This is a genomic window from Desulfuromusa kysingii, assembly GCF_900107645.1.
Lineage (GTDB): Bacteria > Desulfobacterota > Desulfuromonadia > Desulfuromonadales > Geopsychrobacteraceae > Desulfuromusa > Desulfuromusa kysingii.
The window spans coordinates 223,207-280,273 of record NZ_FNQN01000005.1 but is presented as its reverse complement, the minus strand read 5'-3'; the positions used below and the strand labels follow the sequence as shown (position 1 = coordinate 280,273).

Sequence of the window (57,067 nt, the reverse complement as noted above, 5' to 3'; positions counted from 1 at the left end):
TCGCGGCATTTCAACTACCCCTTGGGGTTTTGCTTGACCGCTTTGGCCCGCGGCGGGTTGAAGCCGGACTGTTGATGATTGCGGCAATCGGGGCTCTGGTTTTTTCTCAGGCAGAGACATTGACCGGGGTGATCCTTGGACGGGCATTGATCGGCCTTGGAGTCTCTGCATGCCTGATGGCAGCGTTTAAAGCCTTCGCCAGCTGGCTGCCAAACGAACGGTTACCTTTAGCGAACGGGGTACAGATGATGTCTGGAGGGTTGGGTGCACTGACAGCAACAACCCCCGTTCAAGCTGCGCTGCAAATCACCGATTGGCGTGGCGTCTTTGGTGGCCTGGCTGGTATTGCCTTGCTGGCGGCCATTGTAGTGTTTATTGTTGTGCCTGATGAAATGCAGAATAAAAAGCATGAAACCTTTGCTGAGCAACTACAGGGGTTGCACAGCGTTCTGACCGACCGGCATTTCTGGCAGATTGCCCCCTGGGCTTTCACCGCACAGGCGGCCTATCTTTCAATACAGGGGCTCTGGACCGGACCATGGTTGCGTGACGTTGCCGGCTTGGGACGGGATGAAGCGGCGCAAATCCTCTGGTGGATCGCCATTGCCATGATCGCCGGCTACTTCACCCTCGGACGTTTAGCCGAACAGTTAGCAAAAAGGGGGATTCGTCCCGTAATCGTTGCTGCGGTTGGGATGTCATTATTCATTCTCGTCCAACTGTTACTTGTTGTCGTACCACAATACGGCCTGGCTCTCTGGCTCGGGTTCGGTTTTTTAGGCACAGCTTGTATCCTCCCTTATGCAGTCCTGTCTCAGTTTTTTCCTCCTCAGCTAACCGGGCGTTGCAACACTTCGCTTAATCTTCTGGTGTTTGTTGGCGCTTTTTCTGCCCAGTGGCTCATTGGTGGGATCATCAGTTTATGGCCAACTAATGGCAGCGGAGGATATTCTCCCAGTGGTTATCAAGCTGCTTTCCTGTTTCTAATTGCCTGCCAAATCGCTGCGGCAGTATGGTACTGGTTGGCGGGAAAATGGATTAAGGACAGGGACCGATAAAGAGCAGAGAAGAAATACCTCTAAAAACCATCAATATGCTGGCTCACAGATTACTGCTTGTGGCCATAAGCCGTCAGAACTCTATCGATAAGGAATAAAAAAGAATATGTGGGATCAAGATACATATTTAAAAGCTTGGAACTTTGCTTCTGTTATTCATCGTGGCCAAACCATCCCTGGCAAGGATATTCCATATCTCAATCACCTTGGGCTCGTCACGATGGAGGCAACCGCGGCTATTGCGAGGAATCAAAATATCCGCAACCCCAATCTCCTGATCCAATGTGCCTTACTGCATGACTCAATTGAAGACACTGCAACAACATACACAGAGATTAAATCAGAGTTTGGATTAGATGTGGCTGCAGGGGTTTTAGCTTTAAGTAAAAACAAGAAACTGCCAACGAAACAGGAACAAATGCTCGACAGCCTGACCAGAATCAAACAACAACCGCAAGAAGTATGGATGGTTAAATTATGTGATCGAATCACCAATTTACAGCCGCCACCAGAGCATTGGCACAAGGAGAAAATATTGCAATATAGAGATGAAGCTCATGTTATTCTGGAACAACTCGGCAAAGCAAATCAGTTTTTATCTGCACGATTAAAGAAAAAGATCGATAATTATATTCAGTATTTAAAATAAAAATCCCCAACAAACAGAACAACAGGGGCAAAACATACGGCGGCGGGCCAAGTCTTAACTTTGCCGGCTGTTATCATCAACCGTTCACCATGACAGTCAACTAATGCATAGCTACGCCATCCCGATCATTTCAATCTGCTTCTTCGCCTCACTCATGTGTATATTCCAAATGTATGCCCATTTGAGAGATAAAAAGAAAACCGGCTTCAGCACCTTTACCCCTTTTGTTTTTGCCGCATACCTGACCACAACATTGGAAGAGAAAGGGAGACCTGGGGTGTGGTTAATCGCTTTTTTCCTTTTTTCGTTTGTATTGATCTTCCTGCTGTTTGCTCAACTTTTATGGTCAATACAAGCCGCCTAAGAAATCAGGTTAAAACCTTCTCTCTGCAGATTTGCGCTACGCGTCTCAGGGCTGCGCCCGGCAGAGTCATGCAACACTATCCACACCAGCAGCCATTACAAAAGACTGCCAGTCGGTTAGGCAAAAAAAATAAGAAATGTGGTTAGTTTTCCAACATCAATTTTGTTCTATAGTACTCTATGTTTATAGAGTTAAAGTTTTGTTTGTTGATAAAATCACTCAAGGAGTTATCCATGACTATCAATCGTTATCTGCATTTAATTGCCGGATTTGTTATTGTCCTCAGCGTTATCCTGTCTCAGATCCATTCCCCCTACTGGATTTATTTTACCGCATTTGTCGGTCTGAACCTGATGCAAAGTGCCTTCACCAATTGGTGCCCGATGATGACAATTCTGCGTAAGTTGGGGGTCAAAGAAGGATGATGCAGATTCAACGTCAATCCGTGAACCCTTCCAAATCAAAGAATAGCTGACCGCAACACTGTCCAAACCGTGGAACTACGGTCGGGCCAGGCCAGCACCACAACGGGAAAGTGGTTGCGACATAACTTGATCACAAAGACCATTCAATGTTCACAATCAGTCCGTTGTCGAGGTTGCTAACCTTTGCTTTGCAGGTAGAATTATTATCAACATGGGATTCAAGGGAGAGTTATGAACATTGCAACAACGTCCCGGTGGCCAATCAGCCTGATGATCTTGCTGCTGCTCGGATGGACAGGTTGGGCCTATGCATCATCGACAGCAGTTCAACACTTGAGTTTCGATGCTGCTTGGCAGGCCGCTCTAAGTCAAACGCCGGAGATGCTGATGTCCCGCGCTCAGATTGCTGAGGCACAGGGTGCAGTAACGGCGGCATCAGGACAACTTCTACCCAAGCTACAGGCGTCCTATAGCGCCAGTGGCTCAGATAGCGGCCTCAATGTTTTCGGCATGAAATTGAATCAAGGCCAGGCCAGTTTTAACGATTTTGGAGCCAGTCTGTTTGATCCAACGGACCCTTCCAGTCTGTATATTACCCCTGGAAATCTTAACAACCCAAGCTGGTACAGCAACTACCAGACGAAACTAGAACTGCTGGTGCCCGTTTTCAACGGTGGCAAGATACGTGGCTATCTACAACAGGCCCGAGCCTATCTGAGTGCCGCTCACAATGGCAATGAAATGGCACGCCAACAACTGATGCTGGAAGTGTTGAAGGCTTACCAGGGGGTGCACACCGCCGTGGCCTTGGTAGCAGTCGCTGAAAAAGCGGTTACAGCGGCAGAATCCTACACCGAGTTAACCAACAAACTCTTTGCCCGTGGAGTCGTGGCTCGCAACGATCAGCTCCGCGCTCAGTTGAACCTCAGTAACGTCTGCTTGCGTAGAAGCGAAGTAAAAACCTATCTGGGTAAAATTTATGATCAATTGCGAGTCCTGGTTGGCAACGAAGATGATCGTCCAATTAACGTGACTGAAACGTTACAAGTCTCTCTACCGGAAGAATCATTGGCCGATCTGCGGCAGCACATGCTGCTAGATAACCCGGGATTGCGGGCGCTTGGAGAAAAGGTTGTTGCGGGTCAGGCTGAGGTGAAAATTGCGCGAGCTGATTACCTGCCAAGCTTCAACTTGCTCCTCAGCAGCGAATGGAACAACCCCGATTTTGAGCCGGGGGGCAACCACTCAAGTATGGTTGCCGGTGTATTGAGCTGGAATTTGTTTGATTTTGGCAGCCGGCGTGGACAGGTCAATCAGGCTAATGCCCGCCTTTCGCAGCAACGAGCCCACCTGAACCAGGCCCGTAACCAGCTACGCTTGCAGCTTGAATCTGCCTGGCGCGACGTCGCTTTGGCGGCTGAACGCGTGAAGGTTCGAGAACTCGCCATAAGTCAAGCTGAGGAGGCTGAACGCCTGGAACGGTTGCGCTATGAAAAAGGGGTTGCCACCATGACGGAATTGTTAGCCGCACAGGCGGAACTGGATAAATCACGCAGCGAACTGGTTGCTGCAAACTATCAACAGATCATGCAGCGTGCCGGATTGTTGCTTGCCCTTGGACGCTTGACTCCGGCCGCGGTCAGTCACACGAAGCTGATGCAGTGAACTGAGTCGACAGTTATCTGTCGATCAAATATTAACAGATTGGTAAAAACGATGTTGAACCCGGGAATGAAATTTTTCTCCATTTTAGCCTTTACAGTGTTACTGACCGGTAGTTATTCCGCAGCAGCGACTGCGACAGCCCCGACCAGTAAAGTCACGGTCCAGATCATGACGATTCAACAACAGCTGTTACCGGTTTACGCCACTTTTCCGGGGCGGGTTACATCAACCAGTGAGGTGCAGATTGCCTCACGGCTGATGGGTTATATCCGTAAACTTCCGGTTCACGAGGGTCAACAAGTGAAAGAGGGTGAGTTGCTGTTGTCCCTCGATGCCAATGATGTCAAAGGGTCCATAGCCCAAGCAAAAGCCGCTCTTGGCAAGAGTCAATCGGTGTTGGCGGACGCCACCGCGAACTATCAACGCTTTCTGGCATTATACCAACAGCAGGCGATCCCCGAACAACAGTTTCAGCAGGTCGAGATGGGTTATCGAGTTGCACAGGGGAACCTCGAAGCAGCTCAGGCAGGCTTGCAGCAGGCACAAGCACAACTGAACTACGTTGATGTCCGTGCCCCTTTTTCCGGCACGGTGGTAGCAAAATTTATTGATGTTGGTCAGTTGGCAGCCCCTGGACATCCTCTGTTGACGCTGCAAAGTTCCGGTTTTCTCCAGGTACAGTCACAGGTCAATCAACAGTCGTTTGAGCAACTCCACCTGGAACAGAAGATTCCGGTTACAATTGACGGCGACAACTTTAACCAGCGGCCGGTCGAGGGAACTGTTGCACGGCTGGTCAACGCTGCTGATCCGATAACCCACAGCCACAGTATCAAACTGAATCTCCCTGTCGACAGTGGTGCGACCAGCGGTGATTTTGCCCGCGTTCGCATCCAGATAGATCAGCAGCCGGGGATCGTGGTGCCACCTCCGGCCATCCAAAAACGCGCAGGTATTGACGGGGTTTTTGTCCTTGATGAGAGCAATCGGGCAGCATTTCGCATGGTTCGCCTGGGAGAAAAAACAGCGACCGGGGTTGTCGTTCTGGCAGGTCTCGTCACAGGTGACCGCCTCATTGTCAGCGCCACTGGTGAACTCAACAACGGGGTTAACGTGCAGATCAGTCAGGGCGATGGCGCATGAGCTCGCAAGATAAACAGATGCCGATGAATATTGCCGGTTGGTTGGCAAAAACCTTCCTGCACACCAAGATCACCCTTTTGATCATGTTGGCAATCTCCCTCTGGGGAGCGATGGCGGTCTTTGTAACCCCGCGCCTCTACAACCCTGAGATCGTCGTTCCGGCGGCATCAATTTTTGTTATGCGCCCCGGTTATTCACCGGAAGAAATTCAGAATCAGGTTGTCAAACCGCTTGAATCATTAATGGCAAGCATCAAGGGGGTTGAACACACCTTTGGCTATGCAGTGAACGATATGGGCGTGGTCACGGTCCAGTTCGAGGTTGGCGCAAATGAGGAACGCAGCTTGCTGCTATTGTATAACCAGCTGATGCGCAACATGGACAGACTGACCCCGGGAGCCATGTCACCGTTAGTCAAGAGCATTGGCGTGAACGATGTCCCAATCCTCAGCATCACTCTGAGTTCAGGACAATTTGACGGCATTGATTTGCGCGAACTAGGAATGCGGGTTCTGGAACAGCTCCGCAGTGTCCCCGACGTTGGCGATAGCATGGTCATCGGTGGACAAAAACGGGCTGCACTGATTGACATTGATCCTCAGCGGCTGGCCAGCGCTGGACTCAACTTGGAGGAGATTCTTAAACTGTTGCGTGGCTCAAACCTAGTGATGCCGGCTGGCGATCTGGTCAACAATAACCGTCAATATGCGCTGCGCGTCAATGCCGCTTTTAACGATGTTCCAGAATTGGGGCATCTGATCATCGGACAAGCCAATCAGAAACCCATTTTTCTTAAAGACATCGCGACGGTGCATGCGGGTCCACGACATGAAGACCAATACACCACCCTCGCCTACGGAGCAGGCACGCCGGGAGTCCGTTCGGGTGATCCGGTCCCAGCGGTGACTCTGGCGATCGGCAAACGCACTGGGGCAAATGCCGTCACCGTTGCAAACGGTGTCCTCGAAAAGCTGCAAGACATAGAACATGAAGCGTTACCACAAGGGGTTAACATTCATGTGACCCGTGATTACGGCAAACGGGCGGACGATGCGGTCAATACCCTGATGGAACATTTGTCCATCGCCATCGCGGTGGTGGCTCTGATCCTGCTGATCTTCCTCGGTTGGCGCGAGGCAGCCATTGTCACTCTGACCGTCCCATTGACCTTGTTTGTCGTCCTCGGTGTCAGTTGGATGACCGGTCATACCATCAACCGGATCTCATTGTTTGCATTAATCCTCTCTCTGGGGCTGTTGGTCGACGACGGCATTGTCGTGATTGAAAACATTCATCGCCATATCCAACACACCACGACGTCAGTGCGTGATTTTGGCACTCTGATCGTCCAGGCGACCAATGAAATCGGCAACCCGACGATTATGGCAACGATGACAGTCATTGTTGCCTTTATTCCAATGTTGTTCGTCACCGGGATGATGGGCCCATTCATGCAGCCCATTCCCATCAATGTCCCAGTCGCAATGCTGACATCACTGATGATGGCCGATGTTGTGGTTCCCTTTATCGCCCTGCGCTGGCTCAGAAAAAAAGCGGCAAAGCACGTGGCCCGCAACCGTTTAACTCTGGATGAAAAAACCGAGCCGCCGAAGGATTTCCTTTACCGAACCTATCTGCAAGTCTTTACCCCGTTACTGGGAGGCGCAGGCAAGCGGAGCATCTTCTTTGCAGTGGTGACCATTCTCTTGTTGTTATCGGTCTTAATGCCCGCCTGGCAATTTGTCCGCCCTTCCGGAATGAACGGCCCGATCAGCACCCTCGGCGTCAACCTACAGATGTTACCGGATGGCAACGTCGATACTTTCGTTCTGGAAGTCGACACCCCCGCCGGCACAGCCCTGGAAGAGACCAACCGAGTCGCTCTGGCGGTTGGTAGCCTGTTAGCGCAGGACCCATATGTGACCGACTATGAGACCTACCTTGGTAGCACCGGTCCGCTGAGTTTTGCCGGGATGGTGCGCGGTGATGCTATGCGCGTTGGTGCCAATCTGGCGCAGATCGTAGTGAACATCGTCGAACACACTGAGCGCCCACACACCAGTGTGGTTGCCACCGAGATCTGGAATGCTCTGGCGCAAACACGCGCCGCTTTTCCGGAGGCACGCATCAAACTTTTTCTGACCCCACCGGGCCCTCCGGTGCGGTCTCAGGTTTTGGCAGAACTCTACGGGCCCGACTATGAAAAACTACGGCAGACTGCCGAATTTATAAAAAGCGAGTTCGGCAACATCTACGGGATGATCAACATTGATGATTCAATGACAGCCACCGCCCCTGAATATCTGATTCACGTCGACCAATATAAAGCCATGTTGGCCGGATTGGCTCCAGCGCAAGTGGCCAAGGCTGTCCATGATTACGTCGTTGGTGCCGACATCGGAATACTGCGTGGCGGCAATGCCCCTGAACCAATCCATATTATCGTGCGTCTCAAACAGTCTGATCGCGCCGTGATTCAGCAGATCCTCGACCTGACAATGACCAACCAGCAAGGAAAGCAAGTTCCACTGGACGGCATTGTGCAGATCGAATCTTCCCATGTTGCTAAGCCAATAATGGATCGTGACCAACACCCGGTGGTTTATGTGATGGGGGACATGTTGAATGCGAGCCCGGTCTATGCCACTTTGACTCTGGATAAGATTCTTGATAAGGCAACGCTGCCTAACGATGTTCACCTGACGACTTCGAATCTGGGCTTCGTCGCATCGCAACCTGATGATATGACCCACTATCAGCTTTTGTGGGGTGGAGATATGCGTTTGACACTGGATGTGTTTCGCGACCTCGGTGCCGCATTTATCATCGGTCTGGTTTTTATCTATCTCATGCTGGTCGCCTATTATCAGTCGTTCATGCTGCCCGTCATTGTTATGGGTGCCATTCCACTCACCCTGATCGGTATTTTCCCCGGTCATTGGTTATTTAATATGCCGTTTAACGCCACCTCGATGATCGGATTCATTGCTTTGGCCGGAGTTGTCGTTCGCAATTCACTGCTGTTGATTGATTTTATTCTCGATTACCGCCGCCAAGGCTACGACCTGGAACACTCGGTGCTTGAAGCTGGGGCAGTGCGCTTCAGGCCAATCCTGCTGACGGCTCTGGCCATCATGCTCGGCTCTGCAGTGATGATCAGCGACCCGGTCTTCGGTGGGTTGGCTTTGGCATTAATTTTCGGGACCTTTGCTTCGACAATGTTGACATTGATTGTTATCCCGTTGTTCTATTATCTGTGGCAGCGGCACGAACAGCATGCGCACCCAAGAGAGAGCTGAGCCGTAAGATTGGGCCTGTTGCAACCGTCATCATTGGTGGCGCACAAAGTAACACAAACATTATGGGGAAAAAGGGTAAGACTGATCGGCTTTACACTTATTTACATGCGAAATGAACTATTATAAATCTCAGGAACAACATCGATTGAACCGCTTGTTTGTCATTCCAAAACGAAAGCAATCACGAACAGAAGAGATTGCAAACGCTCTTAGCCATGGGACAGCGTTGGTTGCCGCTATTCTGGCAACGCCGTACCTTATCATCCATGCAGCGCAGGTTGGTGATGCCGCTTTTATTGTCGGGGTGAGCATTTTTTGCGCAACAATGGTGTTGCTCTATTCGGCATCGACATTTTATCATCTGGCAACCGATGGTAAAGGCAAACGAATCCTGCGTGTCTTTGATCATTCTGCGATATTTTTACTTATTGCGGGAACCTACACCCCATTCACCCTTGGAGCATTTCGGGGAGCATGGGGTTGGAGCCTTTTTGGGACAACTTGGGGGGTAGCGGCAATCGGTGTCGCCCTCAAAGTCATATACAAAAAACTCCATCCCATCATCTCTACCACCTTGTATCTCCTTATGGGGTGGATTATCGTCATCGCCTTCAAGCCTTTCATCTCACACGTACCCATACCAGGTGTATTGTGGCTTGTTGCTGGAGGAGTTTCCTATACAGTTGGGGTGGTGTTCTTTGCCCTTGACGCTCGTTTAAGATATAGCCACTTTATATGGCATCTTTTCGTCATGGCCGGGACCTTATGTCATTATGTGGCAATTTACCGCTATGCAGCTTAATCCATGATGCTCATCGTCAACAACGTCAGCATCTTTGCCAGAGACCATTGCTGGTCGGGTCGTTCATCAGATAACAACGAGCAGCATTTGTGATTGCGTCAAGGGAATAAAATCGCTCACATTCCCACAGGCTGCGCATTGATTCATCATCCATTATCCTAGTTACGCTGCCCTCCCCGCTGGCTTGATTGCTTATCTGTCGCACCATTACGCCCTGAGTTAGGCTCACCTTTTAGCTTCTGAGCGACAGGAACGCGCATCTGTGGTGATTGTCTCACCTCCCGTGAAGTGGATGGCTGTTTTTGACGAGACATTGAACTTTTACCTTGGGACACCTTATCAATATTCTGCTTCGATTTGTCATAATGGCGTTGCGGTAGCTGCTTGGACCCACGACGATCAGACGACGGCATCTGCGACTGCTTCTGTATTGTCCGGCGATTATTTTCATTACGCTTGACCTGTGGGACCGCCTGACGGTCGTTTACATTTCCACGAGGCACTTGGTGAGATTCAAGTGAACGGCGCAGCGTTTGCCCGTAAGTTTGAGCGGTCCGTTTATCATGATAGGCGACCCCACGCCGATGACTGGGAAGATGGCGCCAGGCGTACCTGGAGACACCCCGTTGTTTCCGGACAAAACGTGGTCGCTTGTAAGGATCGACATAAATATTGTGCCGATGCCAATCGAAATAGCTCCAACTGCCAAAAACGAAACTTAAATGGATTCCCGGATAAAATGACACCCCAAAACCGTAACGGCTAGGCAACGGCCCCCAGGCATGAGGGCGGTGAGTCGGATACCACCAGGAACCGTAAACAGAGTACGGATCATAATAGGGGACATAAATCATTTGTGCATAAGCAGGTCGAATGACGATCGTTTCCCTTTCCACAATCACCTTTTGTTGCTTATTAGTGGCAAGATTCCCCTCGGCATAAGCCTTCTTGCGCAGGAGTTGAACCGTCTCCATAACGTCGACTTCCTGAGCAAGAAAAGCGTTACCGAGATCGGTGGTTTCGGTAATCTGCTCACTCATCCGAGCCAATGTGTCCGGAAAATGACATAAGGCCTGGACACTGGGATCCCAGTTTTTTTCGTAAAGGGCGTCATCAAGCCGATCTCCTTGCAAGTGAGAATTTTTTTTAACCCAGCGATCGGCCTCAATCACTTCTATGGGATAAGTCGACGCGATTAAAATCTGCGATAGCAAAGCGTCAGGATAAAGCGCAATCGGCGCGAGCATCTGGGTCAGCTCTTGTGGGCTATACGAAGCAGAGAGGGATTGCTCCGACGCCTCTATCGCAAAAGTGGACAAAGGAAATATCATGCTGCAGAAAAAAATCAAAAAGACCGGTTTCAATCCTTTGTTAAAGATGTGTGTCTTCATAACGAACTCCTGAATGGCTAAGAGGTCAACCGATTTTGGGCGCTCATTGAGAATCCCCAGAACGTCATTGAAGGATTGCAACCATCATAAAGTCCATGCAATCTCAACGACCTACAGACCAAGTATAGCAAAAGGCATAGTTGCTGTTTGTTAAATTAAGTTAAGTCCCTCTGGCTCTAAAGGCGGTCAAAACAAAGACCTCCCACAACCTTTTCAAAAAGGTCCTGAAGCCCCTTTGGAGGCATGACAAAACGAGAATCAATGCAACTAAATCTTCCCCAAACCTAACCGCCTTACAGTCCTATATTGTATAGTTAGAGGGAAGATCAAGCTGCGAATTAACGGCAGCAAAAGTTTCCAGACCAAGGAGGACAAAAATGGACACTGCCCATGTGTCATCGCAAAAAAAACCACATGTTGTGATCATTGGTGGAGGTTTCGCCGGATTACATTGTGCGAGAGGCCTTGCCGATGCTGATGTCAAAATCACATTGGCCGATCAACATAATTATTATCTGTTTCAACCTCTTCTCTACCAGGTCGCGACGGCAGCTTTGTCGCCGGCAGATATTGCCGCGCCTATTCGTAATATCCTCCGCAAGCAACAAAATGTCAGCGTGATCTTAGCTCGCGTCATCAGTATTGATGTCAAAAACAAACTGGTCAAATTTCAACACGGTGATCTCGCCTACGATTATCTGGTACTGGCAACGGGAGCCACCCATTCCTACTTCGGCCGTGACACGTGGGAACAGCTGGCACCGGGTTTAAAAACTGTCGACGATGCGTTGGAAATAAGGCGACGGGTTTTACTGGCTTACGAAGCAGCGGAGTGGGAAGCGGACAACCAAGCTCGGCAAGCAGAATTGACCTTTGTCGTGGTTGGTGGTGGTCCCACCGGGGTTGAGATGTCTGGCGCCCTGCAAGAAATCGCCGCCAAGACCATTCCTAAAGATTTTCGCCATATAGACACCACCACCGCCCGGATTATTCTTGTAGAAGCGGCAGATCGCCTGTTGATGGCCCTGCCGAAAGAGCTAGGAGAGCAAGCATTACGGGATCTACAAAAGATGGGGGTTCAGGTTCGCCTCAATTGCAGGGTCACAGAAATGCGCGAAGGAGAGGTCCAGATAGGTGATGAAATCCTGCCGGCCAAAAACGTCATCTGGGCCGCTGGGGTTCGTGGCTCAAAGTTGGCAGAAACACTTAATGTTGAGCTTGATAGACAGGGACGGGTTTTAGTAGAAGACGACCTTTCCGTCCCTGGCCACGCCGAAATAATGGTCATCGGCGATTTGAGCCATGTCAGCAACAGCAAGACCGGAAAACCGGTTCCCGGTGTCGCTCCAGCGGCGATTCAGATGGGCCGCTATGTTGCAGCCTCTATCTGTAGTCACTTGGCAGGGAAGAAGCAACCAGCCTTCGAATATCACGATAAAGGGACGATGGCAACAATTGGGCGCAATCGTGCCGTAGCCGCTATCGCTGGTCGACACTTCAGTGGCTTTTTCGCCTGGCTGATCTGGAGTTTGGTGCATATTTTTCCGCTGATCGGGTTTCGCAGTAAATTATCAGTCATCTTTGCCTGGGTTTTAAGTTATTTTTCTTTGAACAAGAGTGCTCGGTTGATCACTGGACAATCAACAACCCAGATAACCAAGGCGATGAGTTCTGGAAACAGGGAAACCACGATGGAAAAAGATCCAGCAGAAAAAAATATTCACGCATAGGAGATTTTATGTTTAAAATCGTAGAAAATGGCGTCAATCGTCTGGACCTTGAGTTGAGCGGAAAGTTAAGCACTGAAGAGATGAAAATCGCTCTGGACGACTTTATCAGTAAAGCAGATAAAATTGAACATGGCAAAATACTTTACGAAATTATAGACTTTCATCTTCCGAACCTTGGCGCAATAAGCGTGAAATTTTCGCGTCTTCCGGCATTGTTTGGACTGTTGAAAAAATTTGACCGGGCCGCGCTACTGACAGATAAAACATGGCTTAAAAAAGTCAGTGAATTTGAAGGATTTTTATTCCCAGGCCTGGAAATAAAAGCCTTTGATAGAGATCAAAAAGATGCAGCAGAAACTTGGTTATCACATTAAGCGAGCGGTTATTTCAGACATTAGACAAAAAGTTGGGTAAAGGTAAAAGATGAAGAAGTTATATATCATCAAAGTTGGCACCACATTCGGCACGACGGCCCAAAATCTTGGCGACTTTGACAAATGGACCACAGACGCGATTGGAGTCGTGAAGGTCGAAACCTGCTCTTTAGACGTTGAACATGGTGCTGAACTTCCACGTGCGGACGCATGTGCAGGCGTGGTCATAACAGGCTCACACGCGATGGTCACAGACCATCTCCCGTGGAGTGTTAAACTTGAGCAATGGATCCCATCCCTTCTTGATGCCCAGGTTCCCCTCTTCGGCATCTGTTATGGACATCAATTACTCGCCCAGGCGACAGGGGGAGACGTTGGTTTTCATCCACAGGGGAAAGAGATTGGCACTGTTTCCATCCAGCTCAACCCAGAGTGCGTGAGCGATCCTTTATTTCAATCACTCCCAACGTCTTTCTTGGTTCATACGACCCATTCTCAGACCGTGCTATCTCTCCCACCTGGAGCGATCTGCCTGGCAAGCAACGACTTTGAACCCAATCATGCTTTTCGCCTTGGGGACTGTGCCTGGGGGGTCCAGTTTCATCCAGAATACAATGGCGATATTATGCGCTCATACGTTCAGGAACAGGCCGAAGAGTTAGCAACTACGGGTCGAAATAGTGCAGCAATTATCAACGCTGTCGCCGAAACACCAATCGCTGCGACAACCCTCATAAACTTTGCCCGCATTGTGGAAGAAAAGTTGACCACGGATGAACAGCAGAAAAATTGAGCATTAAACAGGCAGTGACACAAAAGGATCTAGATATTTATTATGACTTCTTACAATAAAACTTTATGGCAAACAGTCGTTTATCTCTTCTTAAGCAAGATTGTAAAGCAAGCGAACGTCTCTTTCCCCCAGGACGAATTAATCAATACAAAAAACATTGATTTAGCCAAACGCTTTACCCAGATGGTGGGAGATACAACCGACGAAAAAAAAATCAAGTTCGCTTTACTCAAGGGGCTCAGACAACTTGAAGAAGATAGCTTGGTGTTACGGCTGGACGAGAAGACGTTGCAGCTCAGCCCCGATGGCTTTGCAAAAATGAAACTGGAAGTCGAAACCGCAATGATGAAAATTGCGCAGAGTTTTCCAGAGTCGGTTCCTAAGGACAACTCGGGATCAACGGTTCAGTAGTTCAACGACTCCTGATTGTTGTACTGGAAACCGGCAGTGACAATCTCTCAGAAATTTAATTAATCCCGAGGGACAGCCAGCATTTTATCCAATGCTGTCCTGGCTTTAATCCGGATATCTGCAGCGACAGTCACCCGGGTCTCCATGGTTTCCAAGCAGTGCAGCACATCCTCAAGACTGGTCATCTTCATAGTCGGACAGATCATGTCCCGATTAGCCATGATAAACTGCTTATCGGGGTTTTCTTTACGCAGTCGCCAAAGGATTCCATTTTCAGTGCCAACGATAAATTTTGTGGCTGGATTGTGAGCCGCAAACTCATACATACCACTGGTTGAACAAATGTGATCGGCCAAATTCAGCACCTCTGGCCGACATTCCGGATGAACCATAAATAGCGCATCGGGGTGACTGGCTTGGATCTGTTCGACGTCTTCGACCTTGAGTCGATCGTGAGTCGCACAATAACCATCCCAGAAGATACACTCCTTTTCTGGAACATTCTTGGCGATATAACGCCCTAAGTTACGGTCGGGAACCAACAACAGTTTTTTTGCGGCAACAGAACGGGCGACACTCACCGCATTCGAGCTAGTACAGCAAATATCACTCTCAGCCTTAACTGCAGCACTTGAATTGACGTAGGTCACAACCGTGGCATCAGGATGCTGTTTTTTAAGAGCTTTCAACCCTTCAACAGTCACCATGTCAGCCATCGGACATCCAGCATCAGCACGTGGGAGCAAAACCGTTTTCTCCGGTGACAGGATTGCCGCACTTTCAGCCATAAAATGGACCCCACAGAAAACGATGAGCTGCTTGTCCGTTTTTTGTGCTTCTATCGACAACGCCAGTGAATCACCTGTAATATCAGCAATTTCCTGAATTTCATCACGTTCATAATTGTGTGCCAGAAGAAGTGCACCTTTGTCGGTAGCCAACTGCTTAATTTTCTGCTGTAACTCTTTTTGTCTCATCATCAGAACTCACCCTTATCTGTAGGCTCAAAAAAGAGAACAAATCGTAGACTAACGCTCCACATTATGTCAATCTTTTCACTTTCTCTGAGCGCTTGACAGTTAATTTCAAGAGGGCTATTCTCCCCAAGCTGAGGGGCTTTGCGGTTACTTGAAAAACCATCTTCGAGTTACTAACGAATCATTGATAATAGCTTAACCCGAGAGGAATTTCAGATGTTTGGAATCGGAATGACAGAAATGGTTCTCATTGCTGCTTTAGCATTGATTATCTTAGGACCAAAGAAACTCCCTGAGCTTGCTCGCTCTTTAGGCAAAGGTTTTGCTGAATTCAAACGGACAACAAATGAGCTAAAAAATACCATTGACTTGGAAATTAAAGCCGAAGACAAGCGTCATAACCAGAAAGTTGCTGCGTTAAACAAGAAAAAATCGCTAGATAACAGTGATGATGAGACGCCTGTCCCTGAGACAGACGAGACGTCTATCAAAACATCGGTCAAAGATGCTCCAATTGTTGCGGCTGAAAAACAGGAAAAAACAGAAGAAGATGATGTGGAGTTAAAAGATAATGTCTGAAGGTATGGCGATATCTGAACATTTGGGTGAGTTGCGCAAACGACTGGTCATTTCTGCTTCAGCTTGGCTGATTGCCTTTCTTGGTTGCTACAGCTTTGGCGAACAATTCTTTGAATTTATTGCCAAGCCTGTTCGACAAGCCTTGCCTGAGGGAAGTTCACTGGTCTTTATCAATGCGACGGAACCCTTTTTTACCATCCTTAAGGTTTCTGCCCTCGCAGCACTCGTAGTTGCGTTTCCGATTATCATCTGGCAAGTCTGGAACTTTATCGCGCCTGCCCTTTATGGTCATGAAAAACGACTCGCCTTACCCTTTGTGTTTTTCAGTTCCCTGTGTTTCGGAACCGGAACCTATTTCGGCTTTACCTTTGTCTTTCCCATGATCTTCTCTTTTTTGGTCACCTACGGAACCAACGTCGCGGGGATCAACGCCATGTTATCGATGGGAGCCTACCTAACTTTGGCTTCCCGTTTACTAATCGCCTTCGGGTTAGTGTTTGAACTGCCAATCGTCATTTTCTTTCTCGCTCGTCTGGGGGTTGTCGATCACAAATGGCTTTCAAAAAATCGGAAGTTCGCCCTATTGTCAGCTTTTGTCATGGGCGCCGTGTTAACCCCTCCCGACATCTTTTCACAGGCATCTATCGCTGTCCCTTTCATCGTTTTATATGAAGTAGGGATTATCGTTGCCCGCCTGTTCGGAAAGAAAAAAAGCGTCGATGATGACGACATTGAAGATGACGATGACGACGAGGATAAAGATTAGGCCTCCAATCTTCTTACCGATATCAACAATAAAGGCCCGGTCGTTCTGATCGGGCCTTTATTGTTTCTGAAAATTTCTGCTGCTTGACAACCTGAGCGTAGCAACGCAAGATTAAAACCTGTCAGCATTCCCTAGCAAAGAGAAATTTTATGCGCTTAACCGTCAAAATCACTTTTGCTGTTCTCCTCGGCGTTGCACTGGTTTTTTCTGCTTACAGCTACTTCTCAATTCAACGCGAGAGGGAGCAGCTGAAGAAAAACCTCAGTCGTGAATCACGCCATATCGGTGAGAGTTTACGTTTTCTCGTCACCGAACTCTGGCAACAGCGTGGTGAAGAGGTCGCTATCGCCTTCCTGAAACGGGCGAATCAGGATTATCAGCAGACGTTGGTCCGCTGGGTCTGGATTGAAGGAGATCCTCTACCTCAATATCAACCCCGCGTCCCGGTTGAGCAGCTCGGAGAGCTGTTTCACGAAGAGACGGTGGCATTGCTGGCGGGATCCCCTGATGGTAAAGATTTCCTCCTGACTTATCTCCCCTTGATCACAGCTGATGGGCGCGTAGGGGCAATTGAACTGTCTGAGTCGATGGATGAGATGCATGATTATGTTCAAGAAAGTCTACGTCGATCGGCAGTAGTGGTTGGCGTATCCGTTATTTCCGGGGTACTTTTTATGGGGGTTTTGGGGAGTATCTGGATCGACCGACCGATGCAAAAATTACGTGCACAGGCAGAACGGATCGGCACCGGAGACCTGTCAACCAGTATCAATCTGCCTGGCAGTGGCGAAATATCAGAGCTCTCCAGTACCATCGAGCGCATGCGTGGACAGCTGGCTGAAGCGCGTGAGGCCGAACAGATCGCGACGAATGAAAAATTTGAGGCTTTGGAAAAACTGCGCCATACCGAACGATTAGCAACCTTGGGACAACTATCGGCAGGGATCGCCCATGAACTGGGGACGCCTCTGAATGTCATTTCCGGACGGGCGAAGATGATTGGCCGTGCCGGAATGAAGACCGATGATATTTTCCGGTCAGCAGGAATCATCGGTGAACAAGCGGAACGGATGACGGAAATCATACGCCAGTTGCTTAGCTTTGCCCGCCGCGGGGAGGCTAAAAAGCAGACTGTTGATCTGAACACGCTACTCCGCTCGATTCAATCATTATTGGAACCAACAGCCCGTGAACATGGGGTTGAACTGCTTGTCGACAATGCTGAGCAATCGCAACCCGTGTTTGCCGACCCGGGTCAGTTACAGCAGGTGGTACTAAATTTGACTCTCAATGGGATTCAAGCTATGTCATCCGGCGGCCACGTAACCTTGAGCAGCTTCACGACGTCCAACGTCGTCCCCCCCGATACCCTTGCAACCAAGCAAACTCACTGGGCTTGCCTTCAGGTCAAGGATCAGGGAAAAGGGATGGATGCCGAGACTTTGAAGAAAATTTTTGATCCGTTCTTCACGACGAAGGACATCGGCCAGGGAACCGGTCTCGGGTTATCAATCGCACACGGTATTATCGAAGAACATGGGGGCTGGATTGCTGTTGACAGTATCCCGGAGCAAGGGAGCTGTTTCAGCATTTATCTTCCTGACCCATCAGAAGGAGAACACGCATAGTGGAAAGTAGGCTACCAGGAAAAATTCTTATTGTTGACGATGACCGGGCGTTATGTGAACTCCTCGAAGAGGACCTCAGTCGTCGTGGACATCAGGTGATAACCTCTCTTAAGGTTGTCGATGCTCAGGCGCTACTGCACAAACAAGAAGTTGACATCGTCTTGACCGACCTCAACATGCCAGGGATCAATGGTATCGATTTCTGCGCCGAACTCAAAGACAATCGTCCCGACCTCCCCGTCGTCATCATGACCGCTTTTGGTAGTCTTGATACCGCGATAGGAGCCCTCAGAGCAGGTGCTTACGACTTTGTTACGAAACCGGTTGACCTTGATCTGCTCAGCATTTCATTGGATCGCGCCCTGCAACATCGCCACTTGCAAGAGAAGGTCCGTCTGCTGAATAATCAGGTGCGTCGGCAACGCTCCGATGATGAAATGCTTGGTGAAAGCCCGGCGTTCCTGAAAATCAAAGAACAGATCACGCGCATTGCCGATCTGGAGACTTCAGTCCTTATTACCGGAGAAAGTGGCACCGGAAAAGAACTGGTAGCTCGCGCTCTACACCACCAGAGTCAGCGAAGTGAAGGCCCTTTTATCGCCATAAATTGCGCCGCCTTGCCAGAAAACTTGCTTGAAAGTGAACTTTTCGGCCATGTGAAAGGGGCCTTTACGGATGCCAAAGAGCAACGCAAAGGATTATTTGTTGAGGCGACTGGTGGTACTCTGCTTCTGGATGAGATCGCAGAGCTGCCTCTGGCGTTACAACCCAAGTTGTTGCGGGTGCTGGAAGACCACAAGGTGCGGCCACTCGGAGGCAGCAGTGAAACAGCCTGTGATGTCCGTATCTTAGCCGCCACCCACCGCGATTTAGAAGAAGCCGTCGTTGCCGGACGTTTTCGCAGCGACCTTTATTACCGTCTCAATGTCATCCCCTTGGGACTGCCTCCGTTACGCGATCGGGGCAACGATATTTTATTGCTGGCCTTACAGTTTATCAAACAGCTCAGTCAACGCTTTAACAAGTCAGTCAATGGTCTGGCACAACCCGCTGCTGCCTGCTTACTGGCTTATCATTGGCCGGGAAACGTGCGGGAACTCCGGAATGTCATTGAGCGGGCGCTGGCGTTAACCCTCCATGATCAATTAACCATCGAAGATCTTCCTGAACAGATCAGACATCCCGGTGGAACGACACCACTACCTGCCAGTCTCATCGATCCAGGGACGATTCTCACTTTGGATGAGATGGAAAGTCGCTACATTCATCAAGTCCTTGATCAACTGGGAGGAAACCAAAGTCTGGCAGCCCGGTTACTGGGAGTCGATCGCAAAACCCTTTATCGAAAACTAAAAGACTAGAATCTCAACACGCTGCAAAGCCCAATTTTGGGGCAATTTGCCCCACAGGGACATATTGCCCCGCCTCCTATCCGACCAACCTGCCGATTTTCCATCATTAATACTTGGCATAATCTCTGCAGAGATTATAGTTGCTGAACATATTTCAACAGGAGATTAATCTTATGTCAAAACGTTTATTTTCAATTGTCTCTGCAACTTTGATTGCATTTATTTTAAGTACATCATTATTCGCTGGAATCGCCAGCGCCCAAGAAGCTGGTTTAGAAAATTTACGTAAAACCGGAAAAGCGTTCCGTAGTGTTGCCAAAAAAGTTTCTCCAGCAGTCGTATTCATTCAAGTTGAAAAAGAGGTCACCCAACAGAGCGTCACTGGAAACCCGTTTGAAGGAACACCCTTTGGTGATGAATTCATGCGTCGGTTTTTTGGCCAGATTCCACAGCAAAATTCACCTCAGCAAACTCCAAAACGGCGGGCATCTGGACAGGGTTCGGGTTTCATTATCTCGGCTGATGGCTACATCATGACCAATAACCACGTCGTTAATGATGCCGACAAGATTTCGGTTCAACTGCTTGACGGGCGTGAATTTGACGCCAAGATTATTGGCACCGATCCCCCCACGGATGTTGCCCTGATCAAAATCGATGCCAAAGAAAAACTTCCGTTTTTACCCCTTGGTAATTCGGACCTGATGGAAGTTGGCGATTGGGTTCTGGCATTTGGTAATCCTTTTGGACTGTCACACACGTTGACCGCTGGGATCGTTAGCGCCAAAGGGCGAAGTGGCATTGGCCTCAATGATTTTGAGAACTTTATTCAAACCGATGCGGCAATCAACCCCGGAAATTCTGGCGGACCACTAGTCAATTTAGATGGTGAAGTGGTGGGGATGAATTCTGCCATCTTCAGCCGGAGCGGTGGCTATATGGGGATTGGCTTTGCCATCCCAATCAACATGGCTGCTGATATTCAGCAACAGTTGATCGAACACGGAAGTGTCACTCGAGGGCGTCTTGGAGTCCTGATTCAGGATCTGACAAAAGAGTTAGCCGAGTCTTTTGAGATCGATCAACGTGACGGTATTCTCATCGCTCAAGTACTGGAAGATTCAGCCGCAGACAAAGCGGGACTGCAACAGGGTGATGTTATTTTACAACTGGATGGAAGCAAGGTAGATAAAGTTGCAACCTTCCGCAACAAGATCGCCATGACCCGTCCGGGAACTCAAGTTGAGTTTGTCGTCCTTCGTGACGGCAAAAAGAAAAAAATCAAAGCGACTATCGGACTGCTTGAAGCTGACGAAAACGGTCATCCCATCAGCAGCGACAACCTCCCTGAATTAGGGATGAAACTGCAAAAACTGACTCCAGAACTGGCCGCGCAATTTGGTTATGACAATGCAGACGGCGTACTCGTCACTGCCGTTGAATCAGGTTCAATCGCTCAACGTGCTGGAATTCAGCGGGGGAACTTGATTGAAGAGGTCAACCGCCATCAAGTCAAGACGCCTGAAGAGGTCAAGGCAGCGATCAAGGAGACTCACAAGAAGACGGTTCTCCTGTTGGTACGGCAAGGTGAAGCTAACCGCTACCTGGCACTGAAGTTAGAGGAATAATCACCCCGATCCCTTGGTGCTCTGCTCAGCACCAAGGGATCAATACATAGATTATTGGGCGTTACCTCCTACGTCCATCTCGGGGAACCAGCAGGGTTCCCCCTTTTTTTGTCCAAATCACTGCAACTGTGTTTTTTTACTGCAAACACTTGAGATTTGTTTTATATCTGCGTAGAGATATATCTGTATACAATCCACAGGGAGAGTGAAAAATGAAATTAAAGTTATTCACCGGGCTGGCACTTCTGACTCTGATGCTGACCTATGTTGTACAAAATAGCGCTCGGGTACCCATCATTTTCCTTAAGTGGGAATATGATGTTTCCCAGGCACTGTTGGTTCTCTCTTCGCTCCTGATCGGAATCGCTTTAGGGCTCATCCTTAGTTATACTTGGAAAAACAAAGGCAAGAACCAACAGAAAAAAGCTGAAAAGCAAGCAAGAAAAATCAAGAAAGAACAAGATAAACTCAAAAAACAGCAGGAAAAACTCCCCCAAGAACAAGAGCAACCAACGGCCGAGCCACCAATGAAACCTCAAGAAGAGGAGCAGCTATAAACTTGAGATCGCTTTAGTCATCAAGTGCAGGGTGATGCTTCGTGGTAGCTACCCAAGCGCCACGTCCAGTATCATCATCACCGTAAACCCGACCATGGTTCCAAAGGTTGCCGTATCGGTGTGTCCCCCCTGCTGTGATTCAGGGATAACTTCTTCTACCACAACAAAAATCATGGCTCCGGCAGCAAAAGCAAGGGAAAAAGGGAGGATAGGCTGAGCGATAAAAACCAGAGCCGCCCCGGCAACGCCAGCAACAATTTCTACCATCCCGGAAAATTGTCCCACCATAAAACTCCGATGACGTGATAAACCATCCCGGCGTAAAGGGACTGAAACGGCCAACCCTTCAGGAAAGTTCTGGATACCAATGCCAAGCGCTAACGCGATGGCTCCAGCCATTGATGCTTCTTGAAAACCGGCGCCAACGGCACCAAATGCGACCCCCACAGCTAACCCTTCAGGGATATTGTGCATGGTGATTGCAAGGACCATTAAGGTACTGCGCGGCCAGTTTGTTTTTACCCCCTCGGCTTCTGACATCGGCATATTCAAATGCAGATGGGGAAGAAATTTATCAATCAAACGGAGAAAACCGCCTCCGCAGAGAAAACCAAGAGCGACCACCAGCCATGCCGGCAATGCTTTTCCTTCTGCCATCACCAGAGCTGGTGCAAGCAAAGACCAATAACTTGCCGCTATCATCACTCCGGCAGCAAATCCAAGCATGAGGTCAAGAGTTTTACGCGTCGGCTCTTGTTGCAGATAAACGGCTCCAGCACCCAATGCCGTCATTGCCCAAGTGAAAAGAGTTGCAAAAAAGGCTTGCCAGACAGGGTGAAGAGATAATAGAGCTTCAAACATTTTAGATCCCTCTTAAGAATGATATGAAAGTTACTTGAGTCAAAAAACAGCTTAGCATAAATTATTAACGAGGTTATTATCTTCCTGTCACGACTGCATTTCTACAGAAGGAGACATTCATGAAAAAGACGATTTTAATCACTGGGGCCACTTCCGGTTTTGGAAAAGCTTGTGCAGAACATTTTGCAGTTCAGGGTTGGCAACTGATTTTGACAGGTCGACGAACTGGCCGTTTGGAACAACTGCAACAACAGTTGGGTGAAGCCGTACTCACAACCATGACTCTGGATGTCCGCGACCGGGAGCAAGTATTTGCAAAGCTGGGTTCGTTGACTGATGTCGATGTGCTCCTGAATAATGCCGGTCTGGCTCTGGGACTGGAACCTTCATGGGCGGTGGATATTGACGATTGGGAGACCATGGTCGATACCAATATCAAAGGGCTGATGTACTGCACTCGTGCCCTGCTACCACAGATGGTTTCACGCGATAGTGGCCATATTGTCAACATTGGTTCTACCGCTGGTAGCTGGCCATATCCCGGCGGAAACGTCTATGGCGGCACCAAAGCGTTTGTCAAACAATTCAGCCGTAACCTACGTTCCGACCTGCTTGGCAGCAAGGTGCGAGTCACCAATGTCGCTCCGGGCATGGCTGAAAGTGAATTTTCCAATGTCCGCTTTAAAGGTGATATTGAACAAGCCGCCAAGGTCTATCAGGGAACGGAGGCTTTACGTCCTGAAGATATTGCCGAGACAGTTTTCTGGATCGTCAACCGCCCGGCACATGTCAATATTAATGTGATCGAGATGATGCCCGTCGATCAAGCTTGGGGACCGTTTGCTATTCACCGCCACGACAAATAGCCGCGATTACTCTTGTTGGAACGTTAAAGCGGCTTAAAAGAGCTGCCTGCGGAGCGCTTTCTCTAACTCTAAAGCCGGTGTAAAGTCGGCTTTACGCTCAATGGTTTTATGACAATCATTGAGCGCTCGACTGAAGAGTTTCATCTCAAAACAGGTCTGTGCCCGCCCCCAGTAACCTTCGTATTGCTGGGGGTTCATGGCAATGACTCGATCATAGTTTTCAAGCGATAGATCAAATTTCTCCAGCACCCGGTAGGCCAATCCACGATTTGTCCAGGCACGTGCATTTTCATTGTTATACTCAATCGACTTATTGAAATCTTCCAGCCCCTTATTGTACTCAGCTAAAGCGAACAGAGCCATACCGCGATGATTATAAACCAGAGATCGAATGGCGGGATCGAGCTTTATCTTTAAGGCAGCACTGTAAAGGTTGATTGCTTTTCTAAACCGGTTATTGCTATGCGCTTCCAAAGCCCCAAACATCAGTTTTTCCAGCTTGTCTGACGACAGATGTTCTGGAATAGGAATCTCTTTGTCCCCTCCCCCATCATCCACATCAGGGAGCTGAGCGATGTCAATACTATGATAGCCACAAGATATTGTCTCAACCTCCTGACGGCATTTCAAGCCGCGCTGACGGATCTCTTTCTGATAGTCACGAATCTCTTGAAAGATCAGATCTGACAACGTCAATGATGCGTTGAGTGAGGCGAGTTTGCGACGGATAGAGTGGTTTGGCATGCCGATATCGGACTTGTAGACCAGTTCGTGCTCGACCTCTGCCCAAGCATCTTGGAGAATCGTACGCAGTTGAATCTCACAAACATCACAGCTATGAGGAAGCCTCTCCTTGCCAGCAAAAGAGGGGGTCTTGATCAACAGATGAACAGAGTCGTAGCCAAATTCGCTGAAGGAATGCTGCTCGGCCTTATGCTCCATTTCCAGAATTTCAAATTTTTGTGCTATCAACTTCTCTATTATCTCCAGCTCCTCCAAAAAAGGGCAGACGATTCTGAGCCCAAGAAGATCAGTAATCTGGAGCATTTCACTCCCCTGCAACTTATGGAGGCGGACGAGTTTCTCACAATAGCTGTCAAAACCCTTGACCCGGTATTTAAGCGTTAGCGACAGCCCCTCTTCTTCAGCAAGGGTGTGCATTTGCTGATAGATATTATAGAGCAGCAATTCGTATTCAGGCCTTAGCTCTGCGTACAGTTTTTTGGTCGCAGTCCGGTCGGGCAGTGGGGATTGACCTTGTTTTCCGTTTTTCATGGGGTCCGCTCCGCGCAATAAGTTGATTTCAAGTTCAACGGGTATGGCTGCAGATCAAAGAAGAAGGGAAATAAATATATCATGGAAACTGCTGTTTCTGCTACTTTACTCAACAACGGGCGGTGGTCAACCCTGGCTGATTAAAGTTTTTCGCTATTCACGCCGATAAATAGATGAGAGGTCACGATAAACAGCATTCATCGCAGCATAATCCATGGAAGGATTGAAAATGGCTACGAATCTCCGCGTAGGCGGTATCCATGCCTACCAGATAAGCAGAGAAGTCGAACCTGTCCCCGCATATCCTCGGATCGACCCACAACAACCACGGGAAGAATCGTCCCACCCACAACACGAAAAACGTGCCGACAAGGATGATCAGGCGACGCGGCGGTTCATGGCCATGCGCTCGCTCATCGATAAGCTCAAACAGACCGCGACTATTATCCGGGTTGATTATCTCACCACCGAGAGTGAGCTGCATGATCTTGGTCTAGCGATTGCGGAAAATGAGTTGCTTGACCAACTGCTACAATTAAAAATTTCGTTGCAAGAAATTGATGAGCTGTTCCAGCAGATACGACAACGTCCTGCCGGTCCCGACATCGGGGCGGGGCACAGCCTATCTGAGGCAGATAATTTTTTTCCGATCTTCATTGCGGGTCTTAATGAATACAACCTGCGTTTCCAAAACTTACCCATACATGCCACCCTCACAACCGATGCAATGGCTGATCAGCTAAAACAAAACGGACGCTTTATCACGGATAAGAACCGCCTCCGACTCGACTTTCGGAAGACACTAGAAAGCGATCAGCGATTAAAACTGGATATCAGTGTTCTTGTGGCCATCAGTGAAGTCGATGAAGCCGGTCGTAGAGTCATTCTCTATCAACGTCCTGACCAGAGCTATGCACTGTACGCGGATAAACAGATTGACCTGTCAATTTAGTGGGACCCTGTCCGGCAGATCACAACCGAAAAAACACCTAGTGCCCCGGCAGAACAATGTCCACTTGTGGCAAAAAACGGGATAGATCCTTTGGCAGAGGAGCGCTTACCGTGACCCGTTCCTGACTGAACGGATCCACAAAAGCCAGACTCCGACAGTGGAGAAACAACCGATGAAGTGGTCTTGGACAGGGCCCCTTATAGCGTTTATCACCATAAAGAGGATGTCCGGCATCAGCAAATTGGCGCCGGATCTGATGTTGCCGTCCCGTATGGAGTTGCAGTTCCAGCAATGACGCAATGTCATTGCTGATTAACGTTTGGTAGCTGGTTTTGGCGGTCTTCAATTTTCCTTTAGCAGGAATATCACTCTGCAGATCCCCCCGGCCCAGCAACTTCCCATTCACCAGCGCCAAATAGATTTTTACCACTTCGCCTTGCATGAACAGTTTTCCCAGTTCAGAGCAACTTTTCTTCCCCTTGCCAAACAATACCGGCCCGGACGTCTCCAGATCCAAACGTTGTACCGGGGCAGCATGGAATTTATCTCCTCGATGGAGCAAAAATTCAGCTACCCGATCAGTCAGGTTATCGCGCTCATGGCCATGACTGGTGTGGATAGCCAATCCGGCAGGCTTATTCACAATCAGAATCTCCCGTGATTCATAAAGAATATCAATCTTAGGGGCCGAACGCTGTGGAGCCGTCAGCAACTCGTGGATACGCGCACTGTCAGGGACAGATATTCTAGCTCCAACGGTCAACGAGTCATTGGCCGAAATAGTAGCGTCATCACTTTTTACTTTCCCCTTCTTAAACAACTGCCGTAAATAACCGACAGGGGCAGCAGGAATGACCTCCTGCAAAAAAAGTTCCGCTTTCAGGCCAGCGCCTGTAGCTGGTACAATAAATTCAGGCATGATCTCTCCTCAACTCCGTTTCTCCATATCCCGGTGCAACTCTTGCCGTAGCCGTTTGGCGATCGGACCCACCTGGCCTTGATTGATAGTAAAGGCATCAACTTGAACCACAGGAATCACCTCCAGAGACGTTGAAGTGATAAAAACTTCATCGGAAAATTGCAAATCCTGCAATTTAAATTCTCCACTGATTACCCGCAGGTTCAGCTCTTCTTCACACAGGCGCATAATTGTTGAGCGTGTCACCCCCTCCAACAATCCCGTCGATGCTCCGGGGGTAAAAACCCACTGATCACGGGTCCAGAAAATGTTGGAGGCCGAACCTTCACAAATATGCTCTTTGTTGTTCAACATAATAACCTCGAAGGTTCCCAGTGCTTTTGCTTCTAATTTCCCAAGCAGGCTGTTGAGGTTACTGATCGACTTAATTTTAGGGCTGATCGCCTCCGGTGCGTTTCTTCTGGTCTGTGCCACTTTCACCTTAATCCCCTGCTGATAATACTCATCGTCAAGTCCCTGAAATTCGCGCCCAACAATGAAACAGGTTAAATCGTTGTCCATATCACGTTGAAAGCCAATCTGTCCCTTGCCTCGTGTGATCGTGATCCGGTAATAGGCATTCTTCCAGCCATTGCGTTCACAGAGGGTCAAGAGAATCTCCTCTAACTGTTGCTGAGTAAAAGCCAGCGGATACGAGAGCGCTTCTGCAGACTGCACCAAACGCTGATAATGTTTGGAGAACTGGTACAGCTTCCCCTTAACGGAGCGAAAACTTTCAAAGATGCCATCACCATAGAGAAAACCCTGGTCAAAAACTGAAACTTTGGCCAAATCACTGTTAACAAATTTACCATTTAAATAGACGTCACTCATTATCCTGTTCCCGGAGTTAATTGTAGACCTGAAGCACAGCTAAAATCATGTGGTTAAACGATGTTAGCGTAAAAGCTGATATTGTGTAAGGGACAAAGATTACTGAAATAAAAGTAGACAGCGAAACAAGGCACCATTTAGTCTTGTCGAACAGATCAAAGGATTGATATATGTATCATCTCTGCCGCAAACCTGTTTGCGACCTGACGTGTTATTGTCTTTATACTCCCACTCCAGATCCAGAAAAAGGATAAGCCAGCATGGATTACATAGATTTACGTAGCGACACCGTAACCCACCCCACTCCAGAAATGCGTAACGCCATGGCACACGCAACTGTCGGTGATGATGTTTATGGTGAAGACCCGACGGTCAACCGTCTTGAAGCAGAAGCCGCCGCAATGTTTGGCATGGAAGCCGGTTTGCTGGTCACCAGTGGCACCCAGGGGAACCTGATTGCCCTATTAACCCATGCCCCCCGAGGCAGCGAAATCATCTCTGGTGATAAAGCCCATATCATCCTTTATGAACAGGGGGGGATGGCAGCTCTTGGCGGGATTATGCCGCGCACCCTTCCGGTCCAGGACGATGGTACTTTGCGGCTGACGGATATTCAAGCCGCTATCCGCATCGATGATCAACATTTTCCCCGCACCAAGTTAGTCTGCATTGAAAATACCCAAGGGACAGTCGGCTCCGTTCCCCTCAGCCCCGAGTACACCCAAAGCGTAGCCGATCTGGCACACCAAAACAGTCTCAAGTTACATATTGATGGAGCACGGATTTTTAATGCCGCAACCGCCTACAATGTCTCAGCAGCGGAGATTATTTCAGGGGCCGACAGTGTGACCTTCTGTCTATCCAAAGGACTCGGCGCACCGATTGGTTCAATCCTGCTGGGCAACAAAGATTTTATCAAAGAGGCTCATCGAAACCGGAAGATCCTCGGTGGCGGCATGCGCCAGGCTGGAGTTCTCGCGTCCGCCGGGCTGATTGCCATCCACAAAATGACCCAGCGCCTGCATGAAGATCATCGCAACGCAGCCGATCTTGCCGAAAAGCTTAAATCGGTCCCCCATATCAAAGTTCTCAGCCAGCATACAAGTTTTGTCTTTTTCTGGTTGGAGGAATCGGCAAAATTAACCCCGGCTGAATTTACTACGGCAATGCGCAAGCATAATATTCTGCTAAGTCCATACCCCGGCTATGAGCGTAAATTTCGCGCCGTTCTTCACTATTGGATCACTCCTGAACGAGTGGATACCGTCATCACCACAATAAAACAGGTATTAGGATAAAGGGACACATAGAAAATTGCTCTTGGAGAAAATCAATGTCTTTTAAAGTTACTACCGAAAGCCTCTGGTCCGATCTACAGAAAGTCAGAGAAACTGCCCCCCTGGTTCATAACATTACCAACTATGTCGTTATGAACAGCACCGCCAACGCGCTTTTGGCCGTTGGCGCATCTCCGGTTATGGCCCACGCTCAGGAAGAGGTTGAAGAGATGGCTGCCATTGCCGCAGCGCTGGTCATTAACATCGGCACTCTGAGCCCGGATTGGATTACAGCGATGCAGCTGGCTATGAAAACAGCTGTTAACAAAGGTATCCCTGTTGTTTTTGATCCCGTTGGCTCTGGTGCGACATCCTTCCGCACCCGCACCTGCCGTGAACTGCTCTCGACAGGTGCCAATATCATCCGTGGCAACGCTTCAGAGATCATGTCGTTGGTGGATGCTTCCATTCAAACCAAGGGGGTCGATAGCGCATCTGACGTCAGTCTGGCGGAACAGGCCGCACTGGACCTGGCAAAGCACTATGACAATGTTGTTGTTGTCAGCGGTGCAACTGACTTGATCACCGACGGCAACAACAAAGCGTATATCCCCCATGGTCACCCGATGATGGCAAAAGTCACCGGGCTCGGTTGTACTGCAACAGCCATGGTCGGAACCTTCAGCGCCATCAATAGAGACAACTTCGTTGCTGCCGCTCATGCCATGGCCCTCATGGGGATCTGTGGCGAAATAGCCGTTAAAAAAGCGCAAGGTCCCGCAAGTTTACAACTGCATTTGATCGATACATTTTATACTATTGATCAGGAGAATATAGCCGCATATCTGCAAGGTTGACCCTTATGAATCTGCATCTGGTTACTGACCGTTCCCTGACTCTGGGGCGGCCGTTATTAGACATTATCCGTGCCGCTGTGGCGGGGGGAACATCCTTGGTCCAGTTACGGGAGAAAGACTGTTCAACCCGCGAATTTGTCGAGTTAGGACAAGCGGTCGCATCCCTGCTGCAAGGGTACAAGATCCCTTTAATCATCAACGATCGGGTTGATGTCGCCCTGGCTATCGGTGCCCAGGGAGTGCACATCGGCCAGAGTGATATGCCCTACCCGCAGGCTAGGGCAATCCTTGGCTCACAGGCCATTATTGGCTTGTCGGTTGAAACTCCGGAACAGGCCCTTGCGGCAAACCTATTTGATGTCGATTATCTTGGCCTAAGCCCCGTGTTTGCAACGACAACCAAAATGGATTTACCGCCGCAGTTGGGATTGCAGGGGGTGCAGGAAATTAGAGCTGTAAGCCGCCATCAATTGATTGCCATCGGTGGGATTAACAGTGACAACGCCGAAAATGTTATTACTGCCGGAGCGCATGGATTAGCAGTTGTCTCCGCCATCTGCGCTGCTTCTGACCCCAAAAATGCGGCAATGGAGCTCTGCAAAAAGATCGCTGTGGCCAAAGCTAAAGCAGTGGCAGCATAAATCTTATTTAGGAGGAAATGAACCCAAACCGTTTGACTTGCCCAGCGTCAAAGGAGAAAGATTAATCTGGTTTGCAAAAGGCCTAAATAACCCTTTTTACACAGATTAACTTCTGGAGTCATCATCGTCTCTTACCGAGATTTATGCTGTACATTGACCGTGGAATCAGATCAATCTAAATGGGAGAAAATATAGGGACGCCGATATTAACTCATATCCAAAAACGGTTGTGGGTCAATCTGCTCAGCTAAGCCTTGGGCCTGCACTTGAAGAGCCTGTGCACATTCGCGCTGTCGTGTTGCAGTAAAGCGTGAAATCAGACCCGAGATACACAACACCGCTAAAATCTTCCCCTCTGCAGTCAAAACTGGAACCCCGACCGAAGCCACTTCAGGATCTCTTTCGCCTAAAGAAGTGTACCAACCCTGCTGACGAATGGTTGTAAACGGTTCCCCCTCGCCTCCCGAATAAGCCAACAGTATTTGTCCTGCTGCCCCCTTCTCCAGTGGGAGTCGCCGCCCCTCTTCCAGTTGATGACGGATCGCCCGATTCGCATTAGCACGATAGAGGCAGATCCGCTTGTTGCCACTGCGAGTATAAAATGCAACCGACTCGTTAAAACAATCACGGAGTGATTCAATAATCGGGCGCACAATGGTCCCAATATCACAACTGTTTTGCGCTATTTTCCCCAAGCTGACGAGAGCCAATCCCAGACGATACTGACCATCTTTTTGCCGAGTCAAATAGCCATAACGTTCCAACGACCCGCAAAGTCTGAGAATTGTGCTTTTATAAAAACCCGTCTTCTCGGCCAAAAGTTTCAGGCTGAGGGTGGATTGATCTTCCGTAAAACAGTTGAGTATTTCCAAGGCTCGTTCTACGGCTTCTACTCTATTATTCGACATGGTACCAACTCCTTCTTCTTACCTAGTTTCATTCTGCACTGTAGAACATGATTATTTTTAACACAATATTTTACTTGAAATAGAACAAAAATACTGTATGGTAAAATGCAGTTCTGCTTGAGAGAACCGCATTACTTGAATACTCTTCCAGATAAAAGCAAAGGAGCTTACGTGTTCAGCCGTCCCTTAAAAAAATTCCGTGTTATTGATCTCACCAATGTACTTTCTGGACCCTTCTGCGGCTATTTGCTTGCAAACATGGGGGCTCAGGTCATTAAAGTTGAAGTTCCCGAATCTGGAGATTTGGCAAGACAACTCGGCGCTAGCCCCGAACTTAACAAAAATAAAATGGGCGCATCTTTCCTTGCACAGAATGCCGGCAAGAAATCACTGACAATTAATCTTAAAACAGCAGCAGGAAAGAAGCTGTTTGAAAAGCTAATTAGAACAGCGGATGTTTTGATTGAAAATTTTCGCCCTGGTGTAATGACTCGGCTGGGATTGGGGTTTGATGATTTAAAATTGATTAATCCCAAACTCATCTATTGTGCCATATCGGGATTTGGAGCTACCGGGCCATTACGCTATCTTCCCGCTTACGACCAGATCATTCAAGGCTTGTCTGGGGTCATGAGTATCACCGGCGATAGCTCTTCAGCCCCGCTACGGGTTGGCTATCCCATCGCCGATACCATCGGTGGGATGAGTGCTGCTTTTGCTATTGCGGCAACTTTAGCCGGACGCAACGGCGAAACTGATGAAGCTGTATTTATTGACGTCTCAATGCTCGATTCCACCATGTCGACAATGGGCTGGGTTGTCTCTAATTACCTGATCGCAGGAAAAGATCCTATCCCTATGGGGAACGACAACTTCACTGCCAGCCCATCGGGAACCTTCCAGACGGGCGATGGTCCATTAAATATTGCAGCAAACAAGCAGGAACAGTTTGAAAAACTCTGTGAGCTTCTTGGTCTGCCAGAACTGACAACCGATCCCCACTTCAGCCAACGGCAACTCCGGTTACAAAATCGCCAAGAGTTAAAACAGCTCTTAGAACAGGCATTAAAAAGTAAATCTGCTGAGGCTTGGGAAGAAGAACTCTCTTCTGCAGGGGTCCCGGCAGGACGCGTCTTATCGGTCCCCGAAGCCTTAAATCACCCCCACATGCGTGATCGGGGGATGATCGGCCATTTTGATAATGTTCCCCGGGTTGGGAATGTTGATGTCTTCCGCCCCGGTTTCAAACTCAATGGATTGTCTCCTCAGGTTGACACTCCCCCTCCGCTACTCGGACAACATACCGATGAGATGCTGACAGATCTGGGTTTAACAGCAGAGGACATAGCGGCCTTGCGCCAAGAAAAGGTGGTCTGATTATGACAGATAAAACGCAACAGGATTCCAAGGTAAGCGACTGGTGGAAAACTGAAATTATTGAAATGGAGCCTGGAGTTATCCGCTTTCGTGGCTATCCCATCGAAGAATTGATCGGCCATATCAGCTTTTCACAGATGATATGGCTGATGACACGCGGTGAGCTGCCGGAACCTGGTGCTGCCAAACTCCTTGACACGGCACTGATGTCAGGCGTCGATCATGGTCCTCAAGCTCCCAGCCTCGCCATCGCTAGGATGGCAGCAACTTGCGGTGTTGATCTTAATAACGCCATGGCTTCCGCTGTCAATGTCCTTGGTGATGTGCACGGCGGTGCCGGTGAACAGGCTGTAACCTTGTACCAAGAGATACTGAAGCAACAAGAGAGCGGTGTCCCCCTCACCGAAGCCGCAAAGGCGGTGGTTGGTGCATTATTGGATGCAGGAAGTTTTATCCCTGGGTTCGGCCATCGTTTCCACCCCATTGACCCACGCTCACCTCGCTTGCTTGAACTGGTCGATGAAGCTGCCGCAGCGGGAGTCGTCTCAGGTCGCTTTGCCAGTATTGGCCGCGCAGTTGAAGCAGAAATTATGGAGAGAAAGGGGAAACGCATCCCCATGAATATCGACGGTGCTACAGCCGTTATTTATGCCGAACTTGGATTCCCACCACAACTGGCAAGGGGTCTGTTTTGCCTCTCTCGCTCCGTCGGCATCCTTGCCCACACCTGGGAACAGATGCAACAAGGTGGACGTAATAAAGGACCCATGCCAAAAGAATATCTTTGGACCTATACAGGGAAAGCAAAACGCGAGTTGGCAAAAAATTGAGAGATAGAGCGTTTTTTAAATTTCTCGGCGGGACAACGGGAAAAATGATACTAGCCACAGCTGTGAACAGTATGCACAAAAGGTCTTAAATGTTACTAAAAACCATTATGTCCCATTCATTTACACTGTTTTGACCAACAGCTATTTTCTACCCAAGAAATGCACAAGAACCTGAGTAGAAACAAACCCTGTCCGGCATTATTCCGGGCACCAAAAAAGGAGAGATCTGATGAAGAGAATAGTCTGCAAACTAATCATTTTTCTAGCATTGTTCGCGCTAGCCCTCCCAGTCGGGACCAGCTTGGCCAGTGATGAAGTTGATGAGTTGCATTTCTTAATTCCAGGTGGCGCAGGTGGTGGCTGGGATGGCACTGCACGCGGTGTTGGGAAAGTGCTTCTAGATTCCGGGTTACTGAAACATACCTCGTTTGAAAACATGTCCGGTGGCGGTGGAGGCAAGGCGCTGAATCACCTGATTGGGACCGCCAAGCGTCAACAAAACACTATGCTCGTCAACTCAACACCTATCATCATTCGCTCACTGACAGGTGTGTTCCCACAATCATTTCACGATTTAACCCCAATCGCTGCAGTGATTGCCGACTATGCCGCACTGGTCGTCCCGAAAGATTCCAAGTACCAAACCCTCGATCAGGTTCTGGCTGACTTCAAAGCAGATCCGCGTTCGATCAAGATTGGTGGCGGCTCGGTTAAAGGCGGTATGGATCATCTGGTACCGGCAATGATTATCAAGGCTGCTGGCGGCAACCCACTCGACTTGGGTTATATCCCTTACGATGCTGGTGGCAAAGCAATGGCCGGTCTCCTTTCTGGCGATATCAAAGTCCTTGCAACCGGCTTTAGTGAAGCTCTTGGACTCGCAAACCAAGGTGAAGTGCGGATTATCGCTGTCACCTCTGAAGAACGCCTGGCACAAGCTCCAGGGGTACAAACTGTCAAAGAATCTGGGATTGATGTGACTTTCGCAAACTGGCGTGGATTCTTCGGCGCTCCAGGTCTGCCAGAAGCCAGAGCCCAGGCTTATCGGGACCTGTTGAAAAAAATGTATGATACCCCTGAGTGGGAAGACATCCGCAGCAAACGTGGCTGGCAAAACCTTTATAAACCAGGTACAGAGTTTACCGCTTTTCTTGACAATCAGGAAAAAGCCATCGGGGACATGATGCGCGAACTGGGCTTCATCAAGTAATTCAAGGGTTCCATCAATAAACAGCAAGAACGGACTGCCCCCTCGTTCTTTTTGGACGGGGGGACAGCACTTAACTATTGAACCATATCAGGAAAGGTTTTCCTATGGCACGAGAAAAGGTCGGAGCGCTAGTTATGCTGCTCTTTTCGATGGCTTACGGCTTGATGGCTCTCAAAATTCCTTTGAGTTTCATCGCCCAAAACGAATTTTTTACCTCTCGAACCATGCCTTATGCGTTGGCGGTTCTAGGGCTGATTCTTTCGTTGCTAATGCTAATACTCCCGACTGTTGACCCAGAGGGTAAGAAACATCTAAAACAAGTGACCCACGGCATGGATTGGAAAACAGCGATTTTACTAGTTGTAGGAATGATTTTTTACGGGCTGGTCATAAAATGGCTCGGCTTTATCATCTCTTCGATTATTTTCTTAATGTTCGGTTTTTATGTTCTTGGTGAACGCCGACTGAAACGGATGGCACTCGCCGCCATTCCTCTAGTCATCTTTCTATGGTTCGTCATGTCGTCCCTGCTCGGTGTCTATATTGCTCCGGGTGAACTCTTCTATATGCTAGGGATTTTATAATGTGGGATGGAATGCTAAGTGGCATGTTAACAGGAATCAGTACCACCATGATTCCGATGAATATTGCCATGGTACTATTCGGTTGTTTTATGGGGAGTTTGATTGGCATGCTGCCGGGATTGGGTCCAATCACCGCAGTTGCACTGATGATCCCAGTCACTTACGGCCTCGATCCATCCAGCGGGATGGTTCTGTTGGCTGGCGTTTATTACGGGGCAATCTTCGGTGGGTCAACCTCTTCAATTCTTATCAACGCTCCAGGGGAGGCAGCGACGGTCGCCACCGCTCTGGATGGCTATCCGCTGGCAAGACAAGGTCATCCGGGCAAGGCTTTGGCTGTCGCGGCTTACGCCTCGTTTTCCGGCGGCACCATTTCAGTCATCATGTTGATGATCTTTGCTCCGATACTCGCCAGCGTCGCGACCAGTTTCCAGTCAGCGGACTACTTCGCGTTGATGATCCTAGGCTTAACAGCAGTCTCAGCATTCGCTGGCCGGGGTGGCGTTCTTAAGGCGCTACTGATGGTCGTTCTTGGACTGATGCTGGCAACCGTTGGTACAGACCAAACTTCCGGGGTCCAGCGCTTCACCTTTGGCTCGCTGGAACTGCTTGATGGCATTGAGTTTCTCCTCTTGGCAATGGCAACTTTTGCCCTGACAGAGGCCCTCTCAATCGTGCTGAAACGGGATGAATCTTCGGACAGTTTGAAACCTCGGACAATCGGTTTCAAAAATCTCAAAGTGACCAAATCAGAATTCAAACAGATCGCTCCGACCATTGGTCGCTCATCACTTCTCGGCTTTATCATCGGCGTTCTCCCCGGAGCCGGAGCAACCCTCGGTTCATTTATGGCTTATGGCATGGAACGGAATCTGGCTTCACCAGAGGAACAGAAGAAATTTGGTAAGGGCAGTCTGCGTGGTCTCGCCGCTCCGGAAGCTGGCAACAATGCAGCCAGTTCGGGATCGTTTGTGCCGCTACTCTGCCTCGGTATCCCGGGGTCAGGAACCACAGCAGTCATGCTTGGCGCCTTGATTGCTTATGGCATCGAACCGGGGCCACGGATGTTGACAGCTAATCCACAAGTTTTCTGGGGATTGATCATGTCAATGTATCTGGGCAACGTCTTTCTCCTGATCCTCAATCTACCATTGATCCCTTACTTTGCCAGGCTGCTGGCGGTACCACGGAATTTCATGGTGCCAATGATCCTGTTTTTCTCCTTAATGGGGGTCTATCTGGTCACTTTCAATGATTTCGATATTCTCATGATGGTGATCTTTTGTATCGCTGCCATGGCGCTGCGTTTGATGAACTTCCCTATGGCCCCTCTGCTGCTTGGATTTATCCTCGGTGGACTCATGGAGGACAATCTGCGGCGGGCGTTGCTGATCTACAATGACTCTTTCAGCTTCATGTGGGAGCGCCCACTGACACTGGGGATTAATCTGGCAACTTTGCTGATTCTGGTCTTTCCAATGATACGATCTTTTATAGCGAGAAGAAAGGGTGGCGGAAAGCCTGGCAATGAAGTGGTTGTTGAAGTTTGATGCGAAACAATCAATAAGAACTCAAACACATAAAAAAAGGTTCCCTGCTCACAGACAGAGAACCTTTTTTTACGCTGAATATCAACCTTATTTAGATGACTTCAAATACCGATAATAATCAGAGTCGGTGGAAATCACCAATTTGCCTTTATTGGTGATAGTTTTTTTATAAGACTCCATCGTACGCAAAAAAGTATAGAACTCTTTATCCTGATTGTATGCTTCTGCATAGATGGCAGCAGCTTCGGCATCCGCAGCGCCTCGATACTCTAATGCTTTACGGTAGGCTTCAGAGCTGATCTCTTTCAGTTCACGTTGCATCGATCCGAGGATTTCAAGCTTTTCCCCTTCCCCTTCAGAACGATACTGAGCAGCAACTTTCTTCCGCTCATTGATCATCCGCTCATAAACGCGGACACGAACCTGCTCAACATAATTAAGCCGCTTGAACTGAACATCAATCAATTCGATACCATATTCTGGAGTACTGGAACTCGCCTCAAGGAGGATGCCACTGAGAATTTCTTCGCGGCCGATCATGTCTTCGGGGAGAATCTGCACACCGTCAACCTCAAAACGCTCATTTCCAGTCGCCTTATAATCTCCACCACGCACCAGTTCAACCAAAAGGTGGCCAGACACAGCATCACGGACGACGGAATCAATAATATCATCCAGCCGGCTTAGTGCCCCCCGCTCAGTCGCAACAGTCTTGAGAAACAGCAGAGGATCGGTAATCCGCCAACGGGCTGTGGTATCAACCCAGATGAATTTTTTATCTTTGGTCGGAATCTGATTCGGATCGCCGTCCCACTTAAGAATTCTCTTTTCAAACCGGGTAACATCTTGAATAAATGGTAGTTTAAAATGCAGCCCCGGATACGAAACTTCACCAACCGGTTTACCAAACTGGGTCACGATGGCTTGTTCGGCTTCGTTCACAATATAGAAACCACCTTTTGCAATCAACAGAGCAACAATAACAACAATTATCACTATTCCATTTTTCATTTACTTGCTCCTTCCATCGCTTTACGTAACGGGAGCAATGGCAGTAACCCACCGTTTTTCTCATCCATAATGTATATTTCATCCAGGTTGGGCAAAACCTCTTCCATGGTTTCAACATGGATACGTTTACGGGTGACCTGCGGAGCCTTTTGGTATTCTGTTAACAAGGCCACAAAACGATTCGTTTCTCCCCTGGCCTTGTTGATCCTTTCAACCGCATAACCTTGCGCTTCCTGAAGAGCCCTCTTCGCTTCACCACGGGCTCTTGGAACTTCACGATTGTACTGTTCACGAGCCTGAAAGATCAGACTCTCTTTTTGTTGTTCTGCTTCGTTAACTTCATTAAATGCATCTTTGACAGGTTCTGGTGGATTAACATCTTGAAATTTCACCGTCACGATTCGTACGCCGATATCGTACTGCGTCAAAGTCGCCTGCAGTGATTGTTGTATCTGATCGGCAAGGTACGCCCGATCCGTCGTCAACACCTGGGTCACATCCGCATTACCGATCACTTTACGGACCATTGCTTCAGCGATGTCGCGAATGGTCCCAATTGGATCTTTGATTTTAAAAATATATTTAAATGGATCAGATACCTGAAATTGAACAATCCACTCCACATCACTGACATTCAAATCACCCGTCAAAGTGAGAGATTCTTCTTCTAGACCACGCTTGGTATAAGCAGTTTTTATCCCCTGCGAAACAGTCCGATAGCCAAACTCTTCCTTGAGGACACGACCCGTGGGAACCAGATAGACCTGTTCAATCCCGAATGGAATTTTAAAATGTAGCCCCGGATTAGAAAATTTCTTGAAATTACCAAAGCGTAAAACCACCCCTGTCTCTTCAGTATCCACTTTATACATACTGCTTGAACCACCAATAACCACGGCGATCACAGCAACGATAATTAATAAGGGCAAAAACCCTTTTTGTGGGTTAAACTTAAGTTTGTTCTTCAATTGATTTGTGAATTCAATGATCTTTTTTTCTAGGTCATCCCCAGAAGGACCTTGTCCCCAATCTTGCATCATTACCTCTTTCTGTTATCGAGTGTTGGTTTGACTTACTTGATCAGCAAATACAAAATATATGACCTTTGATTATAACAGATTCTCTCAACAATAAGTTATCATTATTTGGTTATTCTCCCAGCGGAAACTTTCAACAAAGGTCTGCTTGGCGTATTCTCTTTTAGCAGGATATACTTGGGGGGAAATCCATCATTCAACAAAGGAGAAGTCCATGAAAGTTATAGTTGATCTATGTGTCGTACCTATGGGTGTCGGGGTCTCTGTTTCGAAATACGTCGCTCTGTGCGAGAAGATTCTGACCGAGGCCGGATTAAAGACCCGCCTACATGCTTATGGAACAAATATAGAAGGCGAATATGATCAGGTTTTTGCGGCGATCCGTCAATGCCATGAACAGGTTCATGCCGCTGGTGCCCCACGCATCAGCACCACAATCAGAATGGGAACCCGCACCGACCGGGAGCAGACCATGGCGGATAAAATACAGAGTGTTGAAGATAAGTTGACAAAATAACTGTTAAGGATCGCACAATGAAAGCATTGGTCAAACGAGAGGCAGCACCCGGTCTATGGCTAGAAGAGGTACCAAAGCCAGAAATTGGCATTAACGATGTGCTCATTAAGGTCAAGCGGACCGCTATTTGTGGAACCGATATGCACATCTATAACTGGGACTCCTGGTCACAAAAAACCATTCCGGTGCCCATGATCATCGGACATGAGTTTGTCGGTGAGATTGTTGCCGTCGGGACCAATGTCATCGACTTCAACCCTGGCCAGATTGTCTCTGGTGAGGGGCATGTCGTCTGTGGCCGTTGTCGTAATTGCATGGCGGGACGTCGGCACCTTTGCGCCCACACCAGCGGCATCGGTGTCAACCGTCCCGGAGCCTTTGCCGAATATCTGGCTCTGCCGATGTCCAACGTCTGGGAGCACCAATCTGGGATCGATCTCGATGTCGCTGCCCTGTTTGACCCGTTCGGTAATGCCGTCCATACAGCCCTACAATTTGACCTGCTTGGTGAAGATGTTCTGATCACTGGTGCCGGCCCCATTGGTGCCATGGCAGCAGCGGTCTGTCGTCATGCCGGGGCACGACATGTCGTCATCACCGATATCAACCCTCGACGGCTGAAACTGGCTAAAGTCCTGGGTGCGACCTGTACGGTTGACGTCAGCAAGGAGAGTATCGCGGCAACGCAGAAAAAACTGGGGATGGCAGAGGGTTTCGACGTCGGTCTGGAAATGTCTGGCAACCCGTCTGCGTTTAATGCTCTGCTAGAAAACATGTGCCATGGGGGAAAAGTTGCCCTGTTAGGTATTCCCGGAAGCGATATCGCGATTGATTGGAATATCGTTATCTTTAACATGCTCACCCTCAAAGGGATCTATGGTCGAGAGATGTACGAAACCTGGTACAAGATGTCGGTGATGATTGAGTCGGGTCTGGATATTTCTCCGATCATCACCCATCGTTTTCACTATACCGAGTTTGAACAGGGTTTTGCCGCTATGAATGCCGGAGAAGCCAGTAAAGTTATCCTCAACTGGGATTGATGATAACCACACCACAACCTCTACTTGGCACTCTTTGCCCAAGAAAACCCTGCCTCAGCAGCGGGGCATGATGTTGTTTTCACATAAAGGTGCAAATTTTTAGTCTTGCCTCTGATTTAGGAGAGAAGAGCCGTGTACGCTAAATTTCAAGAATATTTAAGTACCGAACTAAAATCCATTCAATCTGCCGGGCTGTATAAACATGAACGACTCATCACTACGCCACAAAATACCCATGTCAGCGTCAGTGGGGATCGCGAGGTTTTAAATCTGTGCGCCAATAACTATCTTGGTCTGGCCCAACACCCAGAAGTGAATGCCGCCGCCAAACAAGCTCTGGAGAGATGGGGGTTCGGTATGGCGTCGGTCCGTTTTATCTGTGGGACCCAGACCTTGCATAAACAACTTGAGTCAAAACTCAGTGAATTTCTGGACAGTGAAGATACGATCCTCTATCCATCCTGTTTTGATGCCAACGGTGGTCTGTTTGAAACCCTGCTCGATGAAAAAGATGCTGTCATTTCTGACGAACTCAATCATGCCAGCATTATCGACGGAGTGCGCTTATGTCGGGCCAAACGTTATCGCTACCGTAACAGCGATATGGCCGACCTGGAAAAACAGTTGCAAGATGCTGATAGAGCTGGGGCACGCTTTAAGCTGATTACCACCGATGGTGTTTTCTCCATGGATGGTTTTATCGCCAAGGTTGATGAAATCTGCACTCTGGCCGAAAGATATGATGCGTTGGTCCACGTCGATGATTCTCATGCCACAGGTTTTATCGGCGCAGAGGGGCGGGGCACGCCTGAGTATCGAGGTTGTATGGACCGAGTCGATATCATAACAGGAACCCTTGGCAAAGCATTGGGCGGGGCGAGTGGGGGGTTTACCAGCGCGCATAAAGAAATTATTGACCTGTTGCGGCAACGTTCCCGCCCCTATCTTTTTTCCAACACGGTGGCACCACCAGCCGTGGCCGGGGCATTGAAAGCTATAGAGCTAATCAGCCAGTCAAGTCAGTTGCGCGATCAGCTACGTGAAAATACTACCATGTTTCGCCAAGGGCTTGAGGATCAGGGTTTTGCACTCTTACCGGGAGAGCACCCCATCGTTCCGGTGATGCTGAAGGATGCCGTACTGGCAGGTCAATTTGCCGAAGCCATGTTGGCAGAAGGGGTCTACGTTGTCGCCTTTTCCTACCCGGTCGTACCAACAGGTCAAGCACGCATTCGCACCCAGATATCGGCCGCTCTGACAGCAGATGACATCCACTTTGCTATCGATGCTTTTGGTCGGGTAAAGAGACAGTTAAAGATCTGATAGATAACCAGCGAACATCCGTAAGTTCAAAAAAGCTTCAGGGAGATCAAAAAACTTAGCACCGCCAGAAAACTAAATAAAACCACCATCAACCCTCGATAGGTGAGCCGCTGCTGTTTGCCAAGTTGATGAGCATGCTGAAAAATACGCTCCCACACCTCCGGCAACGCAGTTCCCCGGGGAATCTTGCGTAACACTCCTAACACCTCCTGAGGTGAGACTAAAACAATCTGCTCCCGGTACGTCATCTGCAGATAAACACCCTGACGCAAGACACTCAAGCTCGCAGGGTTGCAACCAATACGAAACAGTTCACTGCGGACTTTTAAGTTGCCTGCTTCTGCACGCCGACTCATCTCAGCAATGGCGTAGATACTCACCGGGCTCGTCACAGGGACTCCTATCAGGTTGTTCTCAGAGAACGTTTGGTTGTTGTCATTGGAGTCGTTTTTACTTTTCGCCGCAAACACCAGTTGGCGTCTTTGACTGTTTACCGACGTTTAATGCTGGTTTTCTCGATAAACCCTCCCAGAAATGACCCCAGACCTTACAGATTAAAATATTCATTCCGGAATATTCGGAATTGTCGTCTGTTCACCTTTATGATTTTGCAGACAATATTCATGTTGATCCTTGCCCTTGATATAGTAGTCCGGCATCAATGGAATTTTGCCGATGTTGGTGGCGACAACATACATTGGCTGCGCGAGTCCGGTCGTGTGTCCACGCAATGCGTCACGGATCAATTCGGCACCCTTTTCTACCGGAGTCCGGAAATGGTCAATCCCAGGTGCAGCCTCACAATAAAACACATAATAGGGTTTAATCCGCACCGAGAGGAGTTTCTGATGCAGCTTACGGAAAGTTTCAACATCATCATTGATCCCTTTGAGCAGGACCGCCTGGTTGCCGACATTCACCCCGCAACTGAGCAATCTGAAGACCGCTTGAGCGGTTTCTTCAGTGATCTCTTTGGGATGGTTACACTGAGTGTTGATCCAGATCGGCACCCGATGATAACCATTCAGGACCTTCATCAGACCGGCGTCAATTCGCTGCGGTAACACCACCGGCGTCCGGGTCCCAAAGCGGATCATTTCCACATGTGGCAACTCACGCAGTTTTCTGATCAGGTAGTCAAGCTGTTCGTTACTCAGAAGAAACGGATCGCCACCGGTGATCAATACATCCCGCACTTCGCTGTGCTCAGCTAACCAGCGCAGCCCCTCTTCAACATCAAAATGAAGTTCCAGATCACCGTCAACGACCAACTCTTTCCGAAAGCAATGGCGACAGTAAATTCCGCACGTCTGAGTCACCGTAAATGCGACCCGATCCTCATACTGGCGAGCGATACTATCGGGGCGGACCTCTGTGGTCGCCCGGTTCTCTTTCCAGATCAGATAATCTTTCATCCCATAGCGGTTCTGCTGCTCCAGTCGCGATGGAATCACCTGCTTCCTGATTGGACAATCGACATCATTCGGATCCATCAATGCAGCAAAATGGGGAGTTGTCCCCCAGGTCCCGCCGATGTTTTGCAGCAGAGCTCTCTCTTCTGACGTCAGGTGGATGTAACTTTCCAGTCGTTCGATCGTATTAACAAATTGCTGTAGCTGTTCTTTCCAGTTCATATCTCTCTTCCGCGAGGTGAATGGTACGATTTAAATTTGCTTGCAGTAGGGGGACAAAGTTCCCGCAGAGGAACACCTACCACCTACGATAATTTCGGGTTTGGGTCGTCGTCATGACTCAGGTCGGCAACAATGGGCGCTGTTTGTCACCTCTGCTCTCTTATGCCAGACATTCATGCTCTCCAGACTGCCGCTGATCTGCGTATTTTTTACCAGCGTCCCGGCAAATTTATAGCCATTCTGAGCAAAACAGATGTTCATGCCGTAGGACAACGCACGCGCAATCGTGTAACAGGTTTTAATCCTCAGACTTTGCAGCTGAGCTTCCAAATATTGAAGGAGGATGCTTGCCAACCCCTGTCCCCGCCAGTGACCGTCGGTGGCAAAATCGGTCAACTCCGCATTGCTGTTGGAGAGATCCGTCTCAGCTGAGGCCAGTGCTAACAATTGATCTCCCTGCCAGATCCCAGCGTAAACAACATTATCAGCCATCGTCGTTGTCAGATATTGAGGGTCATGAATAGGAAAGGGATAACTGGCAAAAGTCTCCCGGTAGAGCTTCGCCATCTGCTGACAATGATCAGGGGTCGCCAATTGACAGTCACAGCCGGTGGGGAGACTTATCATGTGCCTTTTCTTAGATCTGTCACCAGCAACTTCGAGGACCTTTTCCACTCTGTCAGCGGCAGGGTCAAGGCGGCGTTCTGGATGAAAATAATAGGCCATAAAAGCACCATTCTCCCGTCCCTTGAACAGACCAGGCACCTCAGCCTCAACCCGATAGCCGTGGTCAGCAAACTGGCTTTGTGCTGATTGAGGCACCTTGACAAAGGCTTTGCTGTAATTGTGCCGAGCAGCGAGACTCTTGATATTAGTAATGACTTCCGGTAAATCGTCCTCTGCCAGTTTCATCAGATAAACCCGATCATTCTCCGGACCATGCTGAATGACGGACTGACCGAATCGGGTAATAACATCATGACTCACGTCTTCGCTCCATGCGTTGATTGCCTGACGGAGTCAAACTGATTGTCTCGTCAAAATCAGAGAGCAGTTGCTCAATGCCGATGACATCCGCCTCCTCTCCATCCGCAAGATTAAGTTGCAGTTCACAGTTGGAACACTGTCGGTTGCAGAATTTTTCCTCATAGTTGGCAGGTTCCTGATAGGTGGACATCACCCCCTCGTAGTTGCGTAGCACAACCTTGTTGGTTGAAAGCGATATCAGATAGTTAGGATTCAGGGGAATTTTACCTCCACCGCCTGGGGCATCGATCACATAGGTCGGTATCGCAAAACCGCTGGTATGGCCAATCAGACTTTCCATAATCTCGACCCCTTTCCCCACAGGAGTACGGAAATGAGACAACCCTTCGGCCAGATCACACTGATAGAGATAGTAAGGGCGCACCCGGTTTTCCACTAACTTATGCACCAGTGCCTTGATGATGCGTTGACAATCGTTCACCCCAGCCAGTAGCACTGACTGATTCCCCAGCGGAATACCAGCGTCAGCCAACTTCCGTAACGCCTGACGCGACGAACTGGTTATTTCTCGTGGATGGTTAAAGTGGGTGTTAAGCCAGAGAGGCTGATGTTTCTTTAACATTTCAACCAGCTCATCAGTCACCCGGTAAGGCAACACCACCGGCATCCGCGAGCCGATACGAATCACCTGGACATGATCAATTTTCCGCAGCTCACTCAAAATCCAATCAAGATATTGATCGTTGAGCATCAACGGATCGCCACCGGACAACAACACATCCCTGACCTCAACCCGGTTGCGGATGTAATCAAGCCCCTTCCTGATTTGTTTGCGATCCGGGATCGAATCGACATCTCCGACTTTGCGCTTGCGGGTGCAATGACGGCAATACATGGCGCAGACATTGCTGACATGAAACAACACCCGATCGGGATAACGATGGGTAATCCCTGGGACCGGACTGTCGTGATCTTCAGCCAGTGGATCGGCCATGTCGACCTTCTCAACTTGTAACTCCTCCGGGCTGGGAAAGGCCTGTCGAAAGATAGGATCATTACGAAAATCGCTACGATCAATAAGAGACAGATAATAAGGCGTTGTCGAGAAGGGAAACTTTTTCAAGGTTAAATCGACCTTGCGCCGTTCAAGAGGCTCAAGCTGGATGTCGAGCAATTTTTCAAAGGTAGCAACGCTGGTCACCGAATGTTTCAGCTGCCAATGCCAGTCTGTCCATCGAGATGCCAAACCATCAGAGGTATCGCTGATCCTCTCTGCAATTTTTTGTTGTGAATTTGAATATATACTCATAGTTTTAGCTATTTATAACTTTCGATGTGAATATGTGACGACACAGAGCGGCGGGATAATTTGTCCCTGGGTCGTGATCTGGCGAGGGGAGAAAAACTGTTTTTAGAATAAAAACATCAATAATGGCTCCTCATTGCGAAAAATAGGAAGAGGACTAAAGATTCGACAAAGAATCATTCGTGCACGAAAGGTTTTAACAAAAAGAGACGTCTCTGTCAAGACAGCTAGCCAGGGACGATAGAAGGGGAATTATTTTTCTGCGGTCAACGAGCCGGTTTCAAGAAGTGGTGAGGCCCCGATATGACGTGCTTCCATGAGGTCAACCAGTTTTTCCAACGCCAAAGTGATAGAGACCTGTTCAATTTCAGGTAGCTCCACCAGAGCAGTCGCTAAAGTGTCCTGCAGCAGAGAGGGGGCAGCGGCGACCAGCGCTTCGCCCGTCGGGGTCATAGAAATATGAACCTGGCGGCGATCTTCACTGCTGCGCTTGCGCATCACCAGCTGCTTCTCCTCAAGTCGGTCAACAATACCGACAACTGTGCTGGGACTGAGATAGACGTTTTTGGCCAGATTACCACTGGTCAGTGGGCCTTCCTGTTTTACCGCCAACAAGCAAGCGAGCTGTGGTCCGGTAATCTTGTGCAGGGTCGAAAGTTTATGTGAATGGAGATCGACAGCGCGGATAATACGGCGCAGAGCTTGTAAGATACGCAGATCGTAGCATCCCTTCGGAACCTCCGGATCACTATTGATGTTTTTATCTATTTTATCCATCAACTCCCTTTCTTAACAGATTTGTGCAGATAACTCGCGCATGTTGACACGCTGCAGAATTTAAAAAGCAGCCATATTAAAGACAGATCCTGATTCTGACAAGCCCTCTTAAGGGGGCACCGGGGCGGCAGGTTACACCCACACCTAACCAAAGCGATAAAGGCTCTGTCCTGCCTTGTATAACTCCACTGGACCATCCTCCGAGACCTTAATAACGCGACCATAATAGGAGGCAGATGTTGCGGCTGTCGTCCGCCCCCCGCCGGTGACCAGATCACCAACCTTTGAGGTATCGACAATCACCCCGGCATCGAGCAGTTCGCCTTTATGGTTGATAACTGTCAAACCATCGGACGAAAGGATGCGGCCCAATTCTCCCGACCGCTTTAACGCGCCAATCTTTTTCCCCCGAACATTCCGGATCAAAGCCCGACTGAGGGGGTCCCGGCCACCGACAGAACCTTTCCGCAGAACATCCAGAGCAGCGACATCGTCTGCTATCATCACGACCATGCCATTCCGGGATTTTGAGAGGGCGTAAACCGTCCAGAGCAAATGTTCAATCGAGCGTTTATCGAGGCACCCCGCCAGAAAGTCACGGATAATATCTGGATCGTACAGCCCCCAATACCCCTTGCGCCACACCAGCATTCTGTCTCGATCGAGGACGATTTCAACTTCGGACGCATGGTTGACATAGACCGCAAAAGACCCCTCTCCCGCCATTGCAAGCAGTTTCTGGGTTGCGCGATGCGCCAATTGTTCGATCTGGTCTCCCGAAGTTGGAGACTTCAAACCAATCGTCCCTTTAATATTCATACGGATATCACCAATAAACAGGGATCGGTCGCCATCCACCAGACGGTGGGAGAGTGGGTTTTGAAAAAAATCGGCAGAAATTCGACGGCGGCTCTCTTCAAGATCAAGCCAGTCATAACGGGTTTTTTCCAATGCGGCCAGAAAGTCATCCAGCTGACTTCGACAAATCAGAAATCCGGTTGTTGCCGGGGAACCTTCATAGCGCTGATATGACAGGCTTTTAAGCAGTTGGATCAGACTTTGAGCCGGCCAGAAAACCCCCTTCCGGTCACCCCGAATATAACGCGCGACCGCAATATCAGCCAAAGAGGTCAATAAAGCGGTGCGAAAATGGGCAGCATAGCCTTTGGCTGAAAAGCCCGCGAACAGACCAGAAAAAGCGGTCAGCAGTTCGCCGATAAAGTCCCTCTCTGTGGTCGTGAAGCCGAGCTCTTTACGCTCGGCGCGAAATAAATAACTGACCCCGCCAATTTTGACAGCAGATAAAAATTCATCTCGACCTGCCGCCTTGAGAGCAAGATCAGCCTCACTGCACTCCGTCAATGTAGCTCGGGCTCCACCCAAAAAGAACCGCACACTACTCTCTATGGCATTAAATGCTGATTTCGGCATCATTCAACCTAGTAGGAGAAAGGGGGATCACCCTACGCCCCAGAACAGGACAACTGCCATAACAATATGGACCAATCCAAGTGAAACAACCCACCAATTGACCATAGAACAACAGTAACGACTACGGATGTCAAGAGAATGGCTGACCTGAGTCTAAAAACACTGAAAAACAGCCGGAATCACGACACCAATAACAATTTTCACATTTTTTAACCATCCGGTGAAGTGCTGTTCCCCGTCGACAAAAAAGAGTTTCTGAATTGACTGGCACCTGCCTTGCATATTTATAGACGCAACAGCTCGACAACCCCAGAGAGAGACAAACATGCCACAACCACAACTGATCCTATTCACCGACCTCGACGGCACTCTTCTCGATCACCATAACTATAGCTGGGAAGCCGCCCGTCCAGCATTGCAACTGCTGCGAGAGCAACACATTCCGCTGATCCTCTGCACCAGCAAAACGGCTGCTGAAGTGTCCAGGTTGCACCAGGAATTACAACTATCCACCCCGTTTATTGTCGAAAACGGCTCAGGAATTATCCTCTCGCCCGATATGCAGTCTGCACATTTTTTTGGCAGACCTTACTCAGAGCTGATCAATCTGGTGCACCAGCTACGCCAACAACACGGTTACAAGTTTAAAGGATTTGCCGATTTTTCCATAGCGGAAATTAGTGCAATCACAGGTTTGAGTGTGGTCATTGCTGAGCTGGCAAAACAACGGCTTTGCTCAGAACCCATCCGTTGGGATGACGACCCGACGAAGCTGGAAGAATTCCGCAACCACCTCACCCGTCACGGCTTACAACTGCTCCGCGGCGGCCGTTTTTATCATATTGTCAGTAACAGCACTGGTAAGGGCACTGCTCTACGTTGGCTGCTCAAACATCAACCGGCACCGGCAAATCGTTACTGGTACAGCGTCGCCCTTGGCGACGGACCAAACGACCAATCCATGCTCGAAGCTGCCGATCTCGCGGTCATCATCCCCTCGGTCAGCGGTGTGTCACCAAACCCGCAGAACGTTTCTATCATTCACGCAACGGAGCAGGGTCCAGCAGGTTGGAATCAAACTGTCTGCGATATCCTGCAACAATATAATAAGGAGTAATTTATGGCTGATTTTTTCCAGAATGGTGTCATTACCACCTTACACAACTTGACCAATCGATCGACAGAAGACCTGGAAAGTGATCTGCTTAAATTTTCTAGCCGCCGCCCCATGAGTCTGGTGCTGCCTTCGCTCTATTCCGAATTGGAGGGCCCGGCTCTGGGGCCGATTCTGGATGATCTGAAGAGTGCCAAATATTTACGTGAAATCGTTATCGGACTGGATCGCGCTGACGCAAGCCAGTTCAACTACGCCAAAGACTATTTTGGCAGACTCCCACAGGAACACAGAATCCTCTGGAACGATGGTCCGCGCCTGCGTGAGGTCGACAAAATGTTGGCCGACAAAGGTCTGGCGCCGACAGAAATGGGCAAGGGGCGCAATGTCTGGTACTGCTTCGGTTACGTCCTCGCTTCCGGTCGCAGCCGGGCAGTGGCGCTGCACGATTGTGATATCGTCACCTACAAACGGAACATGCTCGCACGACTGATCTATCCGGTGGCCAACCCCGCCTTCAATTATCAGTTCTGTAAAGGTTTCTATTCCCGTATCGCCAATGAGAGCCTCAATGGCCGCGTCTGCCGCCTTCTGGTCACCCCGCTGCTGCGTTCATTGCAGAAGGTTGTCGGTCACACTGACTATCTCGAATACCTTGACAGTTTCCGTTATGCCCTGGCCGGTGAGTTTTCCATGCAGGTCGATGTCTTGAATGATCTGCGCATTCCCAGTGACTGGGGTCTGGAGATCGGGATACTTTCAGAGATGTACCGTAACTACACCACAACTCGCGTCTGTCAGGTCGATATCGCCGACACCTACGATCATAAACATCAGGAGATGTCCGCCGATAACCCACAAGGGGGATTGTCACGCATGAGCACTGACATTACCAAGGCGGTCATCCGCAAATTGGCAACCCAGGGGATGGTCTTCACTCCGGAAACTTTCCGGACCATTAAGGCAACATACTTCCGCGAGGCCCTCGACTTTGTTGAACGCTTCTACAATGATGCACAGATGAACGGCCTATCGATTGACCGCCACAAGGAGGAAAAGGCTGTTGAGCTATTTGCAGAAAACATTATGCGCGCCGGAGAATTTTACCTGCAAAACCCAATGGAAACCCCCAATATGCCGACATGGAACCGGGTGATCAGCGCCATTCCAGACATCCTTGACCATATTTATGAGGCGGTTGAAGCAGATAATAAATAATGATCGTTAAACAATAGCCCGGTCGAAGCCTCATCGCCACCGGGCTATGTCTCCAAATCGCTCCACATCGGCCTTGACGCTGTATAACGACAAGGCGTTCACACCCTACTCTTGTTGTTGTGCCAACCAGAGAACATGGTAGGGAGGGAGTTCAATCACTGCCCGCTCACTGGTGACAATTTCTCCCGTCAACAATCCCACCCAGCGGCCATTAAACTGTCCATCAAGGGCACCATCAACATATAGGTTGCGCGGTTGCTCAGTCAGGTTATGGACGGCGAAAAGCTTCTGCTTACCATCCGGGCTAAAGCGCCAGAAGCCAAACAGATACTCACCCAAGTGCAATATCTCCTGACGACCATCAGGGTGAAAAGCAGGCTGTTGTCGGCGAATTTGCAGACGCCTCCGGAGTTCGAAAAAGACTTTTGCCTGGTTTGACTGTTGATCGTCAAGCAGCTCCTCCAATTCCTGCTGCTGCCAACGGTGTCGGTTAATACTCCGGGCTCGGCCGCTCTGCGCCACCCCATCGTGATCATTGGGCGTTGCCAGCAGGCTGTGGAGATACAACGCCGGAATGCCGCGCAAGCCGATCATCAACGTTTGGGCAAGAAGAAATCTAGCCAACTGCCAGCAGTCATCCCCCAGCCAGGTCCCTTTTAAAGCATCAAAATAGCCGATGTTAATCTCATAGGGACTCCTGCTGCCATCGTCATTGGCCTTGTAACTGACCAGCCCCCCGAACTTCTCCATCCCATGCAACAAGAGGTCAATCTCCCCCTGAGGCAAAAGCCCTTCCAGCGGTCGCAAACCGACCCCATCATGGGACGCGGTAAAGTTCAGAAAGGTACACCCCGGCGGAGCATTGCAACGACTTCGGGCCCATTCACATAAATACAGGCTGGTGCCGCGATACAGTCCATGCAACAACAAAGGAGATAAACTGAACTGGTAAACCATATGGGCTTCATTACTGTCGCCAAAATAACTGAGATTTTGCTGGTGCGGCAGATTCGTTTCGGTCAACAACACACTTTTCGGCGCAACGGTTTCGATAATATTGCGTAGCAACTTCACGATTTCGTGAGTTTGCGGAAGGTTAAGACAGCTGGTCCCCCACTCCTTCCAGAGAAAAGCGACCGCATCGAGACGGATAAATCGTGCCCCTTGACTCAGGTAAAAAAGCAGGACTTTTATATATTCGAGCAGAACATCCGGGTTGGAAAAATTGGTGTCTACTTGGTCGGCGCTGAAGGTCGTCCATACCTTGGCAGAGCCACGATTGGTTTCAACCTCTGTCAGCAATGGGGATTGGCGCGGTCTGACCACATGACTCAAGTCAGCATCCTTAGGCGGGGTGATAAAGTAGTTCTTCCCCGGTGCTTCATCGTGTAGATATTCTTGAAACCAGCGATGTTGGCTGGAGACATGGTTGATCACCAGATCAACCATCAAATCGAAATTACGGTTGATTGCAGCAATTTCACCCCAATCACCCAACCTCGGGTTGACAGATTGATAATCGACCACCGCAAAACCATCGTCGGAACTGTAAGGAAAGAAGGGCAACAGGTGGACAGTATTGACGATTCCCGACAGATGCTGCTCAAGAAATGAGCATAATACTTGGACCGGCGCCAGACCTGCAGCACAGATTGAATCACCATAGCTGATCAAGATCAGATCCTGCTCACTCCAAAGCCGGTTGATCGGCTCTGTTGCTGCTGTATCTGAAAAACTTTGCAACTCTGCAACTATCTGATCCAGAAGGTCTTTTACCTGTTCATCGGGATATATCCGTGCTAAACGTTCGGATCCCTGCCGTTGAAAACGCTCCAGCATCTCAGCACCTGTCATCTCGCAACCCCTTTCGACTGACGATCTGAAGTCACATCCATGCAGGTTGCAAGCCAAGGATGATACCACTGAAGGGCCGCTGATTAAATACAAGAAGGGGGGCCACCAGAATCGGGAAAATACAAAATATCAATTGATCCCTACTAAATATTTGCTTATAAAAGCAACATGACTGTCAACTCGGACGATTCACATGCACCGGCCTCATCAACCCTAACCTGCCCTGTGGGTGTTACTGACTGTCCCATAGCCCTTGAAGTCGCTGAATTACGCCGGAACTTATCGACGCTGTCTGACCTGGTAAAAACCGACCCCCTCACCGGCATTGGCAACTACCGCTCTTTCATTCAGGCTCTTGAGCAAGAAATTGAACGCACCCTGCGTAGCGGCCAACCCACATCTCTGGTAATGTTGGATATTGACTTCTTCAAAAAAGTGAATGATCAATGGGGTCACGAAGTTGGTAATCAGGCGCTTATCCATCTGACCACTCTGTTACAGAAAACTGTGCGCAAATTGGACATCCCCTGTCGTTATGGCGGAGAGGAATTTGCAATCATTCTCCCGGATACGACATTGACAGCAAGTATCCCTGTCGCTGAGCGGATCAGACAGGTGATTGAAAATACGCCTCTGGATGTTGCCGGTAAATCGTTAAAGCTAACGGTGAGTCTGGGAATCGCAACCTACAGAGAACAGGAGAATATCTCAGTTGCAGAGTTAGTAAAACAGGCCGATGAATATCTCTATCAAGCCAAGGAAAACGGTCGTAATTGCGTCTGTCACGCGAAACCGCCAAGTATCAATATTGTCTCCAAAGAAGAAAAACAAACACTATCTGAATTATTCGGTAGTGGCATGACAAAAAAGGATTGATCATGAAAATTGTCGTTCTAGATGGTTACACCCTCAATTCGGGGGATCTTGATTGGGCACCATTAAAAGCTCTGGGCTCTTGTGTTATCCATCCCCGCACCCCCGTCGATCAAATTGTTGAAAAAGCTCATGATGCAGAGATTGTCCTGACCAACAAAACCGTGCTTTCTGCGGAAACATTAAGCCTACTGCCAAAATTGCAATATATTGGTGTCCTTGCAACCGGGGTCAATATTGTCGATCTGGAAGCGGCAAAAGAACACAATATTGTCGTCACCAACGTTCCCGGATACAGCACCGGATCGGTTGCGCAGATGGTTTTTGCCTTGTTGCTGGAAATGACCCAGCAAGTCGGCCACCATGCCCACAGAGTCAAGCAAGGGGATTGGACCACCTGCGCTGATTTCAGCTTTAGAGATTTCCCCCTGATTGAACTCGAGGGCAAAACCCTTGGTGTCGTTGGTTTTGGTCAGATTGGTCAACATGTCTCACGGATAGCCAAAGCTTTTGGAATGCAGGTTTTAGTGCAAACGGCCCATCCGGAAAAATACGCTCACGAAACAGAATTTGAATTTACCGACATCGACAGATTATTTTCAGAATCAGACGTTATCAGCCTGAATTGCCCGCTGACAGAGACAACCGAAAATCTCGTCAATACTGCGCGTCTGGCTCGGGTCAAACAGGGAGCGCTCCTGATAAACACAGGACGCGGGCAACTCATCAATGAAGACGCTGTCGCCGAAGCGCTTGAAGAGGGATATCTGGGAGGATACGCAACAGACGTTCTCTCTCAGGAACCACCGGATGAAGATAACCCATTGTTATCCGCACCCAATTGTATCATCACTCCGCACATCGCCTGGGCAACAACTGAAGCCCGGAAAAGGCTCCTTGCAGTTGTGGTCGCAAACATTGCAGCGTTCCAAAATGGTTCACCACAAAATCAGGTGATCTGACCTTTTATGGCTTCTGTAGGACTCATTTATCTCTTTGCAATCACCTGCTGTTATCTTTTTTTGTGGCCGGTCGATCGTTCCAAAGTCCTACAGTCGCTTCGGGTCTCGTGGAAGTCGTTGCTGAAAATGCTCCCCTTCCTCATGGCTATTTTTGGTCTGGTCGGATTGTTTCAGGAGTTTGTCCCTCCCGAATTGATTACCCGTTTTCTCGGAAAATCAAGTGGAGCTGGGTCTTTACTGATAAGCGCATTCGCTGGAGCCATCTCCATCGGCCCCCCTTTGGCTGCTTACCCTCTAGCAGAGACGCTCCTCAAAGCGGGGGCTTGGCCCCCAGCGATTGCAACATTTATTTTCAGCTGGACTGCCATCGGCATCATCACGTTGCCGTTTGAAGCCACGACCTTTGGCCCCCGCTTTGCTCTGCTCCGCAACGGTATCAGCTTTATTACCGCCATTCTCTCCGGGACCATCCTCGGGTTACTGCTATGATCGTCAGATTCCTACGCACCCAATGGCTGTTCTCTTTAACCCTCATTGCCTATGCTTCCACCTTCTTGATAACGCCAGAGCGAGCAGCTAAGGCCTTTGCCTCAGCGGCCACAACTTTTTCTTCTGTACTGCTGTTAATCACTGCTGTGTTCAGTCTGGTCGGCTTGCTCCAGGTGTGGATCAGCAAGGAATTTATTGTCAGTTCGCTGGGTCGGGAGGGAGGGATAAAGAGCCTGGTGATTGCAGTGTTATGTGGCACTCTGCTCGTCGGTCCCGCCTACATTATCTTCCCCCTGCTCATGGAGATTCAAAAACGTGGAGCACGGTGGGCGGTTGTAACCATCGTTCTCACCAGCTACACGATTAAACTACAAATGGTGCCCATTGAAGTGGAATTTCTTGGCTGGCCATTTACCCTTGGACGAGCTCTGATTACCATCGCCCTGGCAATTCCCACAGGTTTACTGATTGAAGCAATCATGGAAAGAAAGCAAAAGCTTTAATTTTTTCTTCTGCCATCTGTCAATAAATAAAATATTTAAAAAAACGAAATATATACATTTTATATACCCGCAACAAAATCTTTAAATCCAGATAGTTGCAACCCTCAATGATTTTTAAAGCCCTGTTTTTATCTGCTTAATTGTATATCTTCTACATACAGATGGATATGCTGCCTGACATGGATCATTATTATTGTGACCGATAAATCCTTCTTTATTTTCAATACTTTAGCTTGGTTCAACTTTTATTTTTTTAAACTTGGCACGTTCACTGCTATATATCTGGTCATTAGCAAAACAAAAAGCAACCAAACATAAGAGATGGAGGACGCCATGAAAAACACATTACGCAATACCTTAATCGCCCTGATCACTTTTTCTTCTTCGGCTTTTGCGGCAGGAAACACCACTGGCGGTAGTGCTGGATTACTCATCTCTTTGTTTGTCGGCTTCTTTGCTCTGATCATTATCTGCCAACTGGTCCCTGCGACGATCATGTTGGTCGGGACCCTCAAAGGATTGTTTGGCCGTGATCGCAAACAAGTGACAAATCACTAAAACAACAAACGCAACAAATATAGAAACATAATTTACCCAACAATTTAAAGGAGACCATCATGAAAGCTATTATCGCCACCCTGAGCATGATCCTGTTCGCCATCCCTGCCTTCGCTGTGGACACCACCCAGACCTATAACAGTGGCATCTTGGTTCTACTGTTTGTCGGATTCTGTGCCTTGCTCATCGTCGCCCAACTGGTTCCCGCAGTATTGACCCTGTTCGGCATGACCAAAGCTGCAGTACAAGGATCACGCAAGACCGCAGCGGCTAAGAACTGAAATCTTCACCCATCCTCCGTTTAACAAAAAAGGCAGCCAATCGGCTGCCCTTTTTATTGGAGATGATTTCTTTTTAAACGAAATAGAACCTCAAACTTCGATGACATCACCATCATTGATGATATCCAGATCAAGATTATCAGACCGCGAGAGCATTTCTGGCCCCATATGGGTCAAAACAAATTTCTTCCCCCCTAATCTGGACCGATTTTTTAATACCGTCTGATAATCCAGATGCGAAGGGATCTTCTGGCGATAAGAAAAACACTCGGCAATAAACAGATCACTCCCCTGAGACAGAGGGATCAGATTCTCAGTCCATTCGGTATCCCCCGTATAACTGACAATCTTTCCCGCAATCGTTATGCGCAATCCGTAAGCTTGTTGACTGTGACCATGTTTGACCTGAAAACACTCAATCTGGACACCATTGACCCGTCGTGGTTGCCGAGGATCTAACAATTGATACTCCACGGGAAAGTTTATCTTCTCACTAAGCAGAGTCCCTGGGTAAAATGCCTCATTGGTAGCCTCAACCCGCTGTTGCAAACCCGGAGGACCAATCAGGGTCAAAGGTTTGCTCCGCTGACTGGCGTACTTCCCCTCCAATAGCAGAAAAGGGATCCCCCCAAAATGATCTCCATGGAGATGGGTGACGACAACCATGTCAATCTCAGCGGCGATCACCCCCCAACGCTGCATCCCAATGAGACTGGAGCAACCGCAATCCAAAAGCATCTGCACAGAAGAAGATTTCAGATGATAACAGCTATTCAACCGGCCACCGCTACCAAAGGCATCGCCGCTGCCAAGACAACGTAGCGAGACTGAAGGGTCAAATATCCGCGTTTGTCTTTCCATGGGTCAAATTCACTCTCTGAAATGCTGGAACAGTTGTAGCTGCAAGGACAAATCATTTAAACTGGTAAAATAGTTTCATAGATGTTGTTGGCAACGCAAGAGGCTTTTCATTGGTAGCAGCGGCAAAGCAGTGTATGATTCAAAAGAGGAGAATTATTTATGGCAATATCAGGAAATCCCAAAAAGATGGCGCAAGATGTTGCAGATGGATTTTACAGTCTTTCACCACCGGTATTAAAAAAATATACTCCGGCAGACTTAAAAATTATCCTTTCCAATCTGACATTAGTCCAGAGAGATATTCGCCAGATCCAAATACCGCTGGAAAATGTGCTCCTACTAAAGGCCAAAAACATGCGGATATCACGAATCAATCAAGCATTAATGGTTTTACGCAGTTATTGTAAAAAAATGCGCATTCCACTTTGATTGACCGCTTTGCAAAAGGAGGATTTCCATGAATACAAGAATCTTAATTCCTGTAAACGATTCCCCTACAACGGAACAGACCATCAGCGACGTCATCAACTATAAAGAAAAGTTACCACTTCGATTGGTCTTGTTACATGTCATCAATGACCAGCTTGCTTACCGGATGATCCCCGACTTCCAGATTGAGATGGTCAGAGAAAATGCCGAGAAAGCCGCCCGGAACCGACTGGAAATATTAGCTGAGAAACTCCGCCAAACCGGTTTTACTGTTGAATTACGCCTTGA

Annotated in this window: 57 protein-coding genes (2 of these 57 running past the window's edge); 40 read left to right on the top strand and 17 right to left on the bottom strand. The window is 48.8% G+C overall.

Annotation, left to right across the window (positions count from 1 at the left end; all coding sequences use genetic code 11):
- The 7 genes from BLU87_RS10205 to trhA form a co-directional block, all read left to right on the top strand.
- Positions 1-1,058 carry the 3' portion of an MFS transporter gene (locus BLU87_RS10205; protein WP_217637485.1) on the top strand. The gene continues 247 nt to the left of window position 1, outside the view, so the window shows 1,058 of its 1,305 coding nt (coding positions 248-1,305); its start codon lies beyond the left edge, outside the window; the stop codon is at positions 1,056-1,058.
- 106 nt (positions 1,059-1,164) lie between these two features.
- Positions 1,165-1,707 (top strand): HD domain-containing protein, encoded by a 543-nt coding sequence (locus tag BLU87_RS10200; protein WP_092347722.1) that lies wholly within the window; start codon positions 1,165-1,167, stop codon positions 1,705-1,707.
- Between the two features lie 597 nt (positions 1,708-2,304).
- Positions 2,305-2,496 (top strand): YgaP family membrane protein, encoded by a 192-nt coding sequence (locus BLU87_RS10190; protein ID WP_092347716.1) that lies wholly within the window; start codon positions 2,305-2,307, stop codon positions 2,494-2,496.
- A gap of 231 nt (positions 2,497-2,727) precedes the next feature.
- Positions 2,728-4,161: a TolC family protein gene (locus tag BLU87_RS10185; protein ID WP_092347713.1), complete on the top strand. Its 1,434-nt coding sequence runs from the start codon at positions 2,728-2,730 to the stop codon at positions 4,159-4,161.
- Between the two features lie 51 nt (positions 4,162-4,212).
- Complete coding sequence (locus BLU87_RS10180; protein ID WP_092347711.1) at positions 4,213-5,304, top strand: efflux RND transporter periplasmic adaptor subunit; 1,092 nt, start codon at positions 4,213-4,215, stop codon at positions 5,302-5,304.
- On the top strand, positions 5,301-8,603 hold the full coding sequence (locus BLU87_RS10175) for an efflux RND transporter permease subunit (RefSeq protein WP_217637484.1): 3,303 nt from the start codon (positions 5,301-5,303) through the stop codon (positions 8,601-8,603). The genes BLU87_RS10180 and BLU87_RS10175 overlap by 4 nt, the downstream gene beginning before the upstream one ends.
- Positions 8,604-8,715: 112 nt before the next feature.
- Positions 8,716-9,405: a PAQR family membrane homeostasis protein TrhA gene (gene trhA, locus BLU87_RS10170; protein WP_092347708.1), complete on the top strand. Its 690-nt coding sequence runs from the start codon at positions 8,716-8,718 to the stop codon at positions 9,403-9,405.
- A gap of 158 nt (positions 9,406-9,563) precedes the next feature.
- On the opposite strand, the gene BLU87_RS10165 is transcribed toward trhA, so the two are convergent.
- A complete protein-coding gene (locus BLU87_RS10165; RefSeq protein ID WP_092347705.1) occupies positions 9,564-10,796 on the bottom strand; it encodes a DUF3300 domain-containing protein in 1,233 nt (410 codons plus the stop codon).
- 377 nt (positions 10,797-11,173) lie between these two features.
- On the opposite strand from BLU87_RS10165, the gene BLU87_RS10160 reads away from it, so the two are divergent.
- Genes BLU87_RS10160 through BLU87_RS10145 form a run of 4 tightly spaced genes read left to right on the top strand, consistent with a single transcriptional unit; the run spans position 11,174 to position 14,104 of the window.
- Positions 11,174-12,526, top strand: a complete 1,353-nt coding sequence (locus BLU87_RS10160) for an NAD(P)/FAD-dependent oxidoreductase (protein ID WP_092347702.1) — start codon at positions 11,174-11,176, stop codon at positions 12,524-12,526.
- 8 nt (positions 12,527-12,534) lie between these two features.
- Positions 12,535-12,900, top strand: a complete 366-nt coding sequence (locus tag BLU87_RS10155; RefSeq protein WP_092347699.1) for a SpoIIAA family protein — start codon at positions 12,535-12,537, stop codon at positions 12,898-12,900.
- Between the two features lie 49 nt (positions 12,901-12,949).
- On the top strand, positions 12,950-13,693 hold the full coding sequence (locus BLU87_RS10150; RefSeq protein ID WP_092347696.1) for a glutamine amidotransferase: 744 nt from the start codon (positions 12,950-12,952) through the stop codon (positions 13,691-13,693).
- A gap of 42 nt (positions 13,694-13,735) precedes the next feature.
- Positions 13,736-14,104, top strand: coding sequence for a hypothetical protein (locus BLU87_RS10145; RefSeq protein ID WP_092347693.1), 369 nt, complete (start codon positions 13,736-13,738; stop codon positions 14,102-14,104).
- A 59-nt stretch (positions 14,105-14,163) separates the two neighbouring features.
- On the opposite strand, the gene nadA is transcribed toward BLU87_RS10145, so the two are convergent.
- Positions 14,164-15,081, bottom strand: coding sequence for a quinolinate synthase NadA (gene nadA / locus BLU87_RS10140; protein ID WP_092347810.1), 918 nt, complete (start codon positions 15,079-15,081; stop codon positions 14,164-14,166).
- Positions 15,082-15,312: 231 nt separating this feature from the next.
- On the opposite strand from nadA, the gene BLU87_RS10135 reads away from it, so the two are divergent.
- The 6 genes from BLU87_RS10135 to BLU87_RS10110 all read left to right on the top strand — a co-directional run bounded on the left by BLU87_RS10135 (position 15,313) and on the right by BLU87_RS10110 (position 21,591).
- On the top strand, positions 15,313-15,660 hold the full coding sequence (locus BLU87_RS10135) for a twin-arginine translocase TatA/TatE family subunit (RefSeq protein ID WP_217637483.1): 348 nt from the start codon (positions 15,313-15,315) through the stop codon (positions 15,658-15,660).
- Positions 15,653-16,426 carry a twin-arginine translocase subunit TatC gene (gene tatC / locus BLU87_RS10130; RefSeq protein WP_092347688.1) on the top strand — a complete coding sequence of 258 codons (774 nt, stop codon included), beginning with the start codon at positions 15,653-15,655 and terminating at the stop codon, positions 16,424-16,426. Before BLU87_RS10135 ends, tatC begins: the two co-directional genes overlap by 8 nt.
- 149 nt (positions 16,427-16,575) lie before the next feature.
- A complete protein-coding gene (locus BLU87_RS10125) occupies positions 16,576-18,054 on the top strand; it encodes a sensor histidine kinase (protein ID WP_092347686.1) in 1,479 nt (492 codons plus the stop codon).
- The gene (locus BLU87_RS10120) at positions 18,054-19,415 is read left to right on the top strand and encodes a sigma-54-dependent transcriptional regulator (RefSeq protein ID WP_245706448.1); all 1,362 of its coding nucleotides are present in this window, start codon (positions 18,054-18,056) and stop codon (positions 19,413-19,415) included. The genes BLU87_RS10125 and BLU87_RS10120 overlap by 1 nt, the downstream gene beginning before the upstream one ends.
- A gap of 164 nt (positions 19,416-19,579) precedes the next feature.
- Positions 19,580-21,034: a DegQ family serine endoprotease gene (locus tag BLU87_RS10115; RefSeq protein WP_092347680.1), complete on the top strand. Its 1,455-nt coding sequence runs from the start codon at positions 19,580-19,582 to the stop codon at positions 21,032-21,034.
- A gap of 212 nt (positions 21,035-21,246) precedes the next feature.
- The gene (locus BLU87_RS10110; protein WP_092347677.1) at positions 21,247-21,591 is read left to right on the top strand and encodes a LapA family protein; all 345 of its coding nucleotides are present in this window, start codon (positions 21,247-21,249) and stop codon (positions 21,589-21,591) included.
- Between the two features lie 48 nt (positions 21,592-21,639).
- On the opposite strand, the gene BLU87_RS10105 is transcribed toward BLU87_RS10110, so the two are convergent.
- On the bottom strand, positions 21,640-22,452 hold the full coding sequence (locus tag BLU87_RS10105; protein WP_092347674.1) for a ZIP family metal transporter: 813 nt from the start codon (positions 22,450-22,452) through the stop codon (positions 21,640-21,642).
- A 119-nt stretch (positions 22,453-22,571) separates the two neighbouring features.
- Between BLU87_RS10105 and BLU87_RS10100 the strand changes: the two genes are divergently transcribed.
- Positions 22,572-23,318 (top strand): SDR family oxidoreductase, encoded by a 747-nt coding sequence (locus tag BLU87_RS10100; RefSeq protein WP_092347671.1) that lies wholly within the window; start codon positions 22,572-22,574, stop codon positions 23,316-23,318.
- A gap of 33 nt (positions 23,319-23,351) precedes the next feature.
- Here the strand turns inward: BLU87_RS10100 and BLU87_RS10095 are convergent, their stop codons facing one another.
- The gene (locus BLU87_RS10095) at positions 23,352-24,593 is read right to left on the bottom strand and encodes a tetratricopeptide repeat protein (RefSeq protein ID WP_092347668.1); all 1,242 of its coding nucleotides are present in this window, start codon (positions 24,591-24,593) and stop codon (positions 23,352-23,354) included.
- Between the two features lie 229 nt (positions 24,594-24,822).
- Between BLU87_RS10095 and BLU87_RS10090 the strand changes: the two genes are divergently transcribed.
- Positions 24,823-25,545: a hypothetical protein gene (locus BLU87_RS10090; RefSeq protein ID WP_092347665.1), complete on the top strand. Its 723-nt coding sequence runs from the start codon at positions 24,823-24,825 to the stop codon at positions 25,543-25,545.
- Positions 25,546-25,582: 37 nt separating this feature from the next.
- Here the strand turns inward: BLU87_RS10090 and BLU87_RS10085 are convergent, their stop codons facing one another.
- Both BLU87_RS10085 and BLU87_RS10080 read right to left on the bottom strand, forming a co-directional pair.
- The gene (locus BLU87_RS10085; RefSeq protein ID WP_092347662.1) at positions 25,583-26,464 is read right to left on the bottom strand and encodes an RluA family pseudouridine synthase; all 882 of its coding nucleotides are present in this window, start codon (positions 26,462-26,464) and stop codon (positions 25,583-25,585) included.
- Positions 26,465-26,473: 9 nt separating this feature from the next.
- On the bottom strand, positions 26,474-27,337 hold the full coding sequence (locus BLU87_RS10080; protein ID WP_092347659.1) for an aminotransferase class IV: 864 nt from the start codon (positions 27,335-27,337) through the stop codon (positions 26,474-26,476).
- Positions 27,338-27,597: 260 nt separating this feature from the next.
- Between BLU87_RS10080 and ltaE the strand changes: the two genes are divergently transcribed.
- The 3 genes from ltaE to thiE are packed head-to-tail and all read left to right on the top strand — an operon-like array spanning position 27,598 to position 30,112.
- Complete coding sequence (ltaE, locus tag BLU87_RS10075; RefSeq protein WP_092347656.1) at positions 27,598-28,635, top strand: low-specificity L-threonine aldolase; 1,038 nt, start codon at positions 27,598-27,600, stop codon at positions 28,633-28,635.
- Between the two features lie 35 nt (positions 28,636-28,670).
- Positions 28,671-29,471: a hydroxyethylthiazole kinase gene (gene thiM, locus BLU87_RS10070; protein WP_092347653.1), complete on the top strand. Its 801-nt coding sequence runs from the start codon at positions 28,671-28,673 to the stop codon at positions 29,469-29,471.
- A 5-nt stretch (positions 29,472-29,476) separates the two neighbouring features.
- Entirely contained in the window at positions 29,477-30,112 is a 636-nt protein-coding gene (thiE, locus tag BLU87_RS10065; protein WP_092347650.1) for a thiamine phosphate synthase, read from the top strand.
- Positions 30,113-30,318: 206 nt separating this feature from the next.
- Here thiE and BLU87_RS10060 read toward each other — a convergent pair whose 3' ends face one another.
- Positions 30,319-31,020, bottom strand: coding sequence for an IclR family transcriptional regulator (locus tag BLU87_RS10060; protein ID WP_092347647.1), 702 nt, complete (start codon positions 31,018-31,020; stop codon positions 30,319-30,321).
- Between the two features lie 171 nt (positions 31,021-31,191).
- Here BLU87_RS10060 and BLU87_RS10055 point away from each other — a divergent pair, with 171 nt between their 5' ends.
- From BLU87_RS10055 to BLU87_RS10035, 5 genes are all read left to right on the top strand, one after another.
- On the top strand, positions 31,192-32,397 hold the full coding sequence (locus BLU87_RS10055; RefSeq protein ID WP_217637482.1) for a CaiB/BaiF CoA transferase family protein: 1,206 nt from the start codon (positions 31,192-31,194) through the stop codon (positions 32,395-32,397).
- Between the two features lie 2 nt (positions 32,398-32,399).
- Entirely contained in the window at positions 32,400-33,227 is an 828-nt protein-coding gene (locus tag BLU87_RS10050) for a citryl-CoA lyase (RefSeq protein WP_092347641.1), read from the top strand.
- A gap of 229 nt (positions 33,228-33,456) precedes the next feature.
- Positions 33,457-34,437 (top strand): tripartite tricarboxylate transporter substrate binding protein, encoded by a 981-nt coding sequence (locus BLU87_RS10045; RefSeq protein WP_092347638.1) that lies wholly within the window; start codon positions 33,457-33,459, stop codon positions 34,435-34,437.
- A 104-nt stretch (positions 34,438-34,541) separates the two neighbouring features.
- On the top strand, positions 34,542-35,021 hold the full coding sequence (locus BLU87_RS10040; protein ID WP_092347635.1) for a tripartite tricarboxylate transporter TctB family protein: 480 nt from the start codon (positions 34,542-34,544) through the stop codon (positions 35,019-35,021).
- Positions 35,022-35,032: 11 nt separating this feature from the next.
- Positions 35,033-36,571: a tripartite tricarboxylate transporter permease gene (locus BLU87_RS10035; RefSeq protein ID WP_425429687.1), complete on the top strand. Its 1,539-nt coding sequence runs from the start codon at positions 35,033-35,035 to the stop codon at positions 36,569-36,571.
- Between the two features lie 87 nt (positions 36,572-36,658).
- On the opposite strand, the gene hflC is transcribed toward BLU87_RS10035, so the two are convergent.
- Complete coding sequence (gene hflC / locus BLU87_RS10030) at positions 36,659-37,582, bottom strand: protease modulator HflC (RefSeq protein ID WP_092347629.1); 924 nt, start codon at positions 37,580-37,582, stop codon at positions 36,659-36,661.
- Positions 37,579-38,622: an FtsH protease activity modulator HflK gene (gene hflK / locus BLU87_RS10025; RefSeq protein ID WP_245706446.1), complete on the bottom strand. Its 1,044-nt coding sequence runs from the start codon at positions 38,620-38,622 to the stop codon at positions 37,579-37,581. Before hflK ends, hflC begins: the two co-directional genes overlap by 4 nt.
- 211 nt (positions 38,623-38,833) lie before the next feature.
- Here hflK and BLU87_RS10020 point away from each other — a divergent pair, with 211 nt between their 5' ends.
- The 3 genes from BLU87_RS10020 (at position 38,834) to BLU87_RS10010 (ending at position 41,502) form a co-directional block, all read left to right on the top strand.
- Positions 38,834-39,136 carry an MTH1187 family thiamine-binding protein gene (locus BLU87_RS10020; protein ID WP_092347623.1) on the top strand — a complete coding sequence of 101 codons (303 nt, stop codon included), beginning with the start codon at positions 38,834-38,836 and terminating at the stop codon, positions 39,134-39,136.
- 17 nt (positions 39,137-39,153) lie between these two features.
- The gene (gene tdh / locus BLU87_RS10015; RefSeq protein ID WP_092347620.1) at positions 39,154-40,179 is read left to right on the top strand and encodes an L-threonine 3-dehydrogenase; all 1,026 of its coding nucleotides are present in this window, start codon (positions 39,154-39,156) and stop codon (positions 40,177-40,179) included.
- 132 nt (positions 40,180-40,311) lie between these two features.
- The gene (locus BLU87_RS10010; RefSeq protein WP_092347617.1) at positions 40,312-41,502 is read left to right on the top strand and encodes a glycine C-acetyltransferase; all 1,191 of its coding nucleotides are present in this window, start codon (positions 40,312-40,314) and stop codon (positions 41,500-41,502) included.
- Positions 41,503-41,528: 26 nt separating this feature from the next.
- Here the strand turns inward: BLU87_RS10010 and BLU87_RS10005 are convergent, their stop codons facing one another.
- The 6 genes from BLU87_RS10005 to BLU87_RS09980 form a co-directional block, all read right to left on the bottom strand.
- Positions 41,529-41,894, bottom strand: coding sequence for a hypothetical protein (locus BLU87_RS10005; protein WP_092347614.1), 366 nt, complete (start codon positions 41,892-41,894; stop codon positions 41,529-41,531).
- A gap of 171 nt (positions 41,895-42,065) precedes the next feature.
- Positions 42,066-43,136 carry a KamA family radical SAM protein gene (locus BLU87_RS10000; RefSeq protein WP_092347611.1) on the bottom strand — a complete coding sequence of 357 codons (1,071 nt, stop codon included), beginning with the start codon at positions 43,134-43,136 and terminating at the stop codon, positions 42,066-42,068.
- A gap of 111 nt (positions 43,137-43,247) precedes the next feature.
- Positions 43,248-44,123, bottom strand: a complete 876-nt coding sequence (ablB, locus tag BLU87_RS09995) for a putative beta-lysine N-acetyltransferase (RefSeq protein WP_217637480.1) — start codon at positions 44,121-44,123, stop codon at positions 43,248-43,250.
- The gene (kamA, locus tag BLU87_RS09990; protein WP_092347608.1) at positions 44,113-45,432 is read right to left on the bottom strand and encodes a lysine 2,3-aminomutase; all 1,320 of its coding nucleotides are present in this window, start codon (positions 45,430-45,432) and stop codon (positions 44,113-44,115) included. Before kamA ends, ablB begins: the two co-directional genes overlap by 11 nt.
- 249 nt (positions 45,433-45,681) lie before the next feature.
- Positions 45,682-46,206, bottom strand: coding sequence for a MarR family winged helix-turn-helix transcriptional regulator (locus tag BLU87_RS09985; protein WP_092347605.1), 525 nt, complete (start codon positions 46,204-46,206; stop codon positions 45,682-45,684).
- A gap of 144 nt (positions 46,207-46,350) precedes the next feature.
- Positions 46,351-47,640: a hypothetical protein gene (locus tag BLU87_RS09980; protein ID WP_245706444.1), complete on the bottom strand. Its 1,290-nt coding sequence runs from the start codon at positions 47,638-47,640 to the stop codon at positions 46,351-46,353.
- A 322-nt stretch (positions 47,641-47,962) separates the two neighbouring features.
- Here BLU87_RS09980 and BLU87_RS09975 point away from each other — a divergent pair, with 322 nt between their 5' ends.
- The gene (locus tag BLU87_RS09975; RefSeq protein ID WP_092347599.1) at positions 47,963-48,754 is read left to right on the top strand and encodes an HAD-IIB family hydrolase; all 792 of its coding nucleotides are present in this window, start codon (positions 47,963-47,965) and stop codon (positions 48,752-48,754) included.
- Between the two features lie 3 nt (positions 48,755-48,757).
- On the top strand, positions 48,758-49,969 hold the full coding sequence (locus BLU87_RS09970; protein WP_092347596.1) for a glycosyltransferase family protein: 1,212 nt from the start codon (positions 48,758-48,760) through the stop codon (positions 49,967-49,969).
- 105 nt (positions 49,970-50,074) lie between these two features.
- On the opposite strand, the gene BLU87_RS09965 is transcribed toward BLU87_RS09970, so the two are convergent.
- Positions 50,075-51,823, bottom strand: a complete 1,749-nt coding sequence (locus BLU87_RS09965) for a sugar phosphorylase (protein ID WP_092347593.1) — start codon at positions 51,821-51,823, stop codon at positions 50,075-50,077.
- Positions 51,824-51,991: 168 nt separating this feature from the next.
- Between BLU87_RS09965 and BLU87_RS09960 the strand changes: the two genes are divergently transcribed.
- The 6 genes from BLU87_RS09960 (at position 51,992) to BLU87_RS09935 (ending at position 55,489) form a co-directional block, all read left to right on the top strand.
- Positions 51,992-52,699 carry a GGDEF domain-containing protein gene (locus BLU87_RS09960; protein WP_092347590.1) on the top strand — a complete coding sequence of 236 codons (708 nt, stop codon included), beginning with the start codon at positions 51,992-51,994 and terminating at the stop codon, positions 52,697-52,699.
- Positions 52,700-52,701: 2 nt separating this feature from the next.
- Positions 52,702-53,658 carry a D-2-hydroxyacid dehydrogenase gene (locus BLU87_RS09955; RefSeq protein ID WP_092347587.1) on the top strand — a complete coding sequence of 319 codons (957 nt, stop codon included), beginning with the start codon at positions 52,702-52,704 and terminating at the stop codon, positions 53,656-53,658.
- A 6-nt stretch (positions 53,659-53,664) separates the two neighbouring features.
- The gene (locus tag BLU87_RS09950) at positions 53,665-54,147 is read left to right on the top strand and encodes a permease (protein WP_092347584.1); all 483 of its coding nucleotides are present in this window, start codon (positions 53,665-53,667) and stop codon (positions 54,145-54,147) included.
- Entirely contained in the window at positions 54,144-54,650 is a 507-nt protein-coding gene (locus BLU87_RS09945; protein WP_092347581.1) for a permease, read from the top strand. The genes BLU87_RS09950 and BLU87_RS09945 overlap by 4 nt, the downstream gene beginning before the upstream one ends.
- Before the next feature lie 333 nt (positions 54,651-54,983).
- Positions 54,984-55,208 (top strand): hypothetical protein, encoded by a 225-nt coding sequence (locus BLU87_RS09940; protein ID WP_092345219.1) that lies wholly within the window; start codon positions 54,984-54,986, stop codon positions 55,206-55,208.
- A gap of 59 nt (positions 55,209-55,267) precedes the next feature.
- Positions 55,268-55,489: a hypothetical protein gene (locus tag BLU87_RS09935; protein WP_092347578.1), complete on the top strand. Its 222-nt coding sequence runs from the start codon at positions 55,268-55,270 to the stop codon at positions 55,487-55,489.
- Positions 55,490-55,579: 90 nt separating this feature from the next.
- On the opposite strand, the gene BLU87_RS09930 is transcribed toward BLU87_RS09935, so the two are convergent.
- Complete coding sequence (locus BLU87_RS09930) at positions 55,580-56,350, bottom strand: MBL fold metallo-hydrolase (RefSeq protein ID WP_092347575.1); 771 nt, start codon at positions 56,348-56,350, stop codon at positions 55,580-55,582.
- 159 nt (positions 56,351-56,509) lie between these two features.
- Here BLU87_RS09930 and BLU87_RS09925 point away from each other — a divergent pair, with 159 nt between their 5' ends.
- Together BLU87_RS09925 and BLU87_RS09920 are read left to right on the top strand one after the other, a co-directional pair.
- Entirely contained in the window at positions 56,510-56,779 is a 270-nt protein-coding gene (locus BLU87_RS09925; RefSeq protein WP_092347572.1) for a hypothetical protein, read from the top strand.
- Between the two features lie 28 nt (positions 56,780-56,807).
- A protein-coding gene (locus BLU87_RS09920; RefSeq protein WP_092347569.1) for a universal stress protein crosses the window boundary here: on the top strand, positions 56,808-57,067 show its 5' portion. Its footprint extends 166 nt past the window's final position; only the first 260 of its 426 coding nucleotides appear in the window; the start codon lies at positions 56,808-56,810; its stop codon lies off the right edge, out of view.

Excerpts from the sequence above, each read along its gene's own strand:
- kamA (WP_092347608.1), bottom strand. The coding sequence starts at position 45,432 with ATGAGTATATATTCAAATTCACAACAAAAAATTGCAGAGAGGATCAGC.
- BLU87_RS10110 (WP_092347677.1), top strand. The coding sequence starts at position 21,247 with ATGAAATTAAAGTTATTCACCGGGCTGGCACTTCTGACTCTGATGCTG.
- BLU87_RS10115 (WP_092347680.1), top strand. The coding sequence starts at position 19,580 with ATGTCAAAACGTTTATTTTCAATTGTCTCTGCAACTTTGATTGCATTT.
- BLU87_RS10040 (WP_092347635.1), top strand. The coding sequence starts at position 34,542 with ATGGCACGAGAAAAGGTCGGAGCGCTAGTTATGCTGCTCTTTTCGATG.
- BLU87_RS10035 (WP_425429687.1), top strand. The coding sequence starts at position 35,033 with ATGCTAAGTGGCATGTTAACAGGAATCAGTACCACCATGATTCCGATG.
- BLU87_RS10045 (WP_092347638.1), top strand. The coding sequence starts at position 33,457 with ATGAAGAGAATAGTCTGCAAACTAATCATTTTTCTAGCATTGTTCGCG.
- BLU87_RS10165 (WP_092347705.1), bottom strand. The coding sequence starts at position 10,796 with ATGAAGACACACATCTTTAACAAAGGATTGAAACCGGTCTTTTTGATT.
- BLU87_RS10085 (WP_092347662.1), bottom strand. The coding sequence starts at position 26,464 with ATGCCTGAATTTATTGTACCAGCTACAGGCGCTGGCCTGAAAGCGGAA.
- nadA (WP_092347810.1), bottom strand. The coding sequence starts at position 15,081 with ATGAGACAAAAAGAGTTACAGCAGAAAATTAAGCAGTTGGCTACCGAC.
- BLU87_RS10125 (WP_092347686.1), top strand. The coding sequence starts at position 16,576 with ATGCGCTTAACCGTCAAAATCACTTTTGCTGTTCTCCTCGGCGTTGCA.
- BLU87_RS09955 (WP_092347587.1), top strand. The coding sequence starts at position 52,702 with ATGAAAATTGTCGTTCTAGATGGTTACACCCTCAATTCGGGGGATCTT.
- BLU87_RS09960 (WP_092347590.1), top strand. The coding sequence starts at position 51,992 with ATGACTGTCAACTCGGACGATTCACATGCACCGGCCTCATCAACCCTA.
- BLU87_RS10160 (WP_092347702.1), top strand. The coding sequence starts at position 11,174 with ATGGACACTGCCCATGTGTCATCGCAAAAAAAACCACATGTTGTGATC.
- BLU87_RS09940 (WP_092345219.1), top strand. The coding sequence starts at position 54,984 with ATGAAAAACACATTACGCAATACCTTAATCGCCCTGATCACTTTTTCT.
- BLU87_RS09930 (WP_092347575.1), bottom strand. The coding sequence starts at position 56,350 with ATGGAAAGACAAACGCGGATATTTGACCCTTCAGTCTCGCTACGTTGT.
- BLU87_RS10100 (WP_092347671.1), top strand. The coding sequence starts at position 22,572 with ATGAAAAAGACGATTTTAATCACTGGGGCCACTTCCGGTTTTGGAAAA.
- BLU87_RS09980 (WP_245706444.1), bottom strand. The coding sequence starts at position 47,640 with ATGATGCCGAAATCAGCATTTAATGCCATAGAGAGTAGTGTGCGGTTC.
- BLU87_RS10145 (WP_092347693.1), top strand. The coding sequence starts at position 13,736 with ATGACTTCTTACAATAAAACTTTATGGCAAACAGTCGTTTATCTCTTC.
- BLU87_RS09985 (WP_092347605.1), bottom strand. The coding sequence starts at position 46,206 with ATGGATAAAATAGATAAAAACATCAATAGTGATCCGGAGGTTCCGAAG.
- BLU87_RS10080 (WP_092347659.1), bottom strand. The coding sequence starts at position 27,337 with ATGAGTGACGTCTATTTAAATGGTAAATTTGTTAACAGTGATTTGGCC.
- BLU87_RS10090 (WP_092347665.1), top strand. The coding sequence starts at position 24,823 with ATGGCTACGAATCTCCGCGTAGGCGGTATCCATGCCTACCAGATAAGC.
- BLU87_RS10175 (WP_217637484.1), top strand. The coding sequence starts at position 5,301 with ATGAGCTCGCAAGATAAACAGATGCCGATGAATATTGCCGGTTGGTTG.
- BLU87_RS10190 (WP_092347716.1), top strand. The coding sequence starts at position 2,305 with ATGACTATCAATCGTTATCTGCATTTAATTGCCGGATTTGTTATTGTC.
- BLU87_RS10060 (WP_092347647.1), bottom strand. The coding sequence starts at position 31,020 with ATGTCGAATAATAGAGTAGAAGCCGTAGAACGAGCCTTGGAAATACTC.
- hflK (WP_245706446.1), bottom strand. The coding sequence starts at position 38,622 with ATGATGCAAGATTGGGGACAAGGTCCTTCTGGGGATGACCTAGAAAAA.
- BLU87_RS09950 (WP_092347584.1), top strand. The coding sequence starts at position 53,665 with ATGGCTTCTGTAGGACTCATTTATCTCTTTGCAATCACCTGCTGTTAT.
- thiM (WP_092347653.1), top strand. The coding sequence starts at position 28,671 with ATGTCTTTTAAAGTTACTACCGAAAGCCTCTGGTCCGATCTACAGAAA.
- tatC (WP_092347688.1), top strand. The coding sequence starts at position 15,653 with ATGTCTGAAGGTATGGCGATATCTGAACATTTGGGTGAGTTGCGCAAA.
- BLU87_RS10095 (WP_092347668.1), bottom strand. The coding sequence starts at position 24,593 with ATGAAAAACGGAAAACAAGGTCAATCCCCACTGCCCGACCGGACTGCG.
- BLU87_RS10000 (WP_092347611.1), bottom strand. The coding sequence starts at position 43,136 with ATGAACTGGAAAGAACAGCTACAGCAATTTGTTAATACGATCGAACGA.
- BLU87_RS10180 (WP_092347711.1), top strand. The coding sequence starts at position 4,213 with ATGTTGAACCCGGGAATGAAATTTTTCTCCATTTTAGCCTTTACAGTG.
- tdh (WP_092347620.1), top strand. The coding sequence starts at position 39,154 with ATGAAAGCATTGGTCAAACGAGAGGCAGCACCCGGTCTATGGCTAGAA.
- BLU87_RS09970 (WP_092347596.1), top strand. The coding sequence starts at position 48,758 with ATGGCTGATTTTTTCCAGAATGGTGTCATTACCACCTTACACAACTTG.
- BLU87_RS09925 (WP_092347572.1), top strand. The coding sequence starts at position 56,510 with ATGGCAATATCAGGAAATCCCAAAAAGATGGCGCAAGATGTTGCAGAT.
- BLU87_RS09935 (WP_092347578.1), top strand. The coding sequence starts at position 55,268 with ATGAAAGCTATTATCGCCACCCTGAGCATGATCCTGTTCGCCATCCCT.
- BLU87_RS10200 (WP_092347722.1), top strand. The coding sequence starts at position 1,165 with ATGTGGGATCAAGATACATATTTAAAAGCTTGGAACTTTGCTTCTGTT.
- BLU87_RS10150 (WP_092347696.1), top strand. The coding sequence starts at position 12,950 with ATGAAGAAGTTATATATCATCAAAGTTGGCACCACATTCGGCACGACG.
- BLU87_RS10185 (WP_092347713.1), top strand. The coding sequence starts at position 2,728 with ATGAACATTGCAACAACGTCCCGGTGGCCAATCAGCCTGATGATCTTG.
- thiE (WP_092347650.1), top strand. The coding sequence starts at position 29,477 with ATGAATCTGCATCTGGTTACTGACCGTTCCCTGACTCTGGGGCGGCCG.
- BLU87_RS10105 (WP_092347674.1), bottom strand. The coding sequence starts at position 22,452 with ATGTTTGAAGCTCTATTATCTCTTCACCCTGTCTGGCAAGCCTTTTTT.
- BLU87_RS09945 (WP_092347581.1), top strand. The coding sequence starts at position 54,144 with ATGATCGTCAGATTCCTACGCACCCAATGGCTGTTCTCTTTAACCCTC.
- BLU87_RS10155 (WP_092347699.1), top strand. The coding sequence starts at position 12,535 with ATGTTTAAAATCGTAGAAAATGGCGTCAATCGTCTGGACCTTGAGTTG.
- ltaE (WP_092347656.1), top strand. The coding sequence starts at position 27,598 with ATGGATTACATAGATTTACGTAGCGACACCGTAACCCACCCCACTCCA.
- BLU87_RS10020 (WP_092347623.1), top strand. The coding sequence starts at position 38,834 with ATGAAAGTTATAGTTGATCTATGTGTCGTACCTATGGGTGTCGGGGTC.
- hflC (WP_092347629.1), bottom strand. The coding sequence starts at position 37,582 with ATGAAAAATGGAATAGTGATAATTGTTGTTATTGTTGCTCTGTTGATT.
- BLU87_RS10135 (WP_217637483.1), top strand. The coding sequence starts at position 15,313 with ATGACAGAAATGGTTCTCATTGCTGCTTTAGCATTGATTATCTTAGGA.
- trhA (WP_092347708.1), top strand. The coding sequence starts at position 8,716 with ATGAACTATTATAAATCTCAGGAACAACATCGATTGAACCGCTTGTTT.
- BLU87_RS09965 (WP_092347593.1), bottom strand. The coding sequence starts at position 51,823 with ATGACAGGTGCTGAGATGCTGGAGCGTTTTCAACGGCAGGGATCCGAA.
- BLU87_RS10050 (WP_092347641.1), top strand. The coding sequence starts at position 32,400 with ATGACAGATAAAACGCAACAGGATTCCAAGGTAAGCGACTGGTGGAAA.
- BLU87_RS09975 (WP_092347599.1), top strand. The coding sequence starts at position 47,963 with ATGCCACAACCACAACTGATCCTATTCACCGACCTCGACGGCACTCTT.